The following is a 55,939-nucleotide window of genomic DNA, read 5'->3' on the forward strand; positions in this document are numbered from 1 at the left end:
ATAGGTGCAAATTCATAATTTTAGAATTGTTGATGATAGTATCCTCACCATCCACGTTAACCATTACCGATCTGTTGCGGGGCGATCTTCAACTCGCTTCGCCGCCGAATGTTTATTTTCAGCTCAAGAAGGTGGTGGAGGATCCGACCAAGACCGCGAAGGACGCGGCGTTTGTGATCGAAAACGACGCGGCACTGGCCGCCAAGTTGTTGAAGATCGTGAATAGCGCGTTTTACGGTTTTTCGGCTCAGATCGGTTCGATCGCCAAGGCGATCACGCTGATCGGTACCCGCGAGCTGCAGAACCTGGTGCTGGGGGCGGTCGTCGTCGAGCGCTTTTCCGACTTGCCCGGCCAAGTTTTCACCATCCACGATTTTTGGGCGCGTAATCTGCGTTGCGCGCTGATTGCCAGGGAGCTGGATCTGCAATTCGGCAAGCACTATACGGATGTTGCCTTCATCTGCGGTTTGCTCCATAACCTGGGGCAGTTGGTGTTCTACCGCCGGATTCCGGTTTTGGCTCGCGAAGTGGATTTATTACTACAATCCCAGTCGCATCTGGAGGTCGACGACGACGTACACATCGAACAAAACGTGATCGGCTTCGACCACTTTCAGGTCGGTGCACAACTATGCCAGCTGTGGAATTTGCCGGAAGCCATCGTCGAAAGCATCCGCTTGCATTGTTTTCCCGATACGATCGGTCCGTTTTCGGATTTGGCGGCGATGGTCCGCTTGGCCAATTGTCTGAGCCGGATCGAAAATCCCTATGACGCTTTCGCGGTCAGCGCGCTCAATCTGTCCCCGGAACAAATCAGTTTCGTGCTGGATAAGATCAGCGACGAATTCGAAGTCATTTTTAAACTGTTTTACCCCTCCCGCTAATTTCCCCGATTGTCCGCGCCGGCTCGTTCAAGTTTCCGGCCGGATGTGTGACGCAAATATTACGGCCGTTTTCCCGCCGCTTCTTACGCTAATCCGCAAATTACAGTTCCGTGGCATTGTTGCGGCTGACAAGCTGCGCGGTCGAATCTGTGTGTGGCGTCGAATATTATCGATCCGGTTTGGTAAAGGCGTTGCATTCAAGCAACATTTGCGTTGCTAAAACCGAATTGTCACAAAGCTGTCATATTACCCCCCTAAAATGCCTCCAAACTCGCCGGTCAAGCCGGTTGGTCTGTCTTAATTTATTGATTTGTTTAAATTTTGGAGCATTTTTTGATGAAACTTTCCAAGCTCAGTTTGGCCATTGTGGCAGTGATGGGTGCCGGCAGCTTCGCCGAAGCCATCGCATTGGACCTATACGTCGACGAAAAAACCAAGCAGATTTTTGCCGAACCCGGCCCTGGACGGACCAAATTGGGGTCGTTCGAGAAAGTCGAAGACAGCGCCAAACAAAAAGCCGATTTGACCGCGATTCAGACCGACCTCGAATTGAAAACCAACGAGTTGAAAGCCATCGAAGAACATATCGTGGCGCAGCGCGAGGATAAGGCCAAGAACGACGAAAAGTGGTTCAACAAGATCAATATGCGCGGTTATACCCAAATGCGTTATAACCAACCGCTGAGTGGGGACCGTGTCGCCGGCGAGCCGGAACTGAAATCGGTCGGTGACGGTTCAATCGGTAACAACAGCAACTTCTCATTGCGCCGGGTGCGTTTGGTCTTCTCCGGCGATATCAACGAATACATCTCGTTATATCTGCAACCGGACTTCGCTACCACCAACGGCGATTTGCACTTTGCCCAGTTACGCGATGCCTATGCCGACTTGGCGTTCGACAAAGCTCATGAATACCGGATTCGTGCCGGCCAATCCAAAGTGCCGTTCGGTTGGGAAAACTTGCAGTCATCGCAAAACCGGATTGCGCTCGATCGCGACGATGCTCTGAACAGCGCGGTGCCCAGCGAACGAGATTTGGGCTTGTTCGCCTATTGGAGCCCATCCGACGTGCAGAAACTGTGGAAAGACCTAACCAAGAAAGGCTTGAAAACCTCGGGTGATTACGGTGTTTTGGGTGTCGGTGTATATAACGGTCAAGGTATCAACAAGGCCGAAGCCAACGATGGCATGTATCTGGTCGCCCACTCCACATACCCGTTCGACTTGGGATTTCTCGGTAGTGCAATGCGGGGCCAAGTCTTGGAGGTTGGTGCGGACGCGTTGTCGGGCCGGTTTAACCGATCCACTGCGGCGTATACCAGCCGCTTCGGTTCCGGTACTCCGACCGCGCGGGATAACAGTGAAGACCGGGTAGGCGTCCATGCTGTCTTATTCCCGCAACCATTTGGCTTGCAAGCGGAATGGAACTGGGGGGCTGGCTCCACGCTAGACCCGATGACCAATGTCATAGATCGCAAGCATTTGGAAGGCGGTTATGTGCAGGCAATGTACAAAATCGACGAAGTATTCGGCACCAAAGGCACAATGTTTCCTTATGTGAAATGGCAAACCTACGACGGCGCGTGGAAAGGCGTTACCAATGCCCCAAGAGTGTCGGTTGATGAAGTCGAGGCAGGTGTCGAGTATCAAATCAATAAGGCGTTGGAGCTGACTTTGGCTTACTCGACCATGAGCCGCACCCAAATCCAGACTCAAACAACCGCAGCCGGATTCTTGCAACAAGCCAGTGGCGACATGATTCGTACCCAGTTGCAGTTCAACTACTAAATTCAACAGCGGGAGTTCCCCGCAGTTGAATGAATCATCAGAACGCCTCGTTTCTCCGGGAACGCGGCGTTTTTTTGTGCGTAACAAAACCCGCTATTCGGCTAACGCCTTCGCACGAGGTCGGTTAAACTCGCCAGTTATCTCGCGATTACCCGGTATCCGCCTATGTACCCTACCATGCGTGGCCTGTTATTCAGGCCGGTCATCTTTGTCAGCTTTGTCTTGGGCCTGTTGGTAATTGCCGAATTGCTGGCAATCGGCCGCCTGACCTGGGTCAACGATCAGCGTATCCACATCATCGAACGCGACATCGGCCGCGGCCATCATTTGGAAGATACGCTGTTCGAACTGCTGCAGCTGCAATTGACGCTGTCGACCAATCAGAGCGCTTCCGAGGTCGAGAAAAGTCAGTTAGCCGATATTCAGGAGCAATTGATCGGCGGTTTGAGCGATTACGACAGTGCGATACCGGCCAATCTGCAGCAACTGCAGGAAGTGTTCGGCAAGGCGGTGCAGGGCGACCAGGCTAATTTGGTCACCGCGTTGCAGTTGATTAAACAGGTTCTGGACCGGCAGGCTCAGGAAGAAGAGCGCTTGTTGATCAATATTGAAGACGACGGCGAATTGGAAATGCAGTTGGCGATCTTGTTGCCGCTGTTGTTGTTGTGGATCGTCGGCTACTTCTTTCGCACCAATGTGTTGGAACCGCTGGACTGCTTGAAAGAACTGTTGTCCGGCCTGGCCGAGGGCGAGATGAAACCGATCAACCGGAGCACCTCGGACCCGTTGCTGCACGCCTTGTTCGATCGCTACAACCATTTGGTTTCGCGTCTGGTCGAGTTGGAACGCGAACATCTGGAGCACACCGAATTGCTCGAATACCGGGTCCGGCAAACCAGCCACGCCTTGCTGGAGCGCAGCCAACAGTTGGCCAAGGCCGAGCGTTTGGCCGCACTGGCTGAATTGGCGGCCAGCACCGCCCATGAACTGCGCAATCCGCTGGCCAGTATCCAATTGGCGATGGAGAACATGCTGGAAGAATGCCGCGACAGTGATCTGGCGGAACGGTTGCAGATGGTATACCGCGAAGTGCAACGCCTGACCCGCAATTTGAACGATCTATTGGCCTCTGCTCGCAGTAACGGCGAGACATCGCAACGTGTCGCCGTGCAGCCGTTGTTGGAAGAATTGTTGACCTTGCTGAAATATCAGGCGCGGGAAAACGTGAGCTTCAACTGTCGGGTGGCCGAAGAACTGTATGTGTTTTTGCCGGAGAGCGAGTTCCGTCAGGCGGTGTTGAACTTGCTGTTGAACGCGGTCCAGGCTATCGGGGCTAGCAATGGCGAAGTCAATGTCAACGCCGACATCCTTGACGGTAAATTGGAGCTTACTGTGGTCGATTCCGGACCGGGTTTCAGCGCCGACTTTTTACGCCACGGCATTCGGCCTTTCGTCAGTCTGAAAGACGGCGGCAGCGGTTTGGGGCTGGCGATGGTAAGACGTTTCGTCAAAGACCACCAAGGGGGGATGCGTTTACAAAACGACGAACAGGGCCACGCTTGCGTGACCTTGACTTTCCCGCTCGCTGCCTGAATCGGTCCGGTGCGACGCAGTCTGCTAAAATTCGATTCTTTATGCATGTCCTCCGCTAATGGCTAACGCACCGAAGTCTCTCGCCGCCTACGGTTGGCTCTCCATCGCCGCAGCCGTGTCTACCATCGGCCTGAAAAGCTACGCCTATTGGCTGACCGGTTCGGTGGGCTTACTGTCCGACGCGCTGGAATCTGTAATCAATTTGGTGGCGGCGGTGATTATGGTCGCGGTGTTGAGTATTTCCGCGCGGCCGCCGGACGATACCCACGCCTACGGCCATGAGAAAATCGAGTACTTTTCCAGCGGTGCCGAGGGTGTGATGATTCTGTTGGCGGCGTTCAGTATCGGTTTTTCGGCTTGGGAGCGTTTATGGCACCCGCAGGCTTTGCAACAACTGGATTTGGGTATCGCGGTCTCGGTGTTTGCGTCGCTGATCAATCTGGCGGTAGCGCGGGTACTGATCGGTGTCGGGCGGAAGCGGCAGTCGATCACCCTGGAAGCCGACGGCAAGCATTTGATGACCGACGTCTGGACCACGGTCGGCATCTTGGTCGGTATTGCTTTGATCTCGGTGGGTAACCGCTTCGAAGCCAGTTTGAATCTGGCGCAAAGTTTGGGTATGACCGGCTGGGAAATTTTGGATCCGTTGCTGGCGATCGGCGTCGCCTTCCATATCGTCTGGGCCGGATTGCAGTTGATCCGGCGTACCGTTTCCGGATTGCTCGATGCGGCGTTGCCCGCAGACGAAGTGAAAGCCATCGTCGCGGTGTTGGAGCAATATGTTGCCAGCCATGCCATCGCTTATCACGCCTTGCGTACCCGTTACGCCGGCGCTCGTCGCTTCATGTCGGTACATGTACTGGTGCCCGGCCAATGGAGCGTGCAGCAGGGTCACGATTTGCTGGAGGATATCGAGCGGCAAATCATGGACAATTTGGACAATATCGATATCGATACCCACCTGGAACCGATCGAAGACCTTGCCTCCTGGGAGCATAAATAAAGCCTATGCCGGATACGCTGTTAATCATTGAAGACGAGGCTCTGCTCGGTTCCGAGCTGGCGCGTTTCTTTCGGAAAAAAAATTGGGAAGTTACGGTCAGCGAGAATTTGCAGCAAGCCGAGCGACATTTGCTGAGCCAGACTACCGACCCGTTGGTGGTGTTGTCCGACATGAACTTACCGGACGGCAATGCCCTGGATTTGTTGGAAAGAATCAAGGACAAGATCGGCAGCAGCGAATGGGTGTTTTTGACCGGTTACGGCGGAGTGGCCGATTCGGTGCGGGCGGTGCGGCTGGGGGCTTACGATTTCGTCGAAAAGCCTTGCGAACTGGAGCGCTTGAACCTGTTGGTCGAAGGGGCGGCGCGCAGTGCTCGAGCCCAGCGCCAAGTGCAGCAGCAAGCCATGGCCCGCAACAGCAAGCATACGGTGGACGCCCTGGTCGGCAGTAGTCAGGCCGCCACTTTGCTGCGGACTATGATTTCGCAAGTGGCGAAAACGCCGTTTTCCAGCTTGATCATTTCCGGCGAAACCGGCACCGGCAAGGGTTTGATCGCACGCATACTGCATGCGTCCGGCAGCCGGGCCAATGCGCCGCTGGTCGAAGTCAACTGTGCCGCGCTGCCGCGGGAGCTGCTGGAATCGGAATTATTCGGTTATGAAGCCGGTGCTTTTACCGGCGCCAAAAAGCGCCATCGCGGCTTGTTCGAGCAAGCCCACACCGGCACGCTGTTCCTCGACGAAATCGGCGAGATGGATCTGGATTTGCAGACCAAGTTGCTGAAGGCGGTGGAAGACCTCCGGATTCGGCGGTTGGGCGGCGAGGCCGAAATTGCGATAGACGTGCAAATTGTCGCCGCCACTAATTTGAATTTGCTGCAAAAAGTCGAGCTGGGCTTGTTCCGCAGCGATTTGTACCACCGCTTGAACGTGATGAGCTTGCGGGTGCCGGCGTTACGCGAGCGCAAGCAGGATTTGGACGAGCTGGTGCCGTTTTTTATCGCCGAGAGCAACCGCAAGTCGGCGAAAAATGTCAGCAAAATTTCCAAACAGGCCTGGGCTTTGTTGAAAGCTTACGATTGGCCCGGCAACGTCCGCGAACTGCGGAATGTGATCGAGCGTTGCGTATTGCTCGCGAGCGACGAAAATTTTCCGGAGCATTGGCTGCAACTGCCGAATGCGCCGAGCAGCCCGACCGTGCAGCAAAACGAAAACGGTATTTTCCTGCCGTTGGACGGCAGCCTGAGCCTGCACGATATGGAGAAATACTTGATCCAGGAAGTATTGAACCGCACCGACGAAAACGTCACCGCCGCGGCGCGGATGCTGGGTACCACCCGCGAGACTTTGCGTTACCGGGTACAGAAATATAACTTGAAGTGCAAGGGCTCCTAGGCTTCGATCAGATTCAACACGGCTTCGGTGACGCTATTGCCGTCGATTTTGAAACCGCGCATTTCCAATACGCCTTTGGTGTTCAAGGAAATAATCAGATTCAGCGCATTCGGATAAGCCGCTTCGGCAATGTCGGTGGCCGAGGGCGTGGCCGGCGTGTCCGGATGCGAGTGGTAAATCGCAAACAGGCTTTCGCCGTTTTCCCGCATTTGTTTCATCGCCGCGATTTGTTCGGCGGCATCCAGTAAAAACCGGCGTTTCGGGTCGGCGGCGCCGTTATTGACCGGATAGCAAGCGACCGGTTTGCCGCTGGCGTCGGCGCCGATCAAGCCGCAGACTTCCGCTTCCGGGGACAGTTGCGCCAGATGCAACAGTTGGTTGGTTAATTTGCGCGGCAGGCTGATTTCTAAAGTATTGGTCATGGATTCCATACCCCTCTGGTAACGCGAGGATTATTTGCTAAATCGTGGTGCGTGGCGACGTGCCGGTAACCGAGCGCCGCTAAGATTGCCCGGACATCGGCCGCTTGATTGTAACCGTGTTCGAGCAATAGTTGACCATGCGGTTTCAACCGACTGCGAGCCTGCTCGGCGATCAGGCGGATATCTTTAAGGCCGTTTTCGGCGCTGATCAAAGCGTTGGCCGGTTCGAAGCGAACATCGCCTTGCCGCAGATGCGGGTCGTCCGCCGCGATGTAGGGTGGGTTGCTCACTACCAGGTCAAAATCGGATTCGGCTATGTCCGCAAACCAATTCGAAACGGCGAAATTAACGTTGGCCACCTGCAGCCGTCCGGCATTGCGTTGGGCCGTCTCCAGTGCCGCATAGCTGACATCCACACCGACTACATGCGCCAGCGGGCGCTCGACGGCGAGGGTGATGGCCAATATCCCGGAGCCGGTGCCCAGATCGATGACTCGGCAAGGCCGATCGCTCGGCAGCAAGTCGAGGCTAAGTTCGACCAGCAGCTCGGTATCCGGGCGCGGAATCAGCACCTCCGGACCGACCAGAAACTCGCGCGACCAGAATTCTCGGTGGCCGGTCAAATAGGCCACCGGAACACCTTGCCGGCGCTGCTCGAGCAAACGGCGGAATTCCGAGGCCTGCTCGGCATCCGGACTGCGCTCCGGCCAAGCGCGCAGAAACGCCCGCGGTTTATCCAGGCAATGGCAGAGCAGGACTTCGGCGTCGAGTTGGGCGGTTTCGGAGATGTCGGCCAATGCCGCTGCGGCGGAAGCCAGCAACTCGGCGATGGTTTCCGGCCGGACGCGATCGCCGTCAAGCATTGCCTAGCTGGGTCAGCAATTCTGCTTGGTGTTCGTGGATTAGCGGTTGGATGACTTGGTCCAGCGCCCCTTCCATGATGTCTTCCAGTTTGTACAAGGTCAGGTTGATGCGGTGGTCGGTCAGCCGGCCTTGCGGGTAATTGTAAGTGCGGATGCGCTCAGAGCGGTCGCCGCTGCCGACCTGCAATTTCCGGCTTTCCGACTGTTCGGCGTGGATTTTTTCCTGTTCGGCGGCCAATAAGCGCGCCTGCAATACCGACATCGCTCTGGCCCGGTTTTTGTGCTGCGAACGTTCGTCCTGGCATTCCACCACGACGCCGGTTGGGATGTGGGTGATGCGGATGGCCGAGTCGGTACGGTTGACGTGCTGGCCGCCGGCGCCGGAAGCGCGGTAGGTGTCGATGCGCAAATCGGCCGGGTTGATCTCGATTTCGTCGACGCTGTCGACTTCGGGCATGATCGCCACGGTGCAGGCCGAGGTATGCACCCGGCCTTGCGATTCGGTTTCCGGTACCCGCTGCACGCGATGGGTGCCGGATTCGAACTTCAATTGCGAATATACGTTCTGGCCGGCCACGCGCATGATGATCTCTTTATAACCGCCGTGTTCGCCGCGGTTTTCGTTGATGATTTCCACATTCCAGCCCTGGCGTTCGGCATAGCGTTGATACATTCGCGCCAGATCGCCGGAGAAAATTGCTGCTTCGTCGCCGCCGGTACCGGCCCGGACCTCCAAAAAGACGTTGTGATTATCGTTGGGGTCTTTCGGTAGCAATAGGATTTGTAGTTCTTGTTCCAAGGCCTCGCGCCGGCTGTCTGCCGCAGCGATTTCTTCCTTCGCCATCTCGCGTAGCTCCGGATCGCTGTCCTTGGCCATTTCCCTGGCCGATTCCAAATCGGTTGCGTTATCTTGATATTGTCTGTAGCAGGCGACGATCGGTTCCAGCTGAGCGTATTCCTGACTCAGGCTGCGAAATTGGTTTTGGTTGCTTTGCACTTCCGGTTGGGTGAGCAGCGCGGTAATTTCTTCGAAGCGCTCGCCGAGGTTTTCCAGCTTGGTTTGTATCGAGGGTTTCATCAACGGTTATCTTAATTTGAAAATTTCGCGCGAGGCGGCGATCAGGTCGTGGCGTTCGTTGGCGCCGGCGTCGCGCAGTTGCGCGCAGGGCGTGTGGATCAATTTGTTGGTTAAGGTATGGGCTAAACGTTGTAACACGTCTTCGGCATTTGCGCCGGTATTTAGTTGGGCCAGGGCTCTTTGCAGTGCCTCGTCGCGGGTCTTTTCCGCTTGCGCTCGGAAATCGCGGATGGTTTCCTGAGCGCCCTGCGAGCGCAACCAGGCCAGAAAATGTTCGACTTGGGTGTCGATGATTTCTTCGGCTTGTTCCGCCGCGCGGCGGCGCGAGTCCATGTTCTGGTTGACGGTGTGTTGCAGGTCGTCGACGGTGTATAGGTAAACGTCGCGCAATTGGCCGACTTCGGCTTCGATATCGCGCGGCACGGCCAGATCGACCATGAACATCGGCTTGTGTTTGCGGATTTTGATTGCGCTCTCGACCCGGCCCTTGCCCAGGATCGGCAACTGGCTGGCGGTGGAGGAGACGACGATGTCGGCTTCGGCCAGATGGTTGGGGAGTTCCGCCAACGAGATAGCGTAGCCGTTGAACTGGGTGGCAAGTGCGTGCGCTTTGTCGTAGGTGCGGTTGGCGATGATGATCCGGCCGATGCCGTGTTGGAACAAATGGCGGGCCGTGAGCTCTATGGTTTCGCCGGCTCCGATCAGTAACGCGGTTTGGTCGCTTAGCTTGTCGAAAATTTGCTGAGCCAGTTGTACTGCGGCGAAAGCGACCGAGACCGGGCTGGAGCCGATTGCGGTGTCGGTACGCACCTTTTTAGCAGCGGAAAAGGTATGCTGGAACAACTTACTCAGATTGCGACCCAGCGTGCCGGCTTGAGATGCCGCGTGATAGGCGGTTTTCATTTGGCCTAAAATCTGCGGTTCGCCGAGTATCATCGAGTCCAGGCCGCAGGCGACGCGGAACATGTGGCGAATCGATTGGCTGTCTTTGTAGCTATAAAGGTAAGGTGTAAATTCGGCGGGCGTGATCCGCTTGGTGTCGGCAATCCACTCCACCAGCGAGCTTTGGGCGTCGTGTTCGGCCTGACAATACAATTCGGTGCGGTTGCAGGTTGAGAGTATCGCGGCCTCGCTGATTTCACGGATGCTCCACAGATTTTTCAGCGTGGCCTCCAGGGCTTCCGACGGGAACGCCAGCCTTTCGCGAACGGCGACCGGCGCGGTGTTGTAATTTATCCCTACGGCGAGAAGAGTCATCGAATACGCATAAACACTTAAGAAAATTCCTGTATTTTAAGGAATGCGCAGTTTTTGTCCAAATCCAATCAAACAGCGGTCCGACTCGCCGGGGTTTTTCTGGTAATCTATAAAAAACAATTTTCTGAACACAGGTCGATTGATTGCATGAATAAATGGATAGCCATAGCAATAGTTTTGTCTGCAGCGGGATGTGCTGTTGCGCCTGACAAGGATGCTGCGGTCGAGAATCAGCCGGCGAAGGTTGATGGCCTGCAAAGCCGGGTTAACCGCAACACCGTCATTGACGAAGAGGTTTTATACCTGTTGATGGCGGCTGAGTTGGCGGGCCAGCGCAACCAGTACGATTTGGCGATGGATGCCTATTTGCAGGCCGCAAAGCGGGTCGACGATCCGCGAATTGCCGAAAGAGCAGTGAAAATCGGTTTGTTCCTAAAGGATGAGGCGCGGACGCGGGAAGCGTTGACGGTTTGGTTGTCTAAGGACGGCAAAAATTTGGCAGCCAGAAAGTTTGCGGTGTTGTTGGCTATTAAGAATTCCGATCATAAGGCAGCGCTGGATAATCTCGACGCGATGTTGGCCGACGATCCTGCCGGTTTTGAAGCCGGATTGCTGGAGATGAGCAAGCTGCTTGAAAAAGAGGGGCGGACTCAGTTTACTTACGATGTGTTGGATGAGTTGGCGCAAATGCGTCCGGCGCATGCCGGCATCTTTTTCGTCCAGGCGGTATTGGCTTCGGTATTGCAGCAGAGCGAACTGGCCCAACAAAAAATCAGTCAGGCCTTGTTGTTGGAGCCCGATTGGAACAAGGCGGTTATTTTTCAGGCGCAGTTGGCGGGTCGGGCGGGCGACTTGGCTAAGGCCAGAGAATATCTGGAAAAAGCCGTGAAACAGGCGCCGAACGACAAACAGCTCCGAAAAATGTTGTTGGAGGTTTTGGTTAATAGTCGCGATTATGACGACGCGATCAAGCTTTGCCAGTCAGTGCTTGAAGATAAGCCGGACGATCCGGAGACCTTGTTTGCTCTGGCTTTGATTCATATGCAGCTAAACCAGGTAGATAAGGCCGAAAACACTTTGGAGAGGTTGTTGCCCAATCCGGACTGGGAAGGCCAGGCTAGCTTTTACCTGGGCAAAATAGCGCTGGAGCAACAGCGTCCGGAAAAAGCTTTGGCTTGGTTCGACCGGGTCGAAGAGGGGAGTTACGCTTTCGACGCCGACATGGCCGCAGTCTCACTTTTAATGAATCAGAAGCGATTGGATGATGTCGAAGCGCGAGTCAATAGAATGGATGTCAAATATCCGGAGCAGCGTTTGCGGATACTGATGGTAAAGGCCGAATTGTATAACCAGTCCGGGCGCTATCAGGATGCGTTCGATGCTCTGACGTCAGCGTTGAAAGAGGCGCCGGATAACCGTGACGTGCTTTACGCTCGGGCTCTGGTGGCTGAGCGTTTGGATAAGCTCGACGTGCTTGAGGCAGATTTGCTGAAGATTCTGGAGAAAAAGCCGGAAGACGTCGCGGCTCTGAATGCTTTGGGTTATACCTTGGTCGACCGAACCCAACGTTATGATGAGGCCGCCAAATATCTTGGAAAGGCCATCGAGTTGCAGCCGGAAGAACCGGTGATCGTCGATAGCTACGGTTGGTTGCTCTATAAACAAGGCAAGTTGGAATTGGCCTTGGAATATTTGCGTAAAGCCTACGACAAGCAGCCTGAAAATGAGATTGCCGCCCATATTGCCGAGGTGTTGTGGGAGATGGGTGATAAAAAGCAGGCCAAGGAATTGTTTGACGCCGCTTTTAAAAAATCTCCAGAGGACGAATATTTGCTCGAATTCAAAAAGCGCTTTCTGCAGAGCGGCCAATAATGATGATTCTGCGTGGGCTGGCGGTGTGTTGTATTTTGGCGTTGTCAGCTTGCTCGCTGGTTTCAGAGTCGGAAGTAAACGTTTATCGTCCCTTTGAAACCCATGCCTTGCAGGCTCACGGTCGTTGGGCATTCTCGGGAAGATTGGCGGTTGCCGATGAGCGAGAGTCGTTTTCTGCATCGGTCAATTGGCGGCATCTTGGCGGCAGGGATGATATCGAGTTGTTGGGGCCGTTGGCGCAGGGGCGTTTGGCGATTAGTGTGGTCGATGGCGCGGTCACAATCGACGATGGCGAGAATCGGCAAGAATTTTACGGTTCGGCAGAGCAGGTTTTGTCGGAGCGGTTGGGAGTGGTGATGCCTGTCGACTCGTTGAGGTATTGGGTATTCGGGATTCTCGATCCGGGTTTGCAGGGCGTCGAATTGGATGCTGGTTTTATGCAGGCGGGTTGGAGGGTCACTTTTAGGGACGTGTATAAGGTAGCGTCGGATTCTCTGCCTAAGAAAATCAATATTGAAAAAGATCGTACAAAAATAAAATTGATAGTGGATCAATGGGATTTGTCGTGACTGAAAGTCAATTAAATTCGAAGGGATGGGGCGAGAAGTGGCCAGCTCCGGCAAAACTAAACCTGATGTTGAGAATTATCGGCCGTCGCCCGGATGGCTATCATTTGTTGCAAACGGTGTTCCGAATTATCGACTTGTGTGATTGGATTAGGTTTAGTCCTGCGGAGGATGGCAAAGTCAGGCTCCGTAACCCGATTCCTGGGGTGTCTGAGAGCGATGATTTGACTGTTCGTGCTGCTAATTTACTCAAAGAATATACTGGAAGCCGTGAGGGCGTGTGGATTGAAATTGAAAAGAATCTTCCAATGGGCGGTGGATTGGGGGGTGGAAGTTCGGATGCTGCCACGACGCTACTGGTACTAAATAAGCTTTGGGGATTGAACCTTTCTCTTGAGACTTTAATGGAGCTGGGGTTGCGATTGGGCGCCGATGTGCCTGTTTTTGTGTTTGGTCGAACCTCTTGGGCTGAGGGAGTTGGAGAAAAGTTGACTGAGGTGAGCGTTCCAGGCAGGTGGGTTGTTGTGATTAAGCCGGATTGCCACGTAAACACCAAACAAATTTTTTTGGCTAATGGGTTGACAAGAAATAGTAAACCAATCAAAATGACTGACTTTCTTGCAGGGGATGCAAGGAACGATTGTCTTTCGGTTGTGAGTGAGTTGTATCCTCCGATTGTAAAGGCTATTCATGCTTTGTCGGAATTCGGAGAGGCTAAGTTAACCGGTACCGGTGCCTGTGTTTTTGCGGAATTTGATTCCGAAGATGCGGCAAAGTGTGCGTATTCCGGGCTGATTGAAGAGTGGATGGTTTATCTCGCCAAGGAGGTGGATAAGTCGCCGCTTCACGTTAAGTTGGAACAGGGAGTGTTTTAAGTCAAATATTGGGCTGTCGCCAAGCGGTAAGGCACGGGGTTTTGATCCCCGCATACCTAGGTTCGAATCCTAGCAGCCCAGCCATAATTTCCAAATTTAAATCCCTTGGGAGTGCTTTAATGCGCGAGGCTTCGGTAATGGTATTCTCTGGCAATGCCAATAAGGCTTTGTCTGAAGGTATCGTGAAAAAGCTGAACATGCGCCTTGGCATGGCTAGTGTCGGTCGCTTTAGCGATGGCGAGATTTTTGTAGAGATCCAGGAAAACGTTAGGGGAAGGGATGTCTTTGTAATTCAGCCAACCTGTTCTCCCACCAACGAAAATTTGATGGAGTTGTTGGTGATGATCGATGCTCTTCGGCGCGCCTCTGCGGCCCGGATTACTGCAGTGATGCCTTACTACGGCTATGCGCGGCAGGATAGAAGGTCTCGGTCTGCGCGAGTGCCGATTACGGCGCGTTTAGTGGCCGACATGATAGGCAATGCTGGTGCTGATCGAGCCTTAACGGTAGATTTGCACTCCGACCAGATTATGGGTTTTTTCGGAATTCCGGTCGACAATGTATATGCTTCTCCAATTCTGCTTGGCGATATATGGCGGCAAGAATATCCGGACTTGATTGTGGTGTCACCGGATGTTGGTGGTGTGGTGAGGGCTCGAGCAATTGCAAAGCGCTTGGGTGATGCGGACTTGGCGATTATCGATAAGCGCCGCCCTCGGCCTAACGTGTCTGAAATCATGCACATTATCGGTGATGTCGACGGTAGGACTTGTGTGATGGTCGATGATCTGGTGGATACTGCTGGTACGCTGTGTCACGCCGCTGCGGCATTAAAAAAGCACGGGGCAAAAAAAGTTGTGGCTTATTGCACTCATCCGGTGCTTTCTGGAGCTGCGGCTGAAAATGTCAAGCAGTCGGTGCTTGATGAGCTGGTCGTCACAGATACGATTCCCTTAACCGATGAGTTGTTGGGTGTCAGTAAAATCAGGCAGTTGAGTGTCGCTGAAATGTTGGCTGAAACCATAAGGCGAATAGCGGTTGGAGAATCCGTAAGTTCGTTATATGTTGATTAAATTGAGAATTAAAGTAGTGCTTGTGTGGCAAGCGTGAGGAGAAATAATGGCAAACGTGTTTGAATTTATTGCAGAGGCTCGTGTTGGTGTTGGTAGTGCTTCGGCGAAAGCGGTGCGTCGGCAAGGTAAGGTTCCTGCGGTTATTTACGGCGGTTCTGCTTCTCCTTTGATGCTGGTTCTTGATCATAACGAGGTCGTTAAGCATCTGGCTCACGAAGCGGTTTACTCTCATGTTCTGGATGTGATGGTTGATGGTGCGGCCGAAAAAGCGGTGCTGAAGCACATCCAGCGTCACCCGGCTAAGCCTCAGATTTTGCATATGGATTTCATGCGTGTCGATGAGTCTCACAAGCTGAAGGTTCATGTTCCGTTGCATTTTGTTAACGAGGCTGTGTGCGTTGGCGTTAAAAAAGGTGGGGTTGTGACGCATGCGATGACTGATGTTGAGGTTATATGCATGCCTTCTGTGTTGCCCGAGTTTATTGAGGTGGATTTGGCAGCTATCGATATCGGTGAGACTATTCATTTGTCTGACTTGGTGTTGCCTGCTGGCGTAGAGTTGCCTGCTTTGGCTCATGGTTCTGAGCACAATCATCCTGTGGCTCAGGTTGTTAAAACCAGGGGTGCTGAAGAATCTGTGTAATTGCCAAAGTCATTGAATGATTAGGTTGATTGTTGGTTTAGGTAATCCTGGTCAGCAGTACGAAAGAACCCGGCATAATGCCGGGTTTTTGTTTGTGGATCGTTTGGCTGAAGTGCATGGAGCGCGCTGGTCTCGCTCGGCTCAGTTTCAAGGGGATGTTGCAGATTGCAGCATTGGTCTTGGTAGGGTGTTGTTGCTGAAGCCAGTGACCTTTATGAACAGAAGTGGTGCATCGGTCGGTGCTCTGATGCGGTTTTATAAGATGGATTGCAGCGAGCTTTTGGTTGTTCATGATGAGCTTGAGTTGGCGGAAGGCGTGGTGAGGCTCAAGCGCAATGGTGGTCATGCTGGGCATAACGGTCTGCGAGACATAATATCCAACACTGGGACCAAAGATTTTTTCCGGTTGCGGATTGGTATAGGTCGGCCGTCTGAGGGAGGGGTGGCTGATTACGTTTTGTCTGGTTTTTCTAATGGCGCGATGCTCAGGTTTATGGCTTTGTGCGATATGTTGCTCAAGGATGTTGAGGCGTTGGTGGCTGGTGATTTGGCGCGAATTAATTCGCTTGCGTAAGAAGCCGTATAAAAAGCTTGACCTCTTTTGTAAAAAAGAGGAAAATTGATCGAATAAGTACGGAGGGGTTCCCGAGCGGCCAAAGGGATCAGACTGTAAATCTGCCGGTTCTACCTTCGGAGGTTCGAATCCTCCCCCCTCCACCATCTAATTTTGAGGAATCCTGCGGGTGTAGTTCAATGGTAGAACTCCAGCCTTCCAAGCTGATTGCGTGGGTTCGATTCCCATCACCCGCTCCATTCTGAGTAGGTTGTTTTTGCTCATATAGCTCAGCAGGTAGAGCACTTCCTTGGTAAGGAAGAGGTCACCGGTTCAAATCCGGTTATGAGCTCCAGTTTATTTTGATCGTATTGTTGTAGGTGTTTCGAAATGGCTAAAGAAAAATTTGAAAGAAAGAAACCGCACGTAAACGTAGGAACGATTGGCCACGTTGACCACGGCAAAACAACCTTGACTGCTGCGCTGACCAAGGTTATGGCCGAACTGCAAGGTGGCGAAGCAAAAGCGTTTGATCAAATCGACAATGCTCCCGAAGAGCGCGCGCGCGGTATCACCATTTCGACCTCACACGTAGAATACGAGTCAGCCAACCGCCACTATGCGCACGTTGACTGCCCGGGCCATGCTGACTACGTCAAAAACATGATTACCGGTGCGGCGCAAATGGACGGTGCGATTCTGGTTTGCTCCGCGGCTGATGGTCCGATGCCGCAAACGCGCGAGCACATCCTGCTGTCTCGTCAGGTCGGCGTTCCATACATCGTCGTGTTCTTGAACAAAGCGGACATGGTCGATGATGCCGAGCTGATTGAGCTGGTTGAAATGGAAATTCGCGAACTGTTGAACCAGTACGAATTTCCGGGCGACGATACCCCAATCATCGTTGGTTCTGCGCTGAAAGCGTTGGAAGGCGAGCAAAGCGAAATCGGTGTTCAGTCGGTTGTTAAACTGGTTGAAGCTTTGGATAGCTATATTCCTGAGCCGCAACGCGCAATCGATGGCAAATTCCTGATGCCAATCGAAGACGTATTTTCGATTTCCGGTCGTGGTACGGTAGTAACCGGCCGTGTTGAACGCGGTATTATCAAAGTCGGCGAAGAGGTTGAAATCGTTGGTATCAAAGATACCGTGAAAACCACCTGTACCGGTGTTGAAATGTTCCGCAAATTGCTGGATCAAGGTCAGGCTGGCGACAACGTGGGTATCCTGCTGCGTGGCACCAAGCGCGACGACGTAGAGCGTGGTCAAGTATTGGCTCACGTAAACAGCATCAAGCCACACTCGCATTTCAAAGCCGAAATCTACGTATTGTCGAAAGAAGAAGGTGGTCGTCACACGCCATTCTTTAACGGTTACCGTCCACAGTTCTACTTCAGAACCACCGACGTGACTGGTGCGGTTGAGCTGCCTGAAGGTGTTGAAATGGTAATGCCAGGTGACAACATCTCGGTCACAGTAAAATTGATCTCACCGATCGCGATGGAAGACGGCTTGCGCTTCGCAATTCGTGAAGGTGGCCGTACCGTCGGTGCGGGTGTTGTGGCTTCTATTGTCGAGTAATTCTCGGTTTTTGGCTGAAAGTACATTTTCTGAAATAGGTCAGTAGTTCAATTGGTAGAGCAGCGGTCTCCAAAACCGCAAGTTGGGGGTTCGAGTCCCTCCTGGCCTGCCACTCAGAAAATTATTTCAATTTATTTCAAATCTGATAAATGAACGCACACGCAGAAGAAGTCACCTCTGTAGGTGATATTGTAAAACTGTCATTGTCTTTGCTGGTTGTCGTAGCGAGCGTTGTCGCGTTCTACTATTTTTCCGACATTCCGCTGCTTTATAGAGTCCTGGCTTTGTTGGCTTTGCTGGTTGCGGCAGCTGGTCTTTGCTTTGCTACGGCCAAAGGGCGTGGTTTGTGGGGTTTTATTTTAGAGTCAAAACAAGAATTCAAGCGGATTGTTTGGCCAACAAAAGACGAAGCCGTTCGCACGACGCTAATGGTGTTCTTGATGGTCTTTGTGGTCGGTTTGATACTCTGGTTGCTTGATATGTTTCTGTTTTGGGGTGTCCAGCTACTGATGGGCCAGGGAGTTAAGTAATGTCGCTTCGCTGGTATGTGGTTCACGCATATTCCAATTTTGAGAATAAAGTAAAGCAAGCTCTGGAAGAGCGAATCAAGCGAGAAGGCTTGCAAGAATATTTCGGTAAGATCCTTGTGCCGACCGAAGAGGTTGTTGAGATGAGGATGGGGCAGCAGCGTAAAAGCGAGCGGAAATTCTTTCCGGGTTACGTGCTTGTCCAAATGGAATTGAATGACGAGACGTGGCATCTTGTTCGGAATGTGCCTAGAGTTTTAGGCTTTATCGGTGGTGCTTCGGATAGGCCCTCGCCTATCTCAGAGAAGGAAGCGATGGCGATATTGAGCAGGGTTGAAGAAGGTGTCAATAAGCCGCGGCCTAAAGTGCTATTTGAAGTGGGCGAAGTAGTAAGAATCATAGATGGTCCATTCAAAGACTTTAACGGCAATATCGAAGAAGTAAATTACGAAAAAAGCCGTTTACGGGTTTCTGTTTTGATTTTTGGTCGTTCTACTCCTGTTGAGCTTGAGTTCGGCCAAGTCGAAAAAATTTAATTCAGTGATGTTTCATTAAAAATCCCTGCCATTCGCGTGGCCGGGATTTTTGTTTCTTGGGGAGCTTGTAAAGCGCTATAACCCGTTCGGAGTATAAGATGGCAAAAAAAATTGATTCCTATATCAAATTACAGGTAAAGGCTGGTGAGGCTAATCCGAGTCCGCCAGTCGGGCCAGCGTTGGGTCAACGTGGCGTCAATATTATGGAGTTCTGTAAGGCGTTCAATGCCAGGACCCAGGATGTGGAAAAGGGCTTGCCTTTACCCGTTGTAATCACTGTTTACAGTGATAAAAGTTTTACTTTCGTTACTAAAACCCCGCCAGCTTCCATATTGCTGAAAAAAGCAGTTGGCATTAAAAGCGGAAGCAGCAAGCCAAATTCCAATAAAGTTGGCACTGTCACCAGAGCGCAATTGGAAGAAATAGCGAAAACCAAGATGGAAGACTTGAATGCAGCTGATATGGAAGCCGCGATCAGAATTATCGCGGGAAGCGCTCGTAGCATGGGCTTGAACGTGGAGGGCGTGTAATGGCTAAAATTTCGAAAAAAGCTAAAGCAATTAAAGAAAAGGTTGTGCGTAGCAAACAATATTCTGTTGGCGAAGCGGTGGCTCTGCTGAAAGAATTTGCTAATAGCAAATTTGATGAATCCATCGATGTCAGCGTTAACTTGGGCGTCGATCCGCGCAAATCTGACCAAAACGTGCGCGGCGCTTCTGTTTTGCCTCATGGTACAGGGAAAACAGTAAGAGTTGCCGTTTTCACTCAAGGGCCGAATGCTGATGCTGCACGCGAAGCCGGCGCTGACGTAGTTGGAATGGACGATCTTGCCGAACAAGTAAAACGTGGTGAAATGAATTTCGACGTCGTTATTGCTTCTCCAGACGCTATGCGTGTTGTGGGTCAGTTAGGTCAGATATTGGGTCCAAGAGGCCTGATGCCAAACCCGAAAGTGGGCACTGTTACCCCGGACGTCGTGACGGCGGTAAAAAACGCAAAGTCTGGTCAAGTCCGATATCGTACCGATAAGGCTGGCATTATCCATTGTTCAATCGGTAAGGTTTCGTTTGACGAAAATGCGCTCAAACAAAACCTCGAGTTTTTGATTGCCGATTTGAAAAAAGCCAAGCCGACTGCGGCAAAAGGTATTTATCTGAAAAAAATCTCACTGTCTTCGACCATGGGGCCGGGGCTGTGGATCGATCAAGCTAGCATCGAGATTTAATATTCAAAAACTTTGGGTTGCCGGACTACACCGGCAACCGTCAAAGACCGTAGGGGCTTAGACTTAATTATCCTACGCAGACGGGAGCTGGAACCAAAAGGTGAAAGATACCCGTAAGGGGCATCGCAAAGATGCGTTTTATTGATTCTGATGAAAATCAGAAACACACCGGAGATAGATGTGGCACTCAATTTAGATGGCAAAAAAGTTGTCGTAGAGGAAGTTGCTGAATTCGCCGCTAAAGCCCTTTCTGCGGTAGCCGCAGAATATCGTGGTTTGACTGTTACTGAGCTAACCAAGCTTAGAAAAACCGCGAGAGAGACGGGTGTTTATTTGCGAGTCGTAAAGAATACGCTGGCAAAACGCGCAGTCGCCGGAACCGAATTCGAATGTATGCAAGATGGGTTGGTTGGGCCACTGATCTTGGCTTTTTCGATGGAAGATCCAGGCTCTGCCGCTCGGCTGGTGAACGATTTCGCGAAAGAAAACAACAAGCTCGTCGCCAAAGTGGTAGCGATCGGCGGCCAAGCGTTTGGCGGATCGGAGCTGGAGCGGTTGGCGAGATTGCCGACACGCGATCAAGGTATCAGTATGCTGATGTCTGTAATGAAAGCCCCTGTCGAGAAATTGGCTCGTACATTGGCGGCTGTCAGAGACGAAAAAGAAGCGGCATAAATTCGCAACCTACGATATACAACTTTTAAATATTAGAGGACTAATAAAATGGCAATTTCAAAAGAAGACATCTTAGAAGCAGTTGCGAATATGACTGTGATGGAAATCGTCGACCTGATTTCCGCGATGGAAGAAAAATTTGGCGTTTCTGCAGCCGCTGCGGTCGCAGTTGCGGCACCCGCTGCAGCTGCGGCTGTAGTTGAAGAACAAACCGAGTTCGATGTAATTCTTACAGGTTTCGGTGATAACAAAGTCGCTGTAATTAAAGCAGTTCGTGGTCTGACCGGTCTGGGTCTGAAAGAAGCTAAAGACGCCGTAGAAGGCGCTCCAACCACATTGAAAGAAGGCGTCAGCAAAGCTGAAGCTGAAGCAGCTAAGAAGGAACTTGAAGAAGCTGGCGCAACCGCCGAAATTAAATAAGCATCTTGATTGCTGCATATCTGGCGTAAGCCTACCAAACCGGGCTGACGGCATCTTGCCGTCGGCCTTTTACTGCTTGTAAAAAGCAGTACAAATAATCTCTGACGACGAAGGTATAGAAGCAATATGGCCTATTCTTTTACCGAAAAAAAGCGTATCCGTAATAATTTTGGGAAAGGTACAGAGGTACTTGACGTCCCATATCTGTTAGCGACACAAATAGATTCCTATGCGAATTTCCTGCAGTCCGGTGTGGAGCCCGATAAACGGCGAAGCCAAGGATTGCATGCTGCGTTCTCCAGCGTATTTCCGGTGGTCAGCCACTCCGGTTACGCCGTATTGGAATATGTTAAGTATCGCTTGGGAGAGCCTGCTTTTGACGTAAGAGAATGTCAGCAACGCGGTGCGACGTTTTCGGCGCCGCTCAGAGTGTTGGTGCGTCTGGTCATTTACGATAAGGATGCGCCCGCCAATACGAAAGTTGTCAAGGATATTCGCGAACAGGAAGTCTACATGGGTGAACTGCCCTTGATGACTGACAACGGCACTTTCGTGATTAACGGCACCGAGCGAGTTATCGTTTCCCAATTGCATCGGTCGCCCGGTGTATTCTTCGACCACGACAAAGGCAAAACTCATTCATCTGGAAAGCTGCTATTTAACGCGCGGGTAATTCCGTATCGCGGCTCTTGGTTGGATTTCGAGTTCGATCACAAGGACGCCGTATACGTGCGTATCGATCGGAGACGTAAAATCCCAGCCACTATTTTATTGAGAGCGTTGGGATACGAAAACGAAGAGATGATCAAGATTTTCTTCGATACCAATAAGTTCTCTTTAAGCGCCGATAAATTGATGTTCCATCTGATTCCTGATCGCTTGCGCGGCGAAATGGCTGTGTTCGATATCAAGTACGACGGCAAGGTGTTGATCGAAGAGGGCCGGAGAATTACCGCGAAGCATGTTCGGCAGTTGGAAAAAGCTGGCGTGACCGAAATCGAAGTGCCTCGCGACTATTTGTACGGCAAAATTCTGGGACACAACGTTATCGACAAGTCAACCGGCGAATTGCTGGCCAGCGTCAACGATGAAATTACCGATAACCTGCTGCAAAAACTGATCGACGCCGGCGTACCCGAGATTAACACTCTGTACGTAAACGATCTGGATCGTGGGCCTTACATTTCCAATTCAATGCGTTTGGACACCACAACCAATCGGTTGGAAGCGTTGGTTGAGATATATCGGATGATGCGCCCGGGCGAGCCGCCTACCGTGGAGTCGGCCGAAAATTTATTTGAAAACCTGTTTTTTACCGACGAGCGTTACGATCTGTCTGCAGTCGGACGAATGAAATTTAATCGCCGTTTAGGTCGGGAAGAGACTGACGGTCCCGGCACCCTTAGCAAAGAAGATATTATCGATGTCCTGAAGGAGCTGATTAAAATCCGGAACGGCAATGGCACCGTGGACGATATCGACCATTTGGGAAATCGTCGCGTCCGCTCTGTCGGCGAAATGATCGAAAACCAATTCCGCATCGGTTTGGTGCGGGTCGAGCGCGCAGTCAGAGAGCGTTTGACCCTGGCCGATTCTGAAGGCTACATGCCGCAGGAAATTATCAACGCCAAACCGGTGTCGGCGGCAGTGAAGGAATTTTTCGGCTCCAGCCAGTTGTCGCAGTTCATGGACCAAAACAATCCCTTGTCACAGGTGACGCACAAACGCCGGGTGTCTGCCTTGGGGCCCGGCGGTTTGGCCAGAGAGCGCGCGGGCTTCGAGGTTCGCGACGTTCATACCACGCACTACGGACGGGTTTGTCCAATCGAGACGCCCGAGGGCCCAAATATTGGTTTGATTAACTCGTTGTCTGTTTATGCCAGAACCAACGAGTACGGTTTCCTGGAGACGCCTTACCGGAAGGTGGTGGACGGCAAAGTGACCGATCAAGTCGATTACATTTCCGCTATTGAAGAAGGCGAATATGTCATCGCTCAGTCCAGCGTGGCTGTCGACGAGAACGGTAAATTGGTAGAAGGCCTGGTGTCGTGCCGTTATAAGGACGAATTTACCTTGGCCTCTTCAGAAACCGTGCAATATATGGATGTGTCCTCCAAGCAGATCGTCTCTGTAGCGGCATCGATCATTCCGTTCTTGGAGCATGACGACGCTAACCGCGCCTTGATGGGTTCTAACATGCAACGCCAAGCGGTTCCGACTTTGCGTGCGGAGAAGCCTTTGGTCGGTACCGGTATGGAGCGGGTTGTAGCAAAAGACTCTGGGGTGACGGTGGTTGCTACCCGTGGCGGTAGGGTCGAAGCTGTCGATGCCGGCCGGATCGTGGTTCGTGCGAACGACGACGAGACGGTCGCCGGCGTACCGGGTGTCGATATCTATAATTTGATCAAATATACCCGCTCCAACCAAAACACCTGTATCAATCAAAAACCATTGGTCAAACTGGGCGACATCGTTAACAAGGGCGACATCCTGGCCGACGGCCCATCCACCGATTTGGGTGAGCTGGCATTGGGCCAAAACATGTTGATCGCTTTCATGCCATGGAACGGTTACAACTTCGAGGACTCGATTCTGGTATCGGAGCGGGTCGTGAAGGAAGACCGTTTCACGACGATTCACATCGAAGAAAAAACCTGCGTGGCGCGGGAAACCAAACATAGTCCGGAAGAAATCACAGCCGATATTCCAAACGTCAGCGAGGAAGCGCTTTCCAAGTTGGACGAGTCGGGGATTGTTTATGTCGGGGCCGAAGTGAAAGGCGGCGACATTCTGGTCGGTAAGGTAACTCCAAAAGGCGAAACTCAACTGACGCCGGAAGAAAAGCTGTTACGGGCGATTTTCGGCGAGAAGGCTGCCGATGTGAAAGATACTTCTTTGCGGGTGCCAGGCAACGTTCGCGGTACGGTGATCGACGTACAGGTCTTCACTCGCGATGGCGTTAAGAAAGACAAACGAGCGCTGGAAATCGAAGAAGCGGAAATCAAGCGTTACCGTAAAGATTTGGATGACCAGTTGAAAATCGTAGAGCACGACATTTTCGCCCGGGTTAAGACGCTGCTGACCGGTAAAAAAGCCGAAAAGGGGCCGAACGGTTTGAAAAAAGGCGAGGAAATCAGTGCCGATTATTTGGATCAATTGACTCATTCCGAACTGCTGAAAATCAGAACGCTGGATGAAGATGCGAACCTGCAATTGGAAACCGTTGCCGAGCAGGTCGAACAGCAGCGTAAGGAATTCGACGAGCGCTTCGAACAGAAGAAGAAAAAAATCACAATGGGTGACGATCTCGCTCCAGGGGTGCTGAAAATGGTCAAGGTTTATTTGGCCGTGAAAAAACGCATCCAGCCTGGCGATAAAATGGCCGGCCGGCACGGTAACAAAGGGGTTATCTCGCAAATCGTGCCGATCGAAGACATGCCCTACACGGCCGATGGCAACCCGGTCGACATTTTGCTCAATCCTCTCGGCGTACCGTCGCGGATGAATGTAGGGCAGGTGTTGGAAACCCACTTGGGCTGGGCGGCGAAAGGTTTGGGTATCAAGATCGGCAAAATGTTGGAGGCGCAAGCCAAGGTCGCTGAAATTCGCGGTTTCCTGGAAAAGATTTATAACTGCAGCGGCAAAAAAGAAGATTTGAGCCTGTTCAGTGATAAAGACATTTTGGAATTGGCGCTGAATTTGGTCAGCGGTGTACCGATGGCAACACCGGTATTCGACGGTGCTTCCGAAGAAGACATTCGTACCATGTTGCGGCTTGCCGATTTACCGGAGCATGGCCAAACGGTGCTGTACGACGGCCTTACTGGGGAACCGTTCGAGCGCGAAGTGACGGTAGGCTATATGTACATGCTTAAACTGAACCACTTGGTGGACGACAAAATGCATGCCCGTTCGACCGGTCCATACAGTCTGGTGACCCAGCAACCGTTGGGCGGTAAAGCCCAGTTCGGTGGCCAGCGCTTCGGCGAGATGGAGGTTTGGGCATTGGAAGCCTACGGCGCAGCCTACACATTGCAGGAAATGTTGACGGTCAAGTCGGACGACGTGACAGGCCGAACCCGAATGTACAAAAACATTGTCGACGGCAACCATTCCATGGAAGCCGGCATGCCGGAATCGTTTAACGTATTGGTCAAAGAGATACGTTCCTTGGCGGTAAATATCGAGATGGAGCAAGAGTAGTCGGTCTAACGCGACTAGATTTCGGACGATATCGGTAACATTTTGAAGAGGGTGAGCTCTTGAAAGATTTAATGAATTTCTTAAAGCGTCAAGGCCGTACAGACGATTTTGACACTATACGTATCGGTTTGGCTTCTCCGGACATGATTCGCTCATGGTCTTACGGTGAAGTCAAAAAGCCTGAGACGATCAATTACCGCACCTTCAAGCCGGAACGCGACGGTTTGTTCTGCGCAAAAATTTTCGGGCCGATTAGCGATTACGAGTGCTTGTGCGGTAAATATAAGCGCTTGAAACACCGTGGCGTGATCTGCGAAAAATGCGGCGTCGAAGTGACTTTGTCCAAAGTTCGGCGCGAACGTATGGGCCATATCGATTTGGCTAGCCCGGTAGCGCATATTTGGTTCTTGAAGTCTTTGCCGTCGCGTATCGCGCTGCTGCTGGATATGACTCTGCGTTCGATCGAGCGCGTGCTTTATTTCGAAACGTTTGTGGTGATCGATCCCGGCATGTCTCCGCTGGAGAAAGGCCAGTTATTGACCGACGAAGAATATTTGAACGCGGTTGAAGAGCATGGCGACGATTTCGTCGCGAAAATGGGTGCCGAGGCTATCTACGATTTGTTGAAGTCGATCGATTTGAAAGACGAAATCAACAAGTTGCGCGAAGAGATTAATTCGACCAATTCCGACACCAAAATCAAGAAATTTTCGAAGCGATTGAAGGTGATCGACTCCTTGCTGGCATCGAATAATCGCCCGGAATGGATGATTATGACGGTGTTGCCGGTGTTGCCGCCCGAATTAAGGCCTTTGGTGCCATTGGACGGCGGCCGCTTTGCGACGTCGGACTTGAACGATTTATACCGCCGCGTTATCAACCGCAATAACCGTTTGACGAGGTTGTTGGATTTGAACGCCCCCGACATCATCGTGCGTAACGAAAAGCGGATGCTGCAGGAAGCGGTGGATGCATTATTGGACAACGGCCGCCGCGGCCGGGCCATCACCGGTAGCAATCGTCGGCCGTTAAAGTCCTTGGCCGATATGATCAAGGGCAAGCAAGGTCGTTTCCGGCAGAACCTGCTGGGGAAACGGGTGGACTACTCCGGCCGTTCCGTAATCGTGGTAGGACCGACGCTGCGTCTGCACCAGTGCGGATTGCCAAAAAAAATGGCGCTGGAGCTATTCAAGCCGTTTATTTTCAGTAAGTTGCAGCTGCGTGGCTTGGCGACAACCATCAAGGCGGCCAAAAAGATGGTCGAGCGCGAAGGCGCTGAAGTTTGGGACATTCTCGAAGAAGTGATCCGCGAACATCCGGTGCTGTTGAACCGTGCGCCGACGTTGCACCGTTTGGGCATTCAGGCATTCGAGCCGACCTTAATCGAAGGAAAGGCCATCCAGTTACATCCTTTGGTTTGTAGCGCTTTCAATGCCGACTTCGACGGCGACCAGATGGCGGTTCATATCCCGTTGTCTGTGGAAGCACAGTTGGAAGCCCGTACTCTGATGATGGCGACCAATAATATTCTGTCTCCCGCAAACGGCGAGCCGGTTATCAATCCGTCGCAGGACGTGGTTTTGGGGCTCTATTACATTAGCCGCGAGAAAATTAACGCGGTTGGTGAAGGTAGCGTTTTCTCCGATGTGTCCGAAGTCATGCTGGCTTTGGATAGCAAAGCAGTCGAATTGCAGACCAAGATTCAGGTGCGAATTACCGAAAAGCTAAAAAACACCGAAGGTGAATTCGAAACGATTGTCAGCCGTAAGCAAACTACAGTCGGGCGTTCCATCATCTGGGGTATCGTGCCAGACGGCATGCCTTATGAGTTGGTCAATGTCGATATGACTAAAAAGAATATATCGCGGCTGATCAACTATAGCTACCGTTACCTGGGGATCAAAGAGACCGTTATTCTGGCCGATAAGATCATGTATCTTGGCTTTAAGTACGCGACTCGCGCCGGTGTGTCATTTGGTATCGAAGACATGGAAATTCCGCTGAAAAAGGCCGACATTATTCGGGCTGCGGACGCCGAGGTGAGCGAAATTCAGAATCAGTACGCATCCGGTTTGGTTACCGACGGCGAACGCTATAACAAAGTTGTCGATATTTGGTCCAGAGCCAATGACCAAGTGGCGAAAGTCATGATGGAAGGCTTGGGGGAGGATGAGGTCGTCAATAAAGCGGGTGAAACCGTCAAGCAAAAATCGTTCAACTCCATCTTTATGATGGCCGAGTCGGGAGCGCGGGGTTCCGCGGCTCAAATCCGGCAGTTAGCCGGGATGCGCGGTTTGATGGCGAAGCCGGACGGTTCGATTATTGAAACGCCTATTACGGCTAACTTCCGCGAAGGTCTGGATGTATTGCAATACTTTATTTCGACCCACGGCGCTCGCAAAGGTCTGGCTGACACGGCGCTTAAAACGGCGAACTCTGGGTATTTGACCCGGCGCTTGGTCGACGTCGCCCAGGACCTGGTCATTGCCGAGTTCGATTGCGGTACTCAAAATGGTTTGACCATGATGCCGATTATCGAAGGCGGCGATGTAGTAGAGCCTTTGGTTGATCGAGTTTTGGGGCGTGTGGCTGCAATTGATGTTACCGAGCCTGCCGGGAATAAAGTTTTAATACCGGCGGGTACAATGATCGATGAAAATTTGGTCACTGTGCTGGAAGAGAACGGTATCGATAAAATGCTGGTTCGCTCGGTAATCACTTGTGAGTCGCGGCATGGTGTCTGTGCTAAATGCTACGGCCGGGATTTGGGTCGAGGTCATTTGGTCAATATTGGCGAAGCTATCGGTGTTGTAGCTGCGCAGTCGATTGGTGAGCCGGGCACGCAATTGACTATGCGTACCTTCCATATTGGCGGTGCGGCATCGCGTTCGGCTGCGGTCAGCAACGTCCAGGTTAAATCGAGTGGTACGGCGAAGCTCAATAATTTGAAGACTGTTAAAAACCGCGAGAATAACTTGGTTGCTGTATCCAGATCCGGCGAGGTCGGCGTGATGGATGACTACGGCCGTGAGCGCGAGCGTTACAAGATTCCTTACGGCGCCGTTTTGTCGGTAGCCGACGGTACACCGGTTAGTGCTGGTGACATCATCGTCAATTGGGATCCACATACTCATCCGGTCATTACTGAGGTGGATGGTTTCATCCAATTGATCGACTTTATGGATGGAATCACAGTACAGGAGCAGTCTGACGAGGTTACTGGTCTGACGTCTCGGGTGGTTACGGATCCAAAGCAACGGACCTCGGCCGGTAAAGAGCTGCGACCAATGGTTCGGTTGATAGATGAGCAAGGCGGCCAGATTAATTTGCCTGGGACTGATATCCCGGCTCAGTATTTCTTGCCAGCCGGCGCTATCGTAGGCGTTAAAGATGGCGGTGAAGTTAAGGTCGGTGACGTATTGGCGAGAATTCCGCAAGAATCTAGTAAAACTCGCGATATTACCGGTGGTTTGCCACGTGTTGCCGATTTATTCGAAGCTCGCAAAACCAAGGATCCTGCCATTCTTGCAGAAGCAACCGGTATGGTGTCGTTCGGTAAAGAAACCAAGGGTAAGCAACGCGTCATTATTACTGATTCCGAAGGTGAGCAGTACGAGACATTGATTCCCAAATGGCGGCATATCACGGTGTTCGAGGGTGAATTTGTCGACAAAGGTGAAACGATCGCCGAAGGCGAGCTGACTCCTCACGACATCCTGCGTCTGCGTGGAATTGAAGAGCTAGCCGATTACTTGGTTAAAGAGATTCAAGACGTTTATCGCCTGCAGGGTGTAAAAATCAATGACAAGCACATTGAGGCAATCATCCGGCAAATGCTGAGAAAGGTTGAAATTACCGCCTCGGGAGATACTGATTTTGTTAAGGGCGAGCAGGTAGAGCGGACCTTGATTAACGCGGTTAACGATCAAATTGAAAGGGAAGGAAAAATCCCTGCAAGTTACGACTCGTTATTGCTGGGTATCACTAAAGCTTCTCTTGCTACAGAGTCGTTTATTTCTGCGGCTTCGTTCCAAGAAACTACTCGAGTGCTTACCGATGCGGCAGTGCGCGGCATCAGTGACAGCCTGAACGGACTGAAAGAGAACGTTATCGTTGGGCGCTTGATTCCTGCTGGAACCGGGCTGGCCTACCACGAGCAGCGACGGAAAAGAAGGTCTGCTGAGTTCGCATCCTCGGCGGACGCCTCTAGTCAGGCCATGGAAGCCGTTGATGTGGAAGAGGCCTTGAAACAGGCGTTGAATATTGAATAGCCTTAAAAAGACTTGACCTGATTACCGTGTAAAGGTATCATGCTCTGCTCGAATCGACCAAGTGATTTGGGCGGAGTAATGTCATTTGTGGAAAGATATTACTTATTAACATTGCATATTCGGAGTAGTTAAGAATGGCCACGATCAATCAGTTGGTCCGTAAGCCTCGCGCTAAAAAAATAGAAAAAACCAATGTTCCGGCATTGGAGGCGTGCCCGCAAAGAAGGGGTGTTTGTACGCGCGTGTACACCACGACGCCAAAAAAACCTAACTCGGCGTTGCGCAAAGTTGCGCGGGTTCGGTTAACCAATGGCGCTGAGGTAAGTAGCTATATCGGCGGCGAAGGGCACAATTTGCAGGAGCACTCTGTGGTCTTGATAAGAGGTGGTCGGGTGAAAGATTTGCCGGGTGTGCGCTATCACGTGGTTCGCGGTAGTCTTGATACGTCGGGCGTAAAGGATAGAAAGTGCGGTCGTTCAAAGTACGGCGCAAAAAGGCCTAAGAAATAAGGGTTGGTAACAGATGTCAAGAAGAAGAGTTGCTGCAAAAAGAGTAATAAATCCTGATCCGCGCTTTGGTAGCGATATGCTTTCAAAGTTTATGAACATGATTATGGTAGATGGCAAAAAATCAGTTGCCGAAAAAATCGTGTACGGTGCGCTCGATGTTATCGAGAGCAAAGGGCACAAAGAGTCTCTGGAGTTGGTTTCCAAGGCGCTAGAAAATGTTCAGCCTCGGGTCGAGGTTAAGTCAAGAAGGGTGGGTGGTGCGACTTATCAGGTCCCAGTAGAGGTCCGTCCTGCACGAAGATTGGCTCTTTCTATGCGTTGGTTGATTGATGCATCCCGCAAAAGGAATGAAAGGACAATGGCTGCCAAATTGGCCGGTGAGTTACTGGATGCCTCTGAAGGTCGCGGTGCGGCAGCTAAGAAGCGGGAAGATACCCACAGAATGGCTGAGGCTAATAAGGCGTTTGCGCATTATCGTTGGTAATCAGGTCTAGGTTTCGTTGTGTCTCGAAAGACGCCTATAGAGCGTTATCGTAATATAGGCATAATGGCGCATATAGACGCTGGAAAAACAACGACTACTGAACGGATACTCTACTACACTGGGGTCTCGCACAAAATTGGCGAGGTTCATGATGGCGCTGCTACCATGGATTGGATGGAGCAAGAGCAAGAGCGTGGCATAACTATTACATCCGCGGCTACTACCTGTTTTTGGGCTGGGATGGGTGGTGGGCGAGACCAGTATCGTATCAATATTATCGATACTCCGGGTCATGTCGATTTTACCATTGAGGTTGAGCGTTCGCTTAGAGTGCTTGATGGTGCCTGCGCGGTGTTCTGCGCAGTCGGAGGTGTAGAGCCGCAATCCGAGACAGTTTGGCGGCAGGCTAACAAATACAAAGTGCCCCGTGTTGTATTCGTCAACAAGATGGATCGAGTCGGGGCAGATTTTCTTCGGGTGGTCGAGCAAATAAAAAGTCGCTTGGGGGCTTCGGTTGTTCCAATGCAGTTACCGATAGGCTCTGAAGACGCTTTTAAAGGTGTGATTGATCTTCTGAAGATGAAGGCCATTTACTGGTCTGAAGCCGATATGGGTTTGGCATTTACCGAATCGGAAATTCCGGAAGAATTGGTTGCCAATAGCCTTAAGTGGCGCGAATACATGTTTGAGTCGGCGGCCGAAGGAAGTGACTCATTAATGGATAAGTATCTGGAGCAAGGAGAGCTTACGGATGCAGAGGTAATATCAGGAATACGGGCCCAGGTTCTAGCAAATAAGCTGGTGCCTGCCTATTGCGGTTCAGCCTTTAAAAATAAAGGTGTGCAGTGCCTGCTGGATGCGGTAATAGACTTTTTGCCGTCACCAGTCGATATCGGTTCGGTTTGTGGATTGAACGATGCGGGCGAAAGTGTTTATAGGTCGGCAGCAGATAACGATTCGTTTTCCGCCTTGGCTTTTAAAATCGCATCCGATCCATTCGTAGGAACGTTAACCTTTATTCGGGTTTATTCGGGGGTGCTTAAATCAGGCGATACGGTGCTCAATTCGACGAAGAATAAAAGAGAGCGCGTCGGCCGTATCGTGCAGATGCACGCCAATAGCAGGGTAGAGATAAACCAAGTTAGGGCGGGTGATATTGCGGCCTTGGTTGGTTTGAAGGAGGTTACGACAGGTGACACCTTTTGTGATTTGGCGGCGCCTGTGTTGTTGGAAAAAATGGAGTTTCCGGAGCCGGTTATTTCCGTTGCAGTAGAGCCAAAAACCAAAGCAGATCAAGACAAATTGGCGGTTGCGCTGGCAAAGCTGGCCCAAGAGGATCCTTCCTTTCGCGTAAGTACCGATCCTGAGTCCGGGCAAACAATTATTGCTGGCATGGGCGAGCTACATCTTGAGATTATCGTTGATCGGATGAAAAGGGAATTTAGTGTTGCCGCCAACGTAGGGGCTCCCCAGGTCGCTTATCGTGAAACAGTGACGAAAGTCGTTGAAGCAGAAGGTAAATTTGTTAGGCAAACCGGGGGCAAAGGGCAGTACGGCCACGTTTGGTTGCGCATTGAGCCTGGTGAGCTAGGCTCAGGTTACCAGTTCGTCAATGAGATAGTGGGTGGCATAGTTCCTAAAGAGTATGTCCCGGCCATTGACAAAGGTATTCAGGAGCAAATGGAAAACGGAGTGTTGGCTGGTTTTCCAGTGGTTGATGTAAAGGTTAGTTTATTCGATGGTTCATATCATGATGTCGATTCGAATGAAATGGCTTTCAAAATAGCAGGATCTATCGGCTTTAGGGATGGAGCAAAAGCTGCAAACCCAGTGTTGCTGGAGCCTATCATGAAAGTAGAGGTAGTGACTCCCGAGGAAAATATGGGAGATGTCGTCGGCGACATTAACAGGCGCAGAGGGCTGATTCACGGCGTGGATGATGTTCCAGCTGGTAAAGTGGTCCAGTGCGAAGTGCCTCTAGCGGAAATGTTCGGTTACGCTACCGATCTTAGGTCGGCCACGCAAGGACGTGCCACTTATAGTATGCAGTTTGAAAAATATAACGAAGCACCTGCAAATATTGCGGAAGCGATTATTAGAAAAGTATCTTAAGTTTTTAAATATCAGGTATTGAATCATGGCTAAAGAAAAATTTGAAAGAAAGAAACCGCACGTAAACGTAGGAACGATTGGCCACGTTGACCACGGCAAAACAACCTTGACTGCTGCGCTGACCAAGGTTATGGCCGAACTGCAAGGTGGCGAAGCAAAAGCGTTTGATCAAATCGACAATGCTCCCGAAGAGCGCGCGCGCGGTATCACCATTTCGACCTCACACGTAGAATACGAGTCAGCCAACCGCCACTATGCGCACGTTGACTGCCCGGGCCATGCTGACTACGTCAAAAACATGATTACCGGTGCGGCGCAAATGGACGGTGCGATTCTGGTTTGCTCCGCGGCTGATGGTCCGATGCCGCAAACGCGCGAGCACATCCTGCTGTCTCGTCAGGTCGGCGTTCCATACATCGTCGTGTTCTTGAACAAAGCGGACATGGTCGATGATGCCGAGCTGATTGAGCTGGTTGAAATGGAAATTCGCGAACTGTTGAACCAGTACGAATTTCCGGGCGACGATACCCCAATCATCGTTGGTTCTGCGCTGAAAGCGTTGGAAGGCGAGCAAAGCGAAATCGGTGTTCAGTCGGTTGTTAAACTGGTTGAAGCTCTGGATAGCTATATTCCTGAGCCGCAACGCGCAATCGATGGCAAATTCCTGATGCCAATCGAAGACGTATTTTCGATTTCCGGTCGTGGTACGGTAGTAACCGGCCGTGTTGAACGCGGTATTATCAAAGTCGGCGAAGAGGTTGAAATCGTTGGTATCAAAGATACCGTGAAAACCACCTGTACCGGTGTTGAAATGTTCCGCAAATTGCTGGATCAAGGTCAGGCTGGCGACAACGTGGGTATCCTGCTGCGTGGCACCAAGCGCGACGACGTAGAGCGTGGTCAAGTATTGGCTCACGTAAACAGCATCAAGCCACACTCGCATTTCAAAGCCGAAATCTACGTATTGTCGAAAGAAGAAGGTGGTCGTCACACGCCATTCTTTAACGGTTACCGTCCACAGTTCTACTTCAGAACCACCGACGTGACTGGTGCGGTTGAGCTGCCTGAAGGTGTTGAAATGGTAATGCCAGGTGACAACATCTCGGTCACAGTAAAATTGATCTCACCGATCGCGATGGAAGACGGCTTGCGCTTCGCAATTCGTGAAGGTGGCCGTACCGTCGGTGCGGGTGTTGTGGCTTCCATTGTTGAGTAATTGAAGATGGCAAATCAAACTATCAGAATCCAATTGAAAGCCTTTGATCATAAATTGATCGATCAGTCGGCGGGAGAGATAGTAGAAACAGCAAAGCGGACCGGCGCCCAAGTGAAAGGCCCGATTCCTTTGCCTACTAGAAAAGAGCGCTTTACTGTACTGATTTCGCCACACGTCAATAAAGACGCGCGCGATCAATACGAATTGAGAACATACAAACGGTTGTTGGACATCGTCGAACCTACCGATAAGACTGTTGACGCCTTGATGAAGCTTGATCTGGCGGCTGGGGTTGATGTTCAAATTAAGCTGAAATAACGAAAAGTTATAGATTAGAGGGATTGGCAGATGTCAATAGGTCTTATTGGTCGTAAATGTGGTATGACCAGAATTTTTTGCGAAGATGGTTCTTCTGTACCTGTAACCGTGCTTCATATCGACTCAAACCGAGTCATTCAGGTAAAGAGCGTCGAAAACGACGGTTACCGCGCCGTACAAGTGGCTGCAGGCGATGTAAAGTCTTCTAAGGTCAATAAAGCAATGGCGGGTCACTATGCTTCTGCCAATGTCACAGCTGGTCGGGGGCTTTGGGAGTTTCGTCTCGGCGAGAATGAGGGTGGGGAGTTAGTCCCTGGAGCTGAGCTCAAGGTTGACGTATTTTCCGCAGGGCAAATTGTCGATGTTGCCGGTACGAGTATCGGTAAGGGCTTTGCAGGTACAGTTAAGCGCCACAATTTTAGAACGCAGGATGCCACCCATGGTAACTCTCGTTCGCACAGGGTGCCCGGTTCCAGCGGTATGAACCAAACGCCAGGACGAGTATTTAAAGGCAAAAAAATGTGCGGCCACATGGGGGCAGTTAAGACGACTGTTCAAAATCTGAAGATTCACGCCATAGACGTCGAGCGCAATTTGATTCTGGTTAGGGGCGCCGTTCCCGGGGCGAAAGGCGGCGACGTGGTTATCACCCCTGCGGTGAAAATGATCAATAAAGGTTAATTTATGGCATTACAAATACCTGCAATCAACGGTGGCGGTTCCTCTCAGGCACTCGATGTGTCAGATGAAGTATTTGGTCAGGATTTCAATGAAACCTTGGTCCATCAATTGGTCACTAAATATCTTTCAAGTGCACGCGCTGGCACAAAGGCGCAAAAAAACCGCTCTGCCGTTAGCGGTGGCGGTTTGAAGCCCTTTCGCCAAAAAGGCACTGGCCGTGCGCGTGCCGGTACAACCCGCAGCCCGATCTGGCGCACGGGTGGTGTCACGTTCGCGGCTCAGCCGCGCTCGTTCGACCAGAAGTTGAACAAAAAAATGTACAAGGTCGGTATCCGATCCATATTCTCAGAATTATTGCGTCAGGGACGGATCGCAGTTTGTGATGACATCGTGCCGGCATCCCCAAAAACAAAAGACTTCTTGGCAAAAATTAAAGGTATCGAAGCCAAACGGTTGCTGGTTGTAGCGGATGACCTGAACGAAAATTTGATTTTGGCGGCAAGGAATTTGCCATATGTAGCGGTGGTAACACCTACTAGTATCGACCCGGTGTCGCTAGTTGCCGCTGACAAAGTCATAGCAACGGCTACAGCCTTGAAGCAAATTGAGGAGCGTTTAGCATGAGTGAACAAAAAGTTAAATTAGCGAACGTTTTGTACGCGCCGATCATTTCGGAAAAAAGCTCAAATGCCGCGGACCAAAATAATCAATTTGTGTTTAAAGTGCAAAAGACAGCAACCAAACTGCAGATTAAAAAAGCAGTCGAGTTGATGTTCGGTGTGAAAGTCGAATCGGTTCGCGTACTAAACGTCAAAGGAAAAATCAAGCGCTTCGGACGCGCTTTGGGTAAGCGCTCAGACTGGAAAAAAGCATATGTGAAATTGCAGTCGGGCCACAATATCGAACTTGCAACAGCATAACTTTTTAAAGCAAATAGGAGCGGTAGAAGAGCATGGCTATTCTAAAATCAAAGCCGACATCTCCAGGTTCTCGGTTTGTAGTACGTGTACAAAATAATGATTTGCATAAGGGTAAGCCATTTGCACAACTACTAGACAAAAAGAACAATACTGGTGGACGTAACAATCAGGGTAGAGTGACAACCCGCCACATCGGTGGGGGACACAAAAAGTTTTATCGTATTATCGATTTCAAGCGCGATAAAGCTGATGTTCCGGCCATTATCGAGCGAATAGAATACGATCCAAACAGAACAGCTAACATCGCACTGGTTTTATTTAAAGACGGTGAGCGGAGATACATAATAGCGCCCAAAGGGATAGAAGTTGGTCAGGAAATACTAAGTTCCGAAACCACCCCCGTCAAAGTTGGAAATTGCATGCCGTTACGTAATATGCCACTGGGTACCACCCTGCATTGTGTCGAATTGAAGCCCGGCAAAGGTGCTCAGTTGGCACGAAGCGCAGGTACTTCTGTCCAATTGGTGGCTAAGGATGGAGCTTATGTGACAGTAAGATTGCGTTCCGGTGAGATGAGAAAATTGCCTTCCGACTGCAAAGGTGTGGTTGGCGAAGTTTCGAATTCTGAGCACAATTTGATTTCCCTGGGTAAAGCTGGCGCCAAGAGGTGGAGAGGTGTAAGGCCTACAGTCCGAGGCGTTGCCATGAACCCGGTTGACCACCCGCATGGAGGCGGTGAAGGCCGAACTTCAGGCGGGCGCCATCCTGTGTCGCCATGGGGAACTCCAACTAAGGGCTACAAAACCCGAAAAAATAAACGTACTGACAACATGATTGTCAGACGCCGTAAGCAAAAATAAGAGGTATCTGACGTGCCACGTTCAATTAAAAAAGGTCCATTTATTGATCATCACTTGCTTAAAAAAGTTGAAGAGGCGGTGAGAACAAATAATCGGAAACCGATTAAAACCTGGTCTAGACGCTCGATGATCAGCCCTGATATGTTGGGGCTGACCATTGCAGTGCACAATGGTAAGCAACATGTGCCAGTGTTGATTTCTGAAAATATGGTCGGCCATAAATTAGGTGAGTTCTCCCCGACGAGAACTTATAAAGGCCATATCGCTGACAAAAAATCCAGATAAGGAGTGAACGTGGAAGTATCGGCTAAATTGAGTAACGCTCCCTTGTCTGCGCAGAAAGCGCGTTTGGTAGGAGATCAGATTAGAGGGTTGCCTGTTGAAAACGCCTTAAACCTTTTGAATTTTAGCTCCAAAAAAGCGGCTGCAATCTTCAAAAAGGTTCTTGAATCAGCTATAGCGAACGCCGAGCATAACGAAAACGCAGACATAGACGAACTAAAAGTGTCTACCGTTTTCGTGAACGAAGGGCGCACAATGAAGAGAATCTCTGCTCGAGCAAAGGGGCGCGCCAACCACATTCTGAAAAGAACTTGCCATATAACAATCAAAGTAGCTGAGAAATAGAGGTATAAGATGGGACAAAAGGTTCATCCCACTGGGATTCGTCTCGGGATCGTAAAAGATTGGACTTCGAGATGGTATGCAAATAGCCAGAATTACCCTGTGCTTCTGCTGCAAGATTTGAAAGTTCGTGAATATATCAAGCAAAAATTGGCGCACGCTTCAGTTAGTCGTGTCCAGATTAATCGACCTGCGAACAATGCAAACATAACTGTGCACACTGCGCGGCCTGGCATCGTAATTGGAAAAAAAGGCGAGGATATCGATATCTTGCGTCAGAATATTTCCGCGATGATGGGTGTTCCCGTTCAGCTGAATGTCGAGGAAATTAGAAAGCCTGAGCTCGACGCCTACTTGGTCGCAGAGAGTATTGCCCAGCAGTTGGAAAAACGGATTATGTATCGCCGGGCAATGAAGCGGGCGGTGACAAACACTATGCGATTGGGTGCGGAAGGTATCAAAATCACCGTGGCGGGACGTTTGAACGGTGCTGAAATCGCCAGAACTGAATGGTACCGTGAAGGGCGCGTGCCGCTGCACACCTTGCGGGCTGACATCGATTACGGAACCGCAGAGGCGAAAACCACTTACGGAATCATCGGTATTAAGGTCTGGATCTTCAAAGGTGAGGTGTTCGATATGGATGCTCATACCGCTTCGCTCAACGCAGACTCAAAAAAATAAGTTGAACGGGAATAGACAAAATGCTTCAACCAAAAAGAACTAAGTTTCGTAAACAACATACCGGACGTAATAACGGCACCGCGTTGCGTGGGTCCTCAGTCAGCTTCGGTGAGTATGGTTTGAAATCTATAAGTCGTGGTAGAATGACGGCCCGCCAAATTGAGGCGGCTCGGCGAGCTATCAGCAGGCATGTTAAGCGTGGTGGTAAAATTTGGATCCGTATTTTTCCAGATAAGCCAATTACAAAAAAACCATTAGAAGTTCGTATGGGTAAAGGTAAAGGTAGTGTAGAATACTGGGTTGCTCAAATTAAGCCAGGCACCATGCTGTTCGAGATTGAAGGGGTTTCTGAAGAGTTGGCCCGTGAGGCTTTTGAACTTGCAGCTGCGAAGTTACCTGTAAAAACAACGTTTTCTGCTCGGACAATAATGTAATGAAAGCAAAAGAACTGAGAACCAAAAGTAAAGACGAATTGAAAGGGACTTTGTTGGAGTTGTCCAAGGAGCAGTTTAATTTAAGAATGCAGAAAGGTACCGGGCAGTTAAGTAAATCTAGTCAAGTAAAAACCGTTCGGCGCCAAATTGCTCGCATTAATACGATCTTAAGTGAAATGGCGAGGGCGTGATCATGAGCGAAAACATAGAAAGTACACGTAAAGTAACCGGACGCGTCGTTAGCAATAAAATGGATAAGACGGCGTCGGTTTTAGTCGAGCGGTTGGTGAAGCATCCGGTGTACGGCAAATATATCAAACGGTCTACGAAGCTGCTGGTGCATGACGAGAACAATATTTGCCAAGAGGGCGATATAGTAACAATCGCTTCGTGTCGACCGATTTCGAAAAATAAATCGTTTAAGTTGCTGGAAGTCGTCGAGGCTTCCAACAAATAATTAATATCTTTAGTTGGGAATTTAAAAATGATTCAGATGCAAACTAGCCTTGACGTCGCCGATAATAGTGGCGCAAAAAAGGTCATGTGTATCAAGGTTCTTGGAGGATCGCATCGCCGCTATGCCGGTATCGGTGACATCATCAAAGTCAGTGTTAAAGACGCAATGCCTCGCACCCGCGTGAAAAAAGGCGACGTTTACAATGCCTTGGTCGTAAGAACAAAAAGAGGTGTTCGTAGAGCTGATGGTTCAGTGATTAGATTCGACGGTAACGCTGCGGTAATTTTAAATAACCAACTGCAACCAATCGGTACACGTATCTTTGGGCCTGTCACACGCGAGCTGAGAGGGGATAAGTTTATGAAAATTATTTCTCTAGCCCCAGAAGTACTATAAGACGGAGGCCCAAAGATGCAAAAAATCAAACAAGGTGACGAAGTTATTGTCTGCGTTGGAAGAGAAAAAGGCAAGCTTGGACGCGTTTCTAAAGTGCTTGAAAATAATAGAGTGCTGGTCGAAGGCGTTAATTTGGTTAAGAAGCACCAAAGAGGCAATCCTAACCTCGGTATCTCTGGCGGCATCGTAGACAAAAATATGCCCATTCATATTTCGAATATAGCGATATTCAATCCCAAAACAAAAAAAGCTGATCGGATCGGTTTTAGGTTGAATGCTGATGGCAAAAAAGTTAGGTTTTTTAAATCTAACAATGAAACTATCGGGGATTGAGGAGACAAGCTATGTCGAGATTAGAAAAGAAATACAAAGACGAAATAGTGCCGGCATTGATAAGTCAATTCGGATATAAAACCGTAATGCAAGTGCCTAAATTAACCAAAATCACTCTTAATATGGGTGTTGGTGGTGCGGTAGCGGACAAGAAAGTGCTGCAATCTGCCGTGTCTGATATGGAGAAAATCTCTGGACAGAAGGCCGTAGTTACTTTGGCGCGTAAATCTATAGCAGGGTTTAAAATCCGCGACGACATGCCTATTGGATGTAAGGTGACTTTGCGTAGCGATAGAATGTACGAGTTTTTGGATAGGTTAATTACCATTTCTATACCGCGTATTCGTGATTTTAGAGGGATGAGTTCCAAAAGTTTCGATGGCAGAGGGAACTATTCTGTCGGTATTAAGGAGCAAATAATTTTCCCGGAAATCGACTACGATAAAATCGACACCCTTCGAGGGATGGATATTTGCATCACTACGACAGCCCAAACCGACGAGGAAGGTCTGGCGTTGTTGAAGTTATTCAATTTTCCATTTAAAAGCTGAGGGTGCACTGATGGCAAAAAAATCGATGATAGCTCGCGAATCAAAGCGTGCTAGTTTAATTAAAAAATACGACAGCAAGCGCAGTGCGTTAAAGGGAGTTATACGTTCGCCAAATGCGACGTTCGAGGAGAAGGAAAGCGCGCAAATTCAGCTGCAAAAATTACCCAGGGACTCTAGTAAATCTAGATTACGTAATCGCTGTAAGCTCACCGGTAGACCTCATGGTTACTATAGAAAGTTTGGGTTGAGCAGGAATAAGCTTAGAGAAGCGACCATGCGAGGCGATGTGCCTGGTCTGTCTAAAGCTAGCTGGTAACTATCGTTACGTAAAAGGTTGTTGGGGAATTAATAATGAGTATGACAGATCCTATTGCAGATATGTTGACCAGAATAAGAAATGGTCAGTCTGCTGGTAAAAAGAGCGTGAAAATGCCGTCCTCTAAATTAAAGCTTGCTATAGCAAAAGTTTTAAAAGAAGAGGGTTATATCAACGATTACAAAACCGAAGTAAACGGTAGTCATACAGAGATGACAATCGAGCTCAAATATTACAACGGTGTCCCGGTAATTGAGAGTGTGAAAAGAATTAGTAGGCCGGGTTTGAGGATTTACAAATCTAAAGACGAGCTTCCAAAAGTTCTCGGCGGCCTCGGTATTGCGATCGTATCAACTTCAAACGGCGTAATGACTGATCGGGCTGCTCGTGCCATTGGGCACGGTGGCGAAGTCATTTGTACCGTCTGCTAAGAGTTTTAAAGGATATATCATGTCACGAGTAGCTAACGCGCCGATTGTATTGCCGGCCGGCGTAGAGATAAAACTGGACGGTAAACACACAGTCATAAAAGGCAAACTGGGTGAGCTTTCATTCCGCCTTTCGCCATCAGTTGAACTTGAATTGAGCGGCAATGTTATCAGCGTAAAATGGGATAGTGCGGTGAAAGGTGCGAAGGCGCATGCCGGTACTGCTCGCGCGTCAATCAACAATATGGTTAAGGGTGTTTCGGAGGGCTTCGTTAAGAAGATGCTTTTGGTTGGCGTCGGTTATAGGGCGCAGGTCAAAGATAATCTCCTGACTTTGTCTTTGGGTTATTCCAATCCAGTGGAATATCTGATTCCCGAAGGTGTCACCGTTGAGGCGCCGTCCCAAACCGAGCTTTTGGTAAAAAGTAGCGACAAGCAGAAACTGGGGCAAGTGGCTTCTGAAATTCGCGCTTTCAGGCCGCCGGAGCCTTACAAGGGTAAAGGTGTCAGAATTGCCGATGAATATGTGGCTCGAAAAGAAGCCAAGAAGAAATAGGTAACAAAATGGATAAGAAAAATTCCAGGCTAAAGCGAGCGCTAAAGCTTCGTTGCAAAATCAAAAAACTGAACGTCAACAGATTGACCATACATCGCACTTCACAGCATATCTATGCACAAGTGTTGAGTGTTGATGGAACAATGACCCTCGCTTCTGCTTCTACTGTGCTCGCGGATATTAAAACAAAGGTAAAAAATACCAGTAATATCGATGCGGCGACAGCAGTAGGTACGCTAATTGCGGAGCGAGCCCTGGCTGCTGGGGTTCAGGAGGTCGCGTTTGATCGATCGGGTTTTAAATATCATGGCCGTGTGAAAGCGTTGGCAGATGCTGCTCGCGAAGCCGGGTTGAAGTTCTAGGGGAAGATTATGGCAACAGCACCATCTCAAGGTAGTACTGACGGTTTGCAGGAGAAATTAGTTTCTGTTCGTCGAGTGGCAAAAGTGGTTAAAGGCGGTAGGGTATTTGGGTTTGCTGCTCTTACAGTCGTAGGTGACGGCGACGGTCGGGTCGGTTACGGCGTATCAAAGGCCAGGGAGGTGCCGGTAGCAATCCAGAAGTCCCTGGAGCAAGCACGAAAAAATATGAGAAAAGTCGCGCTGAAGGAAGGTACTTTGCAATATTCCATTATGTCCAACACTGGTGCGGCTAAAGTCTATATGCAGCCGGCGTCGGAAGGTACTGGTATTATCGCTGGAGGGGCTATGCGTGCGGTTTTTGAGGTCGTAGGTGTGCACAATGTACTGGCCAAATGCATAGGTACTAGTAATCCAATTAATGTTGTCAGAGCTACGATCAACGGTCTCACTGCTATGCAGGATGCGAAGAGGATTGCCGCTAAACGCGGTTTGACTGTTGAGCAAATTACAGGATAAGAAGACATGTCCGGCAAAAAGTTAAACGTAATGATGACTAAAAGTAAAAATGGTAGATTGAAAAGTCATCAACAATGCCTGAAAGGCTTGGGGTTAAGCAAAATTCGCCAAGTTGTTGAGGTGAGCGATACTCCTGAAAACAGAGGCATGATTAACAAAATCGCTTATATGCTTAAAGTAGAGGAAGTCTAAATGTTTTTAAACACGATACAGGCTGCATACGGCGCAAGAAAAAAGGCTAAGCGCGTTGGTCGCGGAATAGGCTCTACTGACGGCAAGACCTGCGGTCGCGGTCACAAAGGGCAAAAAGCGCGTGCTGGCGGTTTTCATAAGGTAGGCTTTGAAGGCGGGCAGATGCCCTTGCAAAGGAGGCTGCCTAAAGTTGGTTTTACCTCTCGCACCAAGAAGTTTTCCGCAGAAGTACGGTTGAGCGAAATTAGTTCACTAAACGTCGACGTTGTAGACCTTCAGGTTTTGATTAGCAGTAATCTTGTCCCTGTGTTCACAAAGAAAGTTAAGGTTGTCAATACGGGTGTGTTGTCAAGAGGTTTAACTTTGAAAGGCCTTGGTGTAACTGTAGGTGCGAAGTCAACAATAGAAGCTGCTGGTGGCAAAGTAGAGGCATAGGTGAGTGCTAAAGGTTATGAAGTTTCCGCGGGTGCTTTCCGTTTTGGGGAGCTAAAGTCTAGGTTGCTGTTTGTTTTAGGCGCTTTTGTTGTGTATCGGGTTGGTGCTCACATTCCGGTGCCGGGGATTGATCCAAAGGCGCTTGCTACAATGTTTGAGCAGCAGTCCGGTTCGATCTTAAACATGTTCAACATGTTTTCCGGCGGGGCTTTGATGAGGCTAAGCTTGTTTGCGCTTGGCATCATGCCTTATATTTCTGCCTCCATCATTATGCAGTTGATGACTATCGTTATTCCCGCGATGGAGCAGTTAAAGAAAGAAGGTGAGTCTGGTAGGAGAAAAATCTCTCAATATACGCGCTACGGGACGGTTGTTCTGGCGATGTTTCAGTCGGTGGGTATTTCTGTAGCGTTGCAAAATCAAACCGCAGGCGGACTTGCTGTGGTTTTGCAGCCCGGTTTAGGGTTCGTGGTTGTTACTACCATTACGTTAGTAACTGGGACAATCTTTCTGATGTGGCTTGGTGAACAGGTGACAGAGCGGGGAATTGGCAACGGCATATCGCTACTAATCTTTGCCGGTATCGTATCAGGACTTCCCTCTGCAATAGGTGGGACGTTGGAGCTTGCTCGTACTGGAGAGATGAATGGTGCATTTATTGTGTTGCTTTTCGCGTTAGCGATTTTTGTCACAGGCATTGTGGTATTTGTTGAGCGCGGACAAAGACGGATCACGATTAATTACCCCAAGCGTCAGCAGGGCAATAAGGTGTATGCAGGGCAGAGTTCGTTTCTGCCTTTAAAATTAAATATGGCTGGCGTTATACCGCCTATCTTCGCTTCAAGTATTATCTTGTTTCCAGCAACTATTGCAGGCTGGTTTGGTAATGTAGATGGTTTTTCGTGGTTGCAAGATGTGGCATCTGTTCTCTCTCCCGGTCAGCCTGTCTACGTCTTGTGCTACGCGTTGGCTATAGTGTTTTTTTGCTTTTTCTACACCGCGCTGGTGTTTAATTCTAAAGAAACAGCGGAGAACCTTAAGAAATCCGGTGCCTTTTTGCCTGGTATCAGGCCGGGGATGCATACCACTAGTTACATTGATAAGGTAATGACTAGGCTTACCCTGATTGGTGCAGTCTACATTACATTGATTTGTCTGTTGCCCGAATTTCTGATTGTTTATTGGAATGTTCCATTTTCTTTTGGCGGTACTTCACTGTTAATCATTGTTGTGGTTGTAATGGATTTTATATCGCAAATGCAGACCCATCTGATGTCTCAACAGTATGAAGGGTTGATGAAAAAAGCCAATCTGAAGAAATCTTAATTTAAGGAGTTAGCCGTGAAAGTACGTGCTTCAATTAAAGCCATTTGTAAGAGCTGCAAAGTTATAAAAAGGAATGGCGTAGTAAGGGTCATCTGTAAAGATGGTCGTCACAAGCAAAGACAAGGTTAGTTGTTTTTGCGATTTATTTTTCGGAGTGTTATACTTCTCCGTTTAACCTTATAGTATCGTTTTTGGAGTGTTTGAATGGCTCGTATTGCTGGTATAAACGTGGCTGATCATAAGCATGCGGAGATAGCTTTAACAGCTATTTACGGAATTGGTAGGCAGACTGCTAGAGATATATGCAGTGAAGTAGGGGTTAACCCCGCTGTCAAAATCAGGGATCTGACTGAAGATCAAGTTGAGGCAATACGCAAAGTCATTTCTGGTATGACCGTCGAAGGCGATTTGCGTAGGGAAGTCTCTATGAACATAAAGAGACTTATGGATCTTGGCTGCTATCGCGGGATTCGGCATCGTCGGGGGTTGCCGTTGAGAGGTCAGCGGACTCGGACAAATGCGAGGACTAGAAAAGGGCCTCGTAAATCGGTCACCAAGTAGTAATTAAAATAGATAGGCAATTTGATGGCAACCCAAAATCGAGTTAAGAAACGGATAAAAAAGGAAGTTGCAGACGGCATAGTGCATGTTCATGCTTCCTTTAATAATACGATCGTTACAATTACAGACCGGAAAGGTAACGCGTTGTCTTGGGCTACGTCAGGTGGCTCCGGATTTCGCGGGTCGAGAAAGAGCACTCCATTTGCAGCTCAGGTGGCCGCTGAGAAAGCCGGCGCGGTGGCGCAGGAATATGGCATGAAAAACCTCGACGTCATGATCAAAGGGCCTGGTCCAGGCAGGGAGTCCGCTGTTCGTTCATTAAACAGCATGGGCTTTAAAATTTCGAATATTGTGGATGTGACTCCGATTCCTCACAACGGATGCCGTCCTCCAAAAAAGCGTCGCGTTTAGGTAGTGGAGTAAATAATGGCAAGATATCTTGGTCCTGCGTGTAAGTTAAGTCGCAGAGAGGGCACTGATCTTTTTTTAAAAAGCAGAGGTAAATCTCTGGAGAGTAAGTGCAAATTGGATCAGCGTCCCGGTCAGCATGGGGCTAAGCGCACGAGAAACTCTGACTACGCTATGCAATTGCGCGCAAAACAGCGTTTGCGCAGGATTTATGGCGTTTTGGAAAAGCAATTTAGAAATTATTACAAAGCGGCCGACTTGCAGAAGGGTGCGACTGGTCAAAATTTGTTGGATTTCCTGGAGTCCAGGCTGGATAACGTTGTTTATCGCATGGGTTACGCGGCCACTCGAGCAGAGGCTAGGCAGTTGGTGTCGCACAAAGCAATCTTGGTCAATGATCGTCTGATCAACATCCCCTCGTATCAGCTTTCCGCAGGCGACGTGGTTAAAATCAGAGAGAAAGCTAAGAGTCAACAGAGAATTAAGGATGCGTTGGTCGTTGCGGAACAATACGGATTTCCGGTATGGGTGGAAGTTAACGCTAAAGAAATGAGCGGCGTATTCAAATCCGTGCCTGATCGCGTCGATTTGGGGTCTGACATCAACGAACAGTTGGTTGTCGAGCTCTATTCTAAGTAATAAACAGGGCTAGGATACAATATATGCAGAGTTCTATTGGTGGCCTTCTTAAGCCAAGATTAGTTGAAGTCGTAAACGAATCGGCCAATCATTCGCGGATTGTGATCGAGCCGCTTGAAAGAGGCTTTGGCCACTCGCTCGGCAACGCTTTGAGAAGGGTCATGCTCTCTTCAATTCCTGGTTGCGCAGTTACAGAAATATCTATAGATGGTGTGCTGCACGAATTTACCACGATCGAAGGCGTTCAAGAAGATGTTATCGATATCATCTTGAATTTGAAAAAGCTGGCCGTAATTGTCCATTCTAAAGACGAGGTAACATTAACCTTATCAAAAAAGGGAGCGGGTGTTGTTACTGCTGGTGATATAGAATTGCCTCATAACGTTGAAATCGCCAATCCTGAATTGGTCATCGCTAACGTTACACAAGATATCGGCTTGAACATAAAAATTAAAGTTGAAAGAGGGCGGGGCTACGTTCCAGCAAGCGTCAGAAAGGAAGCGTTCGACGACGCTCCCGTTGGCGTTCTCATGTTGGATGCCGCTTTCAGTCCGATTGTTAAAGTGGCTTATCACGTAGAGAGCACCCGGGTTGAGCAGCGGACCAATCTCGATCGCTTAGTTATCGAGTTGGAAACTAATGGCACTGTAGATCCAGAGCATGCGATAAAGACGGCCGCGTCAATCTTGCACGATCAGCTTTCTGTTTTCGTTGATTTCGAAAAGGTCAACGAGCAAGTTCAGGAGGAAGTTGCGGTAGAAGAGGACTCTTTCGACCCCGTACTATTACGTCCGGTAGATGATTTGGAACTGACGGTTCGTTCAGCGAATTGCCTAAAAGCAGAAAATATCTTTTATATCGGCGATTTAATCCAGCGAACAGAAGTCGAGCTGTTACGGACTCCCAACTTAGGCAAGAAGTCTCTCACCGAGATAAAAGACATCCTTGCTATTAAAGGACTGTCTTTAGGCATGCGGCTGGAAAACTGGCCGCCTGAGAACTTGGCAGACCAATCCCAAGCTGGAATTTGAATATAAGGCACTGAAAAATGAGACACCGTAAATCTGGAAGACAGTTAAACAAAAACAGCAGCCATAGAAAAGCGCTGTTTAGCAACATGGCTTGCTCACTTTTTAAGCATGAGTTGATTAAAACCACGCTTCCGAAAGCAAAAGAATTAAGAATGATTGCAGAGCCGTTGATCACTCTGTCGAAAAATGATTCAGTCGCAAAACGTCGTCAAGCTTTCTCCAAGTTGCGTGATCGCGATGTGGTGACTAAGTTGTTTAACGAACTGGGTCCACGCTACTCTGCCAGAACTGGTGGTTACTTGCGTATCATTAAGTGCGGCTTTCGGCCAGGTGACGATGCACCAATGGCTTATGTAGAGTTGGTTGATCGACCGGAGCCTGTGGCTGCGTCAGAATAAACTTATTAACTTTACTAGAGGTTTTTATTTAAAGGCCTAGCCTAATTTGGTTAGGCCTTTTTATTTAGAAGTGCATTTTATCCGTCGCTTTTCGGATAGCTAATTCAATATAAGCTTCCATATTTCCAGCTTCCGTTCCAATGATAATGCGGCATTGGCCGGGCTGGTTGATGGTAGTCTTCTGTAGTTGCGTATGTCATCGCATACCTTCAGCGTGGTAGTTAAATAAAATTTCCTAAACAGGTTTTCTGCTGTAGCACCGTTGAAGAACACGCTACGTATCGATGGGTGTCTTTGGAAAAATATAACGAAATCGTTGGGAACGATCGTTTGTTTAACAATAGCGGAATCTAGACTGCCAGAACGAGAGCAGTCTTTTATCACGTCCCACACGGCAATGCCGTTGTCATTGAGAGCATTTAATCTGGATTCATAAGGAAGTAACGCATCGATTCCTAGTAATCTACAGACAATCGGCCAGAATTGATTGCGGGGATGGGCGTAATATTCACCGGCGTTAAGCGAAGCTAATCCTGGCATGCTGCCGAGAATCAAGATTCGGGCGCGCTCCGTCGCAATTGGAGGAAATCCGCTTATAGGGTTCATTCAGAGCGTTGTGTGGGGTGGTTCTGCGTTGCTGACTTCAACACACCGAGTACGTCCAAAACTCTACAGCTGTATGCGTGTTCGTTATCGTGCATTATCGATAATCCGATTTGCCTTTGCTGATTAATTGTGAGCTGCGCCATCAACAAAATTGCAGAGAAATCTGTTCGCATGTAGTCGATGCTTGCTTTTTGATGGCCCCACGCCCCGTAGTCACAGCAAATGATTCCGGATAATTGGTTGTTAGCATATCGCTCAAATAGTTCTATGCACTGATCTCGGCTAGCATCCGTTGCCAAGTATGCAGTAAAGTCGATCACCGACACTATTGCTGTTGGGACGCGGTAGGAAACGGCTTCCAACTTGCCCGCCAAATTTGGTAAGACGAGAGCTGTCGACTTGGCAACATTGGTGCCGGTGGGGATGATCGAAGCGGCACAGCCTCGCCCAAGCTGTGAAGATGAGTGGTAGCCGTCCAAGACCCTCTGGTCAGAGAGTTGGGGGTGTATGGTGGCGATACGCGCCGATACTATTCCAAAATGTTTATCCAGAATGTGGCAAATCGGTACCATTGCATTTCCGGTGCAGGTACTTGCGGAGATAACGTGGTGCTTATCCGGTAGGTAATCAGTCTGATTAACCCCGTAAACGAGGCTGATGTCGCACCCGGTAACGTTCCATGTGCATAACACCTTGCGGGCGATGCCCCGTTCCAAAATGGTTCTGAAATCATTGATGCTAGCGGTGCCGGTGGCGTCGAATAAAACATCGAGATCAAATTCCTTCAAACTGTCCAAGCCATGTTCGGATGGGCCGCTGCGTCGTCTATCGACCCGTTGATAGCGTATTCTTTTCCCATCCAAAATCAGGTCGTTGCCATCGCACTCAACTTGAAACGGAGGTCTGCCGTACGTACTGTCATTTGCCAGTAAATACGCGACATGGTCAATCGTCATCACGTCGCACACCACGCAAATCTGATGTCGGCCTCCACTTTGCTGGGAAAAGTTCGTACGTAATACGCCGCGGCCGATACGGCCGAGGCCGACGATTGCTACCTTCAAACTCATAAGCGGATACCTCCCGGTGCGGGGCCGGCTAATAATCGAGTGTTTTTGTTACCGCGAGAAATGAGGGCAATTGTCATCGCTGATGTGGGTGTTTTTAGACAGGTGTAGCGTTTCGGTGCTAAAAAGCTAGAGCAAGTTCACGGCCTCGTCAAGGTAAGCGGTCCTTACATAAAACGGTTCTGCGCCAAACAACTTGTTGGTGAGCTTCATTGATTTAGATATCTTCTTCGTGGGCGCCAAATTTGGCGGAGAATCGCAGCAATACGAATACGGCTCCGGAGCCCCCGGCTTTTGGCGGTGCCGAACAGAAGGCCAATACGTCTTGATGTTGGCGTAACCACAAATTGATATCATTTTTTAACACCGGCTGACTGGCGGGCGAGTTATATCCCTTGCCGTGAATCACGTGAACGCAGCGGATTCCGTTTTCGACGCAGTCATGCAAGAAATTTAATAATTGTTGTTTGGCGTTTCGGCTAGTCAAACCGTGCAGATCGATTTCGGCGTCCAAGCCATACTGCCCCTTGCGTAGCTTCTTCAGCACGTTTTTTTGCAGGCCCGGCGCTAGAAAGGCAATCCGGTCTTCCTGAAACAGCATGTCCAACTTTTCAGAAATATCTTTTTGCAGCGGGTCTATTTGTTCGAGCGGCTTAGTTTTCGGAAATGGGCGAGGCTTGCCGGCGGGTTGCAGACTCACCGTATTGGTATCGATAGTTTTAACTTTGCCTACCGTGTTTCTGAACAGCGCGGAGTCATCCGGCGAAGTGGTTTTTTTTGTCACGTAAGCTGCTGGTTTTGCGGTTTTTTTGCTAAGATGCTGCAATTTTAATGCGTTTTAATGCGGTATGCACATTCTGATTAGTAACGACGACGGCTATTTGGCGCAAGGGATCAACACATTGGCGCAAGCATTGAGTCAACATGCCGAAATATCCGTCGTTGCACCGGACAAGAACCGCAGCGCGGCCAGCAACTCGTTGACTTTGGACATGCCGTTGCGCGCTACGGCATGTGACAATGGTTTTGTCCGTGTCGATGGTACACCGACCGATTGCGTACACTTGGCGATTACCGGCTTATTGAAAACCGAACCCGACATGGTGTTCGCTGGTATTAACCATGGCGCCAACCTGGGCGACGACGTGCTGTACTCCGGAACCGTCGCGGCAGCGACTGAAGGCCGATTTTTGGGATTGCCTGCGGTCGCTATTTCGCTAGCAGCCAGCGACCCCAAACATTTCGATACCGCGGCCGCGGTTGCAATCGCCTTAATGCAAAAAATTCTGGCTCATCCGCTGCCGGAGGACACCTTATTGAATGTGAATGTACCCGATGTGCCGTTGCGCGAATTGAAAGGGTATCAAGCAACCCGCCTTGGCCAGCGGCACAAGGCGGAAGCGGTGGTTCGTGCCAGCGACCCGCGCGGGCATACTATTTACTGGGTGGGGCCGCCGGGTAGCGAGCAGGATGCCGGGCCGGGTACGGATTTCGATGCGATCCGTAACGGTTTTGTATCGGTCACGCCGCTACAACTGGATTTGACCCGTTATGAGCGTTTGGCAGGCCTGAGCGAATGGTTGGCATTGGAGGCATAGGTATGAGTCGGCGTCTACAAGGCATCGGCATGACGTCGCGCCGCACCCGGGAGCGCATGATCTCCCGGCTGCGGCAGCAGGGCATAACAAACGGTAACGTGTTGGCGGTGATGGCGGATACGCCGCGGCATATTTTTGTCGACGAGGCTCTGGAAAGTCGGGCTTACGAAGATACGGCGCTGCCGATCGGTCATAACCAAACCATCTCCCAGCCCTACATCGTGGCGAAAATGACCGAGTTATTGCTGGAATTCGGACCGCGGAAAAACGTATTGGAAATCGGCACCGGTTGCGGCTACCAGACCGCGATATTGGCTAACTTGGTCGGTCAGCTTTATTCGGTCGAGCGGATTGCGCCGTTGATGAAAAAAGCTCGAGACACGCTATGGGAACTGGGCATAAAAACGGTGGGGTTCAAGCATAGCGACGGTGGTTGGGGCTGGCCGGAGCACGCTCCGTTCGATGGCATTTTGGCCGCTGCGGCGCCACCGGAAGTTCCGCCGGCATTATTGGAACAACTCGCAGTCGGTGGCGTCTTGGTTATCCCGGTCGGATTGGAAGGCATGCAGGAATTACACAGAATCACGCGTACCGAACACGGCTTTGAAGACGAAGTCATCGAGCGGGTAACCTTCGTGCCGTTCTTGTCGGGCGTCAGCCGTTAGTTTCGGTTTTTTCTTAGCCCGGACAGTCGCAGACCTGCAGCGGCAAAATTAGCGATTAGCCCTGGTGCTCCACATTTCCCGCATGGCTTGGGCAAATTGCTCGGCAAATTGCCTGCCGGCAAACAGCGGTGAATATTCCAGCCGGTCCCGTAATTCCGAGCGCAGCTGGCTAAGCAGACCGAGATCGGCGGCAAAACCAGCGGCTTTCTGCAGATAATCCGACTGGTCTGCCGCGATCCAGTCGGCCAGCCCGGCATTGGTAGCGATCGATTCCGCGGCGCGCGCCAGTAAACCGCCGCCGCGTAGAGTCAGCACCGGCACTCCCATCCATAACGCTTCCACGCTGGTAGTCACGCCGGGATACGGAAACGTGTCCAATGCAATATCGACAGACTGGTAAGCCGCCAAATGTTGTGTCCGGTCGCTAAAAGGCGGGCTCAAAACCAACCTATCCCTGTCGATACCGTGGCCGGCAAAGCGGTCGATGGTCCGTTCCCGAACCAAAGCCTCGTTTAACTGGCTGGCTTTCAGAAACAATTTGGCATCAGGGACATGCCGCAACACTTGCGCCCACAGCTCTACCGTATCGTCGCTGATTTTGGTCAGATTGTTGAAGCTGCCGAAGGTGATATAACCATTTTGCAACGCCGGTAGCGGCCCAACCTCGACGGCCTGTTGCGGCGGCGTAAAACATAAACAAGTCTGCGGCAGACGCCAGACCGCTTCGGTAAAGTGCTGTTCGTCTTCGGCCGGAATCGAATAAGGGTCGCTCAACACGTAATCGATGGCCGGCAGCCCGGTCGAAGCCAAATAGCCCAGCCAACTAATCTGAACCGGTGCCGGCTTCCAGGCGAATAAGGGCAGCCGATTGTGGGCGCTGTGGCCGGCAAGATCGATCAGGATATGCACCGCGTCGCCGCGTATCAGCTCGGCAGCGGTTGCGTCAGTCAAACCGCCAATATTTTTCCATTCGCGTAGATAGGGTTGCAAACGCATCGAATAGTGGTCGGTTCCGGGCTGAGTTGCGTAGGCAATAAATTCGACTTGCTGTGCGTCGCTGTCGCGCAATAACGCCAACAGAAAATGCCCGACCGGATGATCGCGTAAATCCCCGGACACCAATCCGATCCGTAACCGCTCCGGATTGTCGTCGCATAGCCAATCGGCAAACGGCCGCGCCGCATGCTCGGCCATCTCGGCGAATTTCTGCGCTTCTTCCAGATAATTGCAGTTAGGCGTGTGTGCGCTGTAGTTCAAATGAAACAACAAACCGCTTTGGGTGGCGATTTGATCTGGATTCAGGGCCAAGCTGCGGCGCCAGCAGGCCTCGGCTTCGGCAATGCGGCCCTGGCTTTGCAGATTAATGCCGAGATTGGTAACTGCGTCGACATAAGCCGGATTCAGTTCCAGCGCCCGGCGATAACTGGATTCGGCTTCAATAAGCCGCCGCTGCATTTGTAAGGTGGTGCCGAGATTGTTCAGCGCTTCCGGATAATCGGCTTGCTTGGCCAACGCGTTGCGGAAATGAGTTTCGGCTTGGACCAAATCGCCGGCTTCGTAATATAACGAACCCAGCGTACAAAACGCTTCCGCATACTCCGGATTCAATACCAGCGCTTGCTGGCAGGCCGCAAAGGCCTCAGCCGCCCTGGCCTGGCTTTTCAATACTACCGCTAATTGGTAGTGGACTTCGGCCTGGAAAGGGGCTTTAGCCAATGCTTTGCGAAACACTTGCTCGGCAGCGGCGAATTGGCTTTGCGCCTGTTGGCTCAGACCCAAGCGCAACCAAGCGTCGATTGCGTCGGGAGTTAGCGCCGTCAGCCGGGTAAAACAAGTCTCGGCTTCGGCGTAACGGCCCAGATTGTAGAGCAGGCTGCCCAGATTGGCATATGCAGGCACGTTATTAGGCTCGAGTTGCAAGGAGCGGCGGTAGGCGTCGATGGCTTCCGCAAAGCAGCCCTGACCGTGCAAAGCTGAGGCGTAATTGAGCTGGGCTTCGGCGTCATCGGCCAACAGATCTGCGGCGCGGCCTAAAGCCTGCAGGGCTTCCGGGAAAATCTGCTGTTGCAGCAGGAACAAGCCCAGGATTTTACAGACGATACCCGATTCAGGAAAGAGGGCGAGCAAACGGCGGGCAAGTTGTTCGCCTTCGGCATAACGGCCTTGTTGAAAGTGGGCGTACAACGCCTGCAAATCCGGCCCGGCTGGGGCGGCCAGGACCTGTTCCATCGCCGCAATATCCGGCACGCCTAAACCGTAGCGCTGCTTGGCTTGCTGCAGCAGCTCTCGTGCTTGCGGATAACGCTCGCCCTGAACCAGCGCCTGCAAATAGCTACGCTGGTACTTGTGTTGCGCCGGGTCGGTTGCCATAGCGCGTTCAAGGTGGTTCAGGGCAATGTCGAATTGGCCGACCTGCAACGCCAGAACACCCATGTTGTGATGGGTTTGGGCGTGTTCGGGTTGCAACTGCAATATCTGAAGATACAAAGCTTGCGCCTCTGCCAGTCGCCCGGCTTGGTGCTGGGCGATGGCGATTTGCAACAGCTGTTGCAGTTTTTCGGCAGACACTATCGTTTGTTGCTGGTCAGGCGGGCCGGTGCTGATCTGCTAATAGCTGGCGCAGGGTTTGTTCCAGGTTGCGGCAGAACAGTTCGGTGTCGAACAAGGGATGGCTTTTTTGATTCTCGAGGAGTTTGGCTTTAATGCCGGCCAGATAAGCGCTGTCGGTGGCCAGTTTCAACGCCAAAGTCTCGTACTCTTCCAGCGACTGAGCGATCAACTCGGGCAAGCCGATCGAATGCAACAAACTGGCTGCGACCCGGCCGGAAAAGGTGTTGCCCAGGTAGGTCACCACCGGCAGTCCGACCCGCAAGGCGTCGCTGGCCGTGGTATGTGCGTTGTAAGGCGTGGTATCGAGAAACATATCCGCCAGCCGATAGCGGGCCAGATGGTCTGCCACGGCCGGGACCCGGGTGGCGAATACCAGCCGATTCGGATCGATCCCGCGCTGTTCCGCTTCCCGGCGCAAATTGCGTTGCGCCGGTTCGTTCAACTTCATCAGCCACAACACGCTGCCCGGAACTTGTTTGAGCAGGCGCATCCAGATGTCGAACATCGGCGGATTGATCTTGTAATCATGGTTGAACGAGCAAAAGATAACGCCGGTTTCCGGCAAGCCCATTTCCGCTCGGGTTGGCGTGCGCTCGGCAATCTTCAGATTCGAGTCGGTCGGCAGATACGCATTGGGCAGATAGGCCACTTTCTCGCTGTAATATTTTTGATGCTGTTCCGGGATGACGATGCGGTCCGCCAGGATATAGTCCATGTAGTCCAGACCCAGCGAACCGGGGTAACCCAGGAAATTGACATGAATCGGCGCCGGCCGGTAACTGAAAATGTCGGTGCGGGAGTCGGCGGTATAGCCGGCCAAATCGATTAGGATATCCACTTCCAGATCTCGGATCAGTTCCGCGATTTCCCAGGATTTTTTACCGCGTACATCGATGAATTTGCTAAACGCATTTTCGAAGCGTTGCCGCAATGCGCCTTTGTCGTCCAGTCCCAACGAAATGGCAATGGTCTCGAATTGGGATTGGTCGTGGTGCTCGATGATGCCGGCCATCAAATGTCCGACCGGATGTTCGCGAAAATCCGGCGACACGTAGGCGAGGCGGATTTTATCGTGCCGGTAGCTTTCGCCATTCCATAACGCCTTGTTTTTCGGCGGAAACAAATGTTCGGCGAAAATCTTGACGCATTGCTGCAGAGCTTCGGGCGAGTTGGACAAGGACATAAACGGCAGCGTTTTACAGACCTTGCGTTGTTCGCGGACGCCGGTTTCGATAATGTCGCGGCTTTCCTCGAACCGGCGCCAGTCGCAGCAATGCTGCTCGGCGTGAAATAGCAAACCTCTGCCGTAATCGAAATCCGGATTCGCCGTCAACAGTTGTTCGAATAGCGGAATGGCATCCTCATAACGGTTCATTTCGGTCAGGATAATGCCCAGACCGGCCAGCGCCTTGTCGGATGTCGGATTGACTTTTAACGCCTCGTTGAAGCTCTCGACCGCTTTGACGTGCTGTTTGATCTCGTAGTACAGGTTGCTGCGGTTGATCATCGCGCTTTCGTAGGCCGGGTCCAAGGCAATCGCCTGCTGGTATGCCGCCAATGATTCGTCGAATCGCCCAAGAGATTGCAGTACCACGGCCTGGACGAAATGCGCCGGCGCATAACTTCTGCCGGTGTCGGTGGCAATGGCTTTGCCGATCCAATCCAAGGCCTCCTGTTGTTCGTCGGCTTGCGAGGCAAGGACCGCGAGCGAATACAGGGCCGGAAAGTTTTGTGCTTGCAGTTGCAACACTTCCAGAAAAAATTGCCTGGCTCCGGGGGCGTCGTTGCTGTTTTGCAACTCCAGCGCTCTCATGGTTTTTTGCTGGACCAGGGTGGCGTCGTTGGTGCTGAGTACGGCGGTCGGCGTGGTCAGCGCGAAGTGGCTAGGCAGATTGTTGGTGTACTGGTCGGCTAAATTAGAGCCTTCGCGGCGGTCCAGCTCTTTCAGTACCAGCAGGCAGAAATCCGGCGACTGCACGACGCTGTCCAATATCGCTGCCAGTTTGCGCAATTGCAGGTTACTGAGTCGGTCCAGCTTTTGAAAGTCTCTGACGAATACGGCGTCGGACCAGATTGCTTGTTTGATGCCTGCATACGGGTTGTCTTTCAAAACCAGTGGTTTGAAACTGCGCGGCACGATGCCGGTGAAGCAATGGAACATAAAACCTTGCGAGCGCAGGAATTGTTCGACTTCGGCAAACAAGGGCTGGCCTTCGTATAACTCGACGAATTCGACTTCGGTCCAAATCACCAAGGTGTCGGCCAAGGCGTTGCTGCCGCCTTTGAATACGTCGAGTTCGCCACCCTGTACGTCGATTTTGATCATGTCGACGTTGCCCAAGTC

At 50.6% G+C, this 55,939-nt stretch carries 63 protein-coding genes and 5 tRNA genes (1 of these 68 cut by a window edge); 59 read left to right on the top strand and 9 right to left on the bottom strand.

Going from position 1 to position 55,939, the window contains the following annotated elements; all coding sequences use genetic code 11:
- Positions 1-32: 32 nt before the first annotated feature.
- From ACH518_RS08185 to ACH518_RS08205, 5 genes are all read left to right on the top strand, one after another.
- Positions 33-884, top strand: coding sequence for an HDOD domain-containing protein (locus tag ACH518_RS08185; RefSeq protein WP_445372540.1), 852 nt, complete (start codon positions 33-35; stop codon positions 882-884).
- A 336-nt stretch (positions 885-1,220) separates the two neighbouring features.
- Positions 1,221-2,672 carry a porin gene (locus ACH518_RS08190; protein ID WP_445372541.1) on the top strand — a complete coding sequence of 484 codons (1,452 nt, stop codon included), beginning with the start codon at positions 1,221-1,223 and terminating at the stop codon, positions 2,670-2,672.
- 165 nt (positions 2,673-2,837) lie between these two features.
- On the top strand, positions 2,838-4,265 hold the full coding sequence (locus tag ACH518_RS08195; protein ID WP_445372542.1) for a sensor histidine kinase: 1,428 nt from the start codon (positions 2,838-2,840) through the stop codon (positions 4,263-4,265).
- A 58-nt stretch (positions 4,266-4,323) separates the two neighbouring features.
- Positions 4,324-5,268 (top strand): cation diffusion facilitator family transporter, encoded by a 945-nt coding sequence (locus tag ACH518_RS08200; protein ID WP_445372543.1) that lies wholly within the window; start codon positions 4,324-4,326, stop codon positions 5,266-5,268.
- Positions 5,269-5,273: 5 nt separating this feature from the next.
- Positions 5,274-6,662, top strand: a complete 1,389-nt coding sequence (locus tag ACH518_RS08205) for a sigma-54-dependent transcriptional regulator (RefSeq protein WP_445372544.1) — start codon at positions 5,274-5,276, stop codon at positions 6,660-6,662.
- On the opposite strand, the gene ACH518_RS08210 is transcribed toward ACH518_RS08205, so the two are convergent.
- Genes ACH518_RS08210 through hemA form a run of 4 tightly spaced genes read right to left on the bottom strand, consistent with a single transcriptional unit; the run spans position 6,659 to position 10,282 of the window.
- Entirely contained in the window at positions 6,659-7,084 is a 426-nt protein-coding gene (locus tag ACH518_RS08210) for a Mov34/MPN/PAD-1 family protein (RefSeq protein WP_445372545.1), read from the bottom strand. The genes ACH518_RS08205 and ACH518_RS08210 overlap by 4 nt on opposite strands.
- Positions 7,081-7,947, bottom strand: a complete 867-nt coding sequence (gene prmC, locus ACH518_RS08215) for a peptide chain release factor N(5)-glutamine methyltransferase (protein ID WP_445372546.1) — start codon at positions 7,945-7,947, stop codon at positions 7,081-7,083. Before prmC ends, ACH518_RS08210 begins: the two co-directional genes overlap by 4 nt.
- Positions 7,940-9,025 (bottom strand): peptide chain release factor 1, encoded by a 1,086-nt coding sequence (prfA, locus tag ACH518_RS08220; RefSeq protein ID WP_140910793.1) that lies wholly within the window; start codon positions 9,023-9,025, stop codon positions 7,940-7,942. The genes prmC and prfA overlap by 8 nt, the downstream gene beginning before the upstream one ends.
- A gap of 6 nt (positions 9,026-9,031) precedes the next feature.
- Positions 9,032-10,282: a glutamyl-tRNA reductase gene (hemA, locus tag ACH518_RS08225; protein ID WP_278209470.1), complete on the bottom strand. Its 1,251-nt coding sequence runs from the start codon at positions 10,280-10,282 to the stop codon at positions 9,032-9,034.
- A 147-nt stretch (positions 10,283-10,429) separates the two neighbouring features.
- On the opposite strand from hemA, the gene ACH518_RS08230 reads away from it, so the two are divergent.
- The 52 genes from ACH518_RS08230 to rplQ all read left to right on the top strand — a co-directional run bounded on the left by ACH518_RS08230 (position 10,430) and on the right by rplQ (position 47,049).
- Positions 10,430-12,154 (top strand): tetratricopeptide repeat protein, encoded by a 1,725-nt coding sequence (locus ACH518_RS08230; protein ID WP_140910791.1) that lies wholly within the window; start codon positions 10,430-10,432, stop codon positions 12,152-12,154.
- Positions 12,154-12,723, top strand: coding sequence for a lipoprotein insertase outer membrane protein LolB (lolB, locus tag ACH518_RS08235; RefSeq protein WP_445372547.1), 570 nt, complete (start codon positions 12,154-12,156; stop codon positions 12,721-12,723). The genes ACH518_RS08230 and lolB overlap by 1 nt, the downstream gene beginning before the upstream one ends.
- Positions 12,720-13,595, top strand: a complete 876-nt coding sequence (gene ispE, locus ACH518_RS08240) for a 4-(cytidine 5'-diphospho)-2-C-methyl-D-erythritol kinase (protein WP_445372548.1) — start codon at positions 12,720-12,722, stop codon at positions 13,593-13,595. The genes lolB and ispE overlap by 4 nt, the downstream gene beginning before the upstream one ends.
- Positions 13,596-13,604: 9 nt before the next feature.
- A tRNA-Gln gene (locus tag ACH518_RS08245) sits at positions 13,605-13,679 on the top strand.
- A gap of 35 nt (positions 13,680-13,714) precedes the next feature.
- Positions 13,715-14,668, top strand: coding sequence for a ribose-phosphate diphosphokinase (locus tag ACH518_RS08250; RefSeq protein ID WP_140910788.1), 954 nt, complete (start codon positions 13,715-13,717; stop codon positions 14,666-14,668).
- Between the two features lie 46 nt (positions 14,669-14,714).
- The gene (locus ACH518_RS08255) at positions 14,715-15,311 is read left to right on the top strand and encodes a 50S ribosomal protein L25/general stress protein Ctc (protein WP_140910787.1); all 597 of its coding nucleotides are present in this window, start codon (positions 14,715-14,717) and stop codon (positions 15,309-15,311) included.
- A gap of 16 nt (positions 15,312-15,327) precedes the next feature.
- Complete coding sequence (gene pth / locus ACH518_RS08260) at positions 15,328-15,885, top strand: aminoacyl-tRNA hydrolase (RefSeq protein ID WP_445372549.1); 558 nt, start codon at positions 15,328-15,330, stop codon at positions 15,883-15,885.
- Positions 15,886-15,946: 61 nt separating this feature from the next.
- Positions 15,947-16,031: transfer RNA gene (locus ACH518_RS08265), tRNA-Tyr, on the top strand.
- A gap of 19 nt (positions 16,032-16,050) precedes the next feature.
- Positions 16,051-16,124 (top strand) — tRNA-Gly (locus tag ACH518_RS08270).
- 19 nt (positions 16,125-16,143) lie between these two features.
- A tRNA-Thr gene (locus ACH518_RS08275) sits at positions 16,144-16,219 on the top strand.
- A gap of 35 nt (positions 16,220-16,254) precedes the next feature.
- On the top strand, positions 16,255-17,445 hold the full coding sequence (gene tuf / locus ACH518_RS08280) for an elongation factor Tu (RefSeq protein WP_140913950.1): 1,191 nt from the start codon (positions 16,255-16,257) through the stop codon (positions 17,443-17,445).
- A 36-nt stretch (positions 17,446-17,481) separates the two neighbouring features.
- Positions 17,482-17,557: transfer RNA gene (locus ACH518_RS08285), tRNA-Trp, on the top strand.
- Between the two features lie 37 nt (positions 17,558-17,594).
- A complete protein-coding gene (secE, locus tag ACH518_RS08290) occupies positions 17,595-17,975 on the top strand; it encodes a preprotein translocase subunit SecE (RefSeq protein WP_278209464.1) in 381 nt (126 codons plus the stop codon).
- Complete coding sequence (gene nusG, locus ACH518_RS08295; protein ID WP_140914202.1) at positions 17,975-18,508, top strand: transcription termination/antitermination protein NusG; 534 nt, start codon at positions 17,975-17,977, stop codon at positions 18,506-18,508. The genes secE and nusG overlap by 1 nt, the downstream gene beginning before the upstream one ends.
- 98 nt (positions 18,509-18,606) lie before the next feature.
- Positions 18,607-19,038 carry a 50S ribosomal protein L11 gene (gene rplK, locus ACH518_RS08300; protein ID WP_140914201.1) on the top strand — a complete coding sequence of 144 codons (432 nt, stop codon included), beginning with the start codon at positions 18,607-18,609 and terminating at the stop codon, positions 19,036-19,038.
- Positions 19,038-19,733 (top strand): 50S ribosomal protein L1, encoded by a 696-nt coding sequence (gene rplA, locus ACH518_RS08305; protein ID WP_140914200.1) that lies wholly within the window; start codon positions 19,038-19,040, stop codon positions 19,731-19,733. The genes rplK and rplA overlap by 1 nt, the downstream gene beginning before the upstream one ends.
- 180 nt (positions 19,734-19,913) lie before the next feature.
- Entirely contained in the window at positions 19,914-20,408 is a 495-nt protein-coding gene (rplJ, locus tag ACH518_RS08310; protein ID WP_140914205.1) for a 50S ribosomal protein L10, read from the top strand.
- A 48-nt stretch (positions 20,409-20,456) separates the two neighbouring features.
- On the top strand, positions 20,457-20,828 hold the full coding sequence (rplL, locus tag ACH518_RS08315; protein WP_064022735.1) for a 50S ribosomal protein L7/L12: 372 nt from the start codon (positions 20,457-20,459) through the stop codon (positions 20,826-20,828).
- A gap of 126 nt (positions 20,829-20,954) precedes the next feature.
- A complete protein-coding gene (gene rpoB, locus ACH518_RS08320; protein WP_278209463.1) occupies positions 20,955-25,031 on the top strand; it encodes a DNA-directed RNA polymerase subunit beta in 4,077 nt (1,358 codons plus the stop codon).
- 71 nt (positions 25,032-25,102) lie between these two features.
- Positions 25,103-29,302, top strand: coding sequence for a DNA-directed RNA polymerase subunit beta' (rpoC, locus tag ACH518_RS08325; RefSeq protein ID WP_445372984.1), 4,200 nt, complete (start codon positions 25,103-25,105; stop codon positions 29,300-29,302).
- A gap of 134 nt (positions 29,303-29,436) precedes the next feature.
- A complete protein-coding gene (gene rpsL, locus ACH518_RS08330) occupies positions 29,437-29,811 on the top strand; it encodes a 30S ribosomal protein S12 (RefSeq protein WP_013820393.1) in 375 nt (124 codons plus the stop codon).
- Positions 29,812-29,824: 13 nt separating this feature from the next.
- Positions 29,825-30,295: a 30S ribosomal protein S7 gene (gene rpsG, locus ACH518_RS08335; RefSeq protein ID WP_140914198.1), complete on the top strand. Its 471-nt coding sequence runs from the start codon at positions 29,825-29,827 to the stop codon at positions 30,293-30,295.
- Between the two features lie 18 nt (positions 30,296-30,313).
- A complete protein-coding gene (fusA, locus tag ACH518_RS08340) occupies positions 30,314-32,407 on the top strand; it encodes an elongation factor G (RefSeq protein WP_445372550.1) in 2,094 nt (697 codons plus the stop codon).
- A 25-nt stretch (positions 32,408-32,432) separates the two neighbouring features.
- Complete coding sequence (gene tuf / locus ACH518_RS08345) at positions 32,433-33,623, top strand: elongation factor Tu (RefSeq protein WP_140913950.1); 1,191 nt, start codon at positions 32,433-32,435, stop codon at positions 33,621-33,623.
- 6 nt (positions 33,624-33,629) lie between these two features.
- The gene (gene rpsJ / locus ACH518_RS08350) at positions 33,630-33,941 is read left to right on the top strand and encodes a 30S ribosomal protein S10 (protein ID WP_020484801.1); all 312 of its coding nucleotides are present in this window, start codon (positions 33,630-33,632) and stop codon (positions 33,939-33,941) included.
- A gap of 30 nt (positions 33,942-33,971) precedes the next feature.
- On the top strand, positions 33,972-34,622 hold the full coding sequence (gene rplC, locus ACH518_RS08355) for a 50S ribosomal protein L3 (protein WP_140913505.1): 651 nt from the start codon (positions 33,972-33,974) through the stop codon (positions 34,620-34,622).
- A gap of 3 nt (positions 34,623-34,625) precedes the next feature.
- Complete coding sequence (gene rplD, locus ACH518_RS08360) at positions 34,626-35,246, top strand: 50S ribosomal protein L4 (RefSeq protein WP_445372551.1); 621 nt, start codon at positions 34,626-34,628, stop codon at positions 35,244-35,246.
- Positions 35,243-35,542 (top strand): 50S ribosomal protein L23, encoded by a 300-nt coding sequence (rplW, locus tag ACH518_RS08365; protein WP_278209460.1) that lies wholly within the window; start codon positions 35,243-35,245, stop codon positions 35,540-35,542. Before rplD ends, rplW begins: the two co-directional genes overlap by 4 nt.
- Before the next feature lie 32 nt (positions 35,543-35,574).
- The gene (rplB, locus tag ACH518_RS08370; protein ID WP_445372552.1) at positions 35,575-36,402 is read left to right on the top strand and encodes a 50S ribosomal protein L2; all 828 of its coding nucleotides are present in this window, start codon (positions 35,575-35,577) and stop codon (positions 36,400-36,402) included.
- Positions 36,403-36,414: 12 nt separating this feature from the next.
- On the top strand, positions 36,415-36,687 hold the full coding sequence (gene rpsS, locus ACH518_RS08375) for a 30S ribosomal protein S19 (RefSeq protein WP_064042135.1): 273 nt from the start codon (positions 36,415-36,417) through the stop codon (positions 36,685-36,687).
- Positions 36,688-36,696: 9 nt separating this feature from the next.
- A complete protein-coding gene (gene rplV / locus ACH518_RS08380) occupies positions 36,697-37,029 on the top strand; it encodes a 50S ribosomal protein L22 (protein ID WP_140913509.1) in 333 nt (110 codons plus the stop codon).
- 9 nt (positions 37,030-37,038) lie between these two features.
- Positions 37,039-37,710 carry a 30S ribosomal protein S3 gene (gene rpsC / locus ACH518_RS08385; protein ID WP_140913510.1) on the top strand — a complete coding sequence of 224 codons (672 nt, stop codon included), beginning with the start codon at positions 37,039-37,041 and terminating at the stop codon, positions 37,708-37,710.
- A 20-nt stretch (positions 37,711-37,730) separates the two neighbouring features.
- Positions 37,731-38,144: a 50S ribosomal protein L16 gene (rplP, locus tag ACH518_RS08390; protein ID WP_026602118.1), complete on the top strand. Its 414-nt coding sequence runs from the start codon at positions 37,731-37,733 to the stop codon at positions 38,142-38,144.
- Positions 38,144-38,335, top strand: a complete 192-nt coding sequence (gene rpmC, locus ACH518_RS08395) for a 50S ribosomal protein L29 (protein ID WP_140913511.1) — start codon at positions 38,144-38,146, stop codon at positions 38,333-38,335. Before rplP ends, rpmC begins: the two co-directional genes overlap by 1 nt.
- Before the next feature lie 2 nt (positions 38,336-38,337).
- Positions 38,338-38,601: a 30S ribosomal protein S17 gene (gene rpsQ, locus ACH518_RS08400; protein ID WP_278209458.1), complete on the top strand. Its 264-nt coding sequence runs from the start codon at positions 38,338-38,340 to the stop codon at positions 38,599-38,601.
- 27 nt (positions 38,602-38,628) lie between these two features.
- Positions 38,629-38,997, top strand: a complete 369-nt coding sequence (gene rplN, locus ACH518_RS08405; protein WP_054759259.1) for a 50S ribosomal protein L14 — start codon at positions 38,629-38,631, stop codon at positions 38,995-38,997.
- 15 nt (positions 38,998-39,012) lie between these two features.
- A complete protein-coding gene (gene rplX / locus ACH518_RS08410; protein ID WP_445372553.1) occupies positions 39,013-39,330 on the top strand; it encodes a 50S ribosomal protein L24 in 318 nt (105 codons plus the stop codon).
- Between the two features lie 11 nt (positions 39,331-39,341).
- Positions 39,342-39,881: a 50S ribosomal protein L5 gene (rplE, locus tag ACH518_RS08415; protein ID WP_445372554.1), complete on the top strand. Its 540-nt coding sequence runs from the start codon at positions 39,342-39,344 to the stop codon at positions 39,879-39,881.
- A gap of 10 nt (positions 39,882-39,891) precedes the next feature.
- Positions 39,892-40,197, top strand: coding sequence for a 30S ribosomal protein S14 (rpsN, locus tag ACH518_RS08420; protein ID WP_140913515.1), 306 nt, complete (start codon positions 39,892-39,894; stop codon positions 40,195-40,197).
- A gap of 35 nt (positions 40,198-40,232) precedes the next feature.
- A complete protein-coding gene (rpsH, locus tag ACH518_RS08425) occupies positions 40,233-40,628 on the top strand; it encodes a 30S ribosomal protein S8 (RefSeq protein WP_140913516.1) in 396 nt (131 codons plus the stop codon).
- A 19-nt stretch (positions 40,629-40,647) separates the two neighbouring features.
- On the top strand, positions 40,648-41,181 hold the full coding sequence (rplF, locus tag ACH518_RS08430; RefSeq protein WP_140913517.1) for a 50S ribosomal protein L6: 534 nt from the start codon (positions 40,648-40,650) through the stop codon (positions 41,179-41,181).
- 8 nt (positions 41,182-41,189) lie between these two features.
- Positions 41,190-41,543, top strand: a complete 354-nt coding sequence (gene rplR, locus ACH518_RS08435; RefSeq protein WP_140913518.1) for a 50S ribosomal protein L18 — start codon at positions 41,190-41,192, stop codon at positions 41,541-41,543.
- Between the two features lie 9 nt (positions 41,544-41,552).
- Positions 41,553-42,059 carry a 30S ribosomal protein S5 gene (gene rpsE / locus ACH518_RS08440; protein ID WP_140913519.1) on the top strand — a complete coding sequence of 169 codons (507 nt, stop codon included), beginning with the start codon at positions 41,553-41,555 and terminating at the stop codon, positions 42,057-42,059.
- 6 nt (positions 42,060-42,065) lie between these two features.
- On the top strand, positions 42,066-42,251 hold the full coding sequence (gene rpmD / locus ACH518_RS08445) for a 50S ribosomal protein L30 (RefSeq protein ID WP_140913520.1): 186 nt from the start codon (positions 42,066-42,068) through the stop codon (positions 42,249-42,251).
- Complete coding sequence (gene rplO / locus ACH518_RS08450; protein ID WP_445372555.1) at positions 42,252-42,686, top strand: 50S ribosomal protein L15; 435 nt, start codon at positions 42,252-42,254, stop codon at positions 42,684-42,686. It abuts the gene before it with no gap.
- Positions 42,687-44,012 (top strand): preprotein translocase subunit SecY, encoded by a 1,326-nt coding sequence (secY, locus tag ACH518_RS08455; protein WP_278209454.1) that lies wholly within the window; start codon positions 42,687-42,689, stop codon positions 44,010-44,012.
- Positions 44,013-44,027: 15 nt separating this feature from the next.
- Complete coding sequence (gene rpmJ, locus ACH518_RS08460) at positions 44,028-44,141, top strand: 50S ribosomal protein L36 (protein WP_081607976.1); 114 nt, start codon at positions 44,028-44,030, stop codon at positions 44,139-44,141.
- A 75-nt stretch (positions 44,142-44,216) separates the two neighbouring features.
- Positions 44,217-44,573, top strand: coding sequence for a 30S ribosomal protein S13 (gene rpsM / locus ACH518_RS08465; RefSeq protein ID WP_140913523.1), 357 nt, complete (start codon positions 44,217-44,219; stop codon positions 44,571-44,573).
- Between the two features lie 24 nt (positions 44,574-44,597).
- Complete coding sequence (gene rpsK, locus ACH518_RS08470; protein WP_020484822.1) at positions 44,598-44,984, top strand: 30S ribosomal protein S11; 387 nt, start codon at positions 44,598-44,600, stop codon at positions 44,982-44,984.
- A gap of 15 nt (positions 44,985-44,999) precedes the next feature.
- A complete protein-coding gene (gene rpsD / locus ACH518_RS08475; protein WP_278209453.1) occupies positions 45,000-45,620 on the top strand; it encodes a 30S ribosomal protein S4 in 621 nt (206 codons plus the stop codon).
- 23 nt (positions 45,621-45,643) lie between these two features.
- Complete coding sequence (locus ACH518_RS08480; RefSeq protein ID WP_278209452.1) at positions 45,644-46,651, top strand: DNA-directed RNA polymerase subunit alpha; 1,008 nt, start codon at positions 45,644-45,646, stop codon at positions 46,649-46,651.
- A 17-nt stretch (positions 46,652-46,668) separates the two neighbouring features.
- Positions 46,669-47,049: a 50S ribosomal protein L17 gene (rplQ, locus tag ACH518_RS08485; RefSeq protein ID WP_140913526.1), complete on the top strand. Its 381-nt coding sequence runs from the start codon at positions 46,669-46,671 to the stop codon at positions 47,047-47,049.
- 99 nt (positions 47,050-47,148) lie between these two features.
- On the opposite strand, the gene ACH518_RS08490 is transcribed toward rplQ, so the two are convergent.
- The 3 genes from ACH518_RS08490 to ACH518_RS08500 form a co-directional block, all read right to left on the bottom strand.
- The gene (locus tag ACH518_RS08490) at positions 47,149-47,655 is read right to left on the bottom strand and encodes a DNA-deoxyinosine glycosylase (protein WP_140913527.1); all 507 of its coding nucleotides are present in this window, start codon (positions 47,653-47,655) and stop codon (positions 47,149-47,151) included.
- Positions 47,652-48,725, bottom strand: a complete 1,074-nt coding sequence (locus ACH518_RS08495; protein ID WP_445372556.1) for a glyceraldehyde 3-phosphate dehydrogenase NAD-binding domain-containing protein — start codon at positions 48,723-48,725, stop codon at positions 47,652-47,654. Before ACH518_RS08495 ends, ACH518_RS08490 begins: the two co-directional genes overlap by 4 nt.
- A gap of 214 nt (positions 48,726-48,939) precedes the next feature.
- Positions 48,940-49,506, bottom strand: a complete 567-nt coding sequence (locus ACH518_RS08500) for a Smr/MutS family protein (protein WP_445372557.1) — start codon at positions 49,504-49,506, stop codon at positions 48,940-48,942.
- Between the two features lie 64 nt (positions 49,507-49,570).
- Here ACH518_RS08500 and surE point away from each other — a divergent pair, with 64 nt between their 5' ends.
- Together surE and ACH518_RS08510 are read left to right on the top strand one after the other, a co-directional pair.
- Positions 49,571-50,320, top strand: coding sequence for a 5'/3'-nucleotidase SurE (gene surE / locus ACH518_RS08505; RefSeq protein ID WP_445372558.1), 750 nt, complete (start codon positions 49,571-49,573; stop codon positions 50,318-50,320).
- A gap of 2 nt (positions 50,321-50,322) precedes the next feature.
- Entirely contained in the window at positions 50,323-50,985 is a 663-nt protein-coding gene (locus tag ACH518_RS08510) for a protein-L-isoaspartate(D-aspartate) O-methyltransferase (RefSeq protein WP_278209447.1), read from the top strand.
- Positions 50,986-51,033: 48 nt separating this feature from the next.
- Here the strand turns inward: ACH518_RS08510 and ACH518_RS08515 are convergent, their stop codons facing one another.
- Together ACH518_RS08515 and ACH518_RS08520 are read right to left on the bottom strand one after the other, a co-directional pair.
- Entirely contained in the window at positions 51,034-53,553 is a 2,520-nt protein-coding gene (locus ACH518_RS08515; RefSeq protein WP_445372559.1) for a tetratricopeptide repeat protein, read from the bottom strand.
- 16 nt (positions 53,554-53,569) lie between these two features.
- On the bottom strand, positions 53,570-55,939 hold the 3' portion of the coding sequence (locus ACH518_RS08520) for an FkbM family methyltransferase (RefSeq protein WP_445372560.1). Its footprint extends 1,836 nt past the window's final position; only the last 2,370 of its 4,206 coding nucleotides appear in the window; its start codon lies beyond the right edge, outside the window; its stop codon occupies positions 53,570-53,572.

Source organism: Methylomonas sp. HW2-6 (assembly GCF_052474525.1).

Bases quoted from the DNA above. Each gene is read 5' to 3' on its own strand.
- ACH518_RS08495 (WP_445372556.1), bottom strand. From the start codon at position 48,725: ATGAGTTTGAAGGTAGCAATCGTCGGCCTCGGCCGTATCGGCCGCGGC.
- rplE (WP_445372554.1), top strand. From the start codon at position 39,342: ATGTCGAGATTAGAAAAGAAATACAAAGACGAAATAGTGCCGGCATTG.
- rplF (WP_140913517.1), top strand. From the start codon at position 40,648: ATGTCACGAGTAGCTAACGCGCCGATTGTATTGCCGGCCGGCGTAGAG.
- rplN (WP_054759259.1), top strand. From the start codon at position 38,629: ATGATTCAGATGCAAACTAGCCTTGACGTCGCCGATAATAGTGGCGCA.
- rplA (WP_140914200.1), top strand. From the start codon at position 19,038: ATGGCTAAAATTTCGAAAAAAGCTAAAGCAATTAAAGAAAAGGTTGTG.
- pth (WP_445372549.1), top strand. From the start codon at position 15,328: ATGATTAGGTTGATTGTTGGTTTAGGTAATCCTGGTCAGCAGTACGAA.
- ACH518_RS08510 (WP_278209447.1), top strand. From the start codon at position 50,323: ATGAGTCGGCGTCTACAAGGCATCGGCATGACGTCGCGCCGCACCCGG.
- rpsL (WP_013820393.1), top strand. From the start codon at position 29,437: ATGGCCACGATCAATCAGTTGGTCCGTAAGCCTCGCGCTAAAAAAATA.
- rpsG (WP_140914198.1), top strand. From the start codon at position 29,825: ATGTCAAGAAGAAGAGTTGCTGCAAAAAGAGTAATAAATCCTGATCCG.
- rpoC (WP_445372984.1), top strand. From the start codon at position 25,103: ATGAATTTCTTAAAGCGTCAAGGCCGTACAGACGATTTTGACACTATA.
- rpsC (WP_140913510.1), top strand. From the start codon at position 37,039: ATGGGACAAAAGGTTCATCCCACTGGGATTCGTCTCGGGATCGTAAAA.
- rpoB (WP_278209463.1), top strand. From the start codon at position 20,955: ATGGCCTATTCTTTTACCGAAAAAAAGCGTATCCGTAATAATTTTGGG.
- prfA (WP_140910793.1), bottom strand. From the start codon at position 9,025: ATGAAACCCTCGATACAAACCAAGCTGGAAAACCTCGGCGAGCGCTTC.
- rplW (WP_278209460.1), top strand. From the start codon at position 35,243: ATGAGTGAACAAAAAGTTAAATTAGCGAACGTTTTGTACGCGCCGATC.
- hemA (WP_278209470.1), bottom strand. From the start codon at position 10,282: ATGACTCTTCTCGCCGTAGGGATAAATTACAACACCGCGCCGGTCGCC.
- rpsN (WP_140913515.1), top strand. From the start codon at position 39,892: ATGGCAAAAAAATCGATGATAGCTCGCGAATCAAAGCGTGCTAGTTTA.
- surE (WP_445372558.1), top strand. From the start codon at position 49,571: ATGCACATTCTGATTAGTAACGACGACGGCTATTTGGCGCAAGGGATC.
- rpsQ (WP_278209458.1), top strand. From the start codon at position 38,338: ATGAGCGAAAACATAGAAAGTACACGTAAAGTAACCGGACGCGTCGTT.
- rplB (WP_445372552.1), top strand. From the start codon at position 35,575: ATGGCTATTCTAAAATCAAAGCCGACATCTCCAGGTTCTCGGTTTGTA.
- secE (WP_278209464.1), top strand. From the start codon at position 17,595: ATGAACGCACACGCAGAAGAAGTCACCTCTGTAGGTGATATTGTAAAA.
- rpsJ (WP_020484801.1), top strand. From the start codon at position 33,630: ATGGCAAATCAAACTATCAGAATCCAATTGAAAGCCTTTGATCATAAA.
- ACH518_RS08190 (WP_445372541.1), top strand. From the start codon at position 1,221: ATGAAACTTTCCAAGCTCAGTTTGGCCATTGTGGCAGTGATGGGTGCC.
- ACH518_RS08490 (WP_140913527.1), bottom strand. From the start codon at position 47,655: ATGAACCCTATAAGCGGATTTCCTCCAATTGCGACGGAGCGCGCCCGA.
- rplP (WP_026602118.1), top strand. From the start codon at position 37,731: ATGCTTCAACCAAAAAGAACTAAGTTTCGTAAACAACATACCGGACGT.
- rplK (WP_140914201.1), top strand. From the start codon at position 18,607: ATGGCAAAAAAAATTGATTCCTATATCAAATTACAGGTAAAGGCTGGT.
- rplX (WP_445372553.1), top strand. From the start codon at position 39,013: ATGCAAAAAATCAAACAAGGTGACGAAGTTATTGTCTGCGTTGGAAGA.
- ACH518_RS08480 (WP_278209452.1), top strand. From the start codon at position 45,644: ATGCAGAGTTCTATTGGTGGCCTTCTTAAGCCAAGATTAGTTGAAGTC.
- ACH518_RS08250 (WP_140910788.1), top strand. From the start codon at position 13,715: ATGCGCGAGGCTTCGGTAATGGTATTCTCTGGCAATGCCAATAAGGCT.
- prmC (WP_445372546.1), bottom strand. From the start codon at position 7,947: ATGCTTGACGGCGATCGCGTCCGGCCGGAAACCATCGCCGAGTTGCTG.
- rpsK (WP_020484822.1), top strand. From the start codon at position 44,598: ATGGCAACCCAAAATCGAGTTAAGAAACGGATAAAAAAGGAAGTTGCA.
- rpsE (WP_140913519.1), top strand. From the start codon at position 41,553: ATGGCAACAGCACCATCTCAAGGTAGTACTGACGGTTTGCAGGAGAAA.
- ACH518_RS08185 (WP_445372540.1), top strand. From the start codon at position 33: ATGATAGTATCCTCACCATCCACGTTAACCATTACCGATCTGTTGCGG.
- rpsH (WP_140913516.1), top strand. From the start codon at position 40,233: ATGAGTATGACAGATCCTATTGCAGATATGTTGACCAGAATAAGAAAT.
- tuf (WP_140913950.1), top strand. From the start codon at position 16,255: ATGGCTAAAGAAAAATTTGAAAGAAAGAAACCGCACGTAAACGTAGGA.
- ACH518_RS08195 (WP_445372542.1), top strand. From the start codon at position 2,838: ATGTACCCTACCATGCGTGGCCTGTTATTCAGGCCGGTCATCTTTGTC.
- rplR (WP_140913518.1), top strand. From the start codon at position 41,190: ATGGATAAGAAAAATTCCAGGCTAAAGCGAGCGCTAAAGCTTCGTTGC.
- rplO (WP_445372555.1), top strand. From the start codon at position 42,252: ATGTTTTTAAACACGATACAGGCTGCATACGGCGCAAGAAAAAAGGCT.
- ACH518_RS08205 (WP_445372544.1), top strand. From the start codon at position 5,274: ATGCCGGATACGCTGTTAATCATTGAAGACGAGGCTCTGCTCGGTTCC.
- rpsM (WP_140913523.1), top strand. From the start codon at position 44,217: ATGGCTCGTATTGCTGGTATAAACGTGGCTGATCATAAGCATGCGGAG.
- rpsD (WP_278209453.1), top strand. From the start codon at position 45,000: ATGGCAAGATATCTTGGTCCTGCGTGTAAGTTAAGTCGCAGAGAGGGC.
- rpmC (WP_140913511.1), top strand. From the start codon at position 38,144: ATGAAAGCAAAAGAACTGAGAACCAAAAGTAAAGACGAATTGAAAGGG.
- rplL (WP_064022735.1), top strand. From the start codon at position 20,457: ATGGCAATTTCAAAAGAAGACATCTTAGAAGCAGTTGCGAATATGACT.
- rplC (WP_140913505.1), top strand. From the start codon at position 33,972: ATGTCAATAGGTCTTATTGGTCGTAAATGTGGTATGACCAGAATTTTT.
- rplQ (WP_140913526.1), top strand. From the start codon at position 46,669: ATGAGACACCGTAAATCTGGAAGACAGTTAAACAAAAACAGCAGCCAT.
- ACH518_RS08210 (WP_445372545.1), bottom strand. From the start codon at position 7,084: ATGACCAATACTTTAGAAATCAGCCTGCCGCGCAAATTAACCAACCAA.
- nusG (WP_140914202.1), top strand. From the start codon at position 17,975: ATGTCGCTTCGCTGGTATGTGGTTCACGCATATTCCAATTTTGAGAAT.
- rplD (WP_445372551.1), top strand. From the start codon at position 34,626: ATGGCATTACAAATACCTGCAATCAACGGTGGCGGTTCCTCTCAGGCA.
- lolB (WP_445372547.1), top strand. From the start codon at position 12,154: ATGATGATTCTGCGTGGGCTGGCGGTGTGTTGTATTTTGGCGTTGTCA.
- ACH518_RS08230 (WP_140910791.1), top strand. From the start codon at position 10,430: ATGAATAAATGGATAGCCATAGCAATAGTTTTGTCTGCAGCGGGATGT.
- rpmD (WP_140913520.1), top strand. From the start codon at position 42,066: ATGTCCGGCAAAAAGTTAAACGTAATGATGACTAAAAGTAAAAATGGT.
- ACH518_RS08200 (WP_445372543.1), top strand. From the start codon at position 4,324: ATGGCTAACGCACCGAAGTCTCTCGCCGCCTACGGTTGGCTCTCCATC.
- tuf (WP_140913950.1), top strand. From the start codon at position 32,433: ATGGCTAAAGAAAAATTTGAAAGAAAGAAACCGCACGTAAACGTAGGA.
- ACH518_RS08255 (WP_140910787.1), top strand. From the start codon at position 14,715: ATGGCAAACGTGTTTGAATTTATTGCAGAGGCTCGTGTTGGTGTTGGT.